The following is a 57,671-nucleotide window of genomic DNA, read 5'->3' as shown; positions in this document are numbered from 1 at the left end:
TCATCGCAGGCGGAATGAATTCTTTATAATTGGGATCTACAGCTTTTAAGATCTGAACAGACTGATCAGCTTTAAGATCCAGGAGAAAATTTTCTTTTAAAGTGTCCTGAACGGAGATGCAGGATGCACTGTTGATGTATACTGCACTCATGATTTTGAGAAAATTAAAGTAGAACAGTTACCTCCAAACCCGAATGAATTGGAAAGAACATGGTTAATGTTTTTCTCCTTCAGTTCTGTAACCGGGACCAGATCAAATTCCTGCATTTTCGTTTTGAAATTCAGATTGGGGAAGATGACACTGTGCTGCATTGCCAAAATAGAGAATACTGCTTCAATTCCCGCCGCCGCTGCCAGAGTATGTCCTGTAAAAGCTTTGGTAGAACTGAATTCAGGAACCTGACCTTCACCGAAGATCCGTATCATGGCAATTCCTTCTGATAAATCATTATTGGGAGTCGCGGTTCCGTGAACATTGATATAATCGATGCTCTCTTTTTCCAGTCCGGAGATTTTCAAAGCCTGCTGCATGGCTAAAAAAGCACCCTGTCCGTTTTCAGACGATGCAGTCTGATGATGGGCATCATTTGCATTACCGTAACCGGAAAGATAGGCCAGTACTTTTTTATTTTCTTTTTTCACCACCTCATCAGATTCAAGAACGATAAAAGCAGCTGCCTCACCAAGGTTCAGACCTTTCCGGTCGTTATCAAATGGTGTATTGTAAGAATCTGTAAGAATCATCAGGGTATTAAATCCGTTCAAAGTAAATTTTGAAAGGGAATCTGTCCCACCAACAATCACACGGTCCAAAACACCGTTTTTGATCAGTTTAGCACCCATCATAATAGCATTTGCCGCCGAAGAGCATGCTGTACTGATGGTGGAAACCATACCTTTTAATCCAAGATAATCAGCGATGGCCAATGAGGAGTTTCCTGCATCATGAGCATCGATGTATTTTTGCTTTTCAGGAAAGTCTTCGTAAGAGTAGAAATACCTTTCCGTAATATCCATTCCGGCTACACTGGTAGAAGAGATCAGCCCGGTTTTATATTCATTGATATCTGAAATTCCGGCAGATTTTACAGCTTCTCTTGCGGCCATCATACCCAATAAAGATGTTCTCGTTACATTATTGTCTTCAGGCAGCTGAAGCTGTTGTACAAGCTCTTCATTGGACCATTTTATTTCGCCTGTTTTTATAGATCCGGCATGACGGGTTTCAAACATCTCAATGTCTGAAATGCCGTGTTTTCCGGATTTCAATGAAATAAAATTTTCCTCCACATTGTTTCCGATGGAGGAAATGATGCCCATTCCTGTAATGGCAATTTTTCGACTCATTTTATTTTATAATGTAACAATGTATCAATCTACCAGTTTACCAATATTTTTACATTGGTAGATTGATAGATGCTAAATTGAAAATATTATTTTGTTCTGTTCTCTTCAATAAACGCAGCCATTGTGTCGATAGACTGGAAAATTTCCTTTCCTTTTTTAGGATCGGCTAATTTTATTCCATAGTCTTTATCAAGCAGAACAATAAGTTCCAGAGCATCAATAGAATCAAGGCCCAAACCACCTCCGAATAATGGATCTGTATCTTTTACCTCTTCTACAGAAACGTCTTCAAGGTTAAGGACTTCAATAATTTTGTGCTTCAATTCTGTTTTTAAGTTTTCCATAAGTATTTAATTTACCAATGTATTAATGTACCAGTTTACCAATTTTAGTATTGTTGCATTGTTACACTGTTATATTGTTACATTTTTTATAAGGTTAGCAAATATACAAAAGCTTTATAATTTTCCTGATAAAGTTCTGTCCAGCCGCAAAGAACTTTTTCTGCTTTTCCGGACAGCAGGATCTGCTCTGCATAGTCATTCAGAAATTGTTCATCAAATTCATCCAGAACGAAAAAAGCATTTTCCGTCTGCATTTTATGTCTGATGCTGATCTCGCCTACGCAAATGTTAGGTAAGGTATAGACGAATACGGCAGGGCTCGGAAAGTAATTTTCTTCTGAATTGATGCTTTCCTGGTATTTAAAATCTGTATCCAAGCTGGATGATCTGTTGGAAAGAACCAAAGCTGTTCTGCCGTGGTCTTCATCTTTTAAGATCATTTCAGCAGCAAGAAAAGCCAATTTGCTCAGGTTATCCATCTTGTGAAATTTAGGATAATTGATTTCTAAGCTTTTATATGCTTCTTTGGCAAAATCATGAAATGTTTCATTCTGGCTTTCAAAAACAGGATTTCCGTTGAAGGTTATTTTTGAATGTTCTATGGTACAGCTGTCGGTTTTCTTCATAAGCAGCAAATCTGCTATTTTTTAAGCAAGTTTTCTATTAATTTATTTTATGATTCAATATGCTTTGAAATCTGTTCTTGATTTTTCAGGATACTTTTAATAAGTTCCGGTGATTGCCTATTTAAAGTTAATAGTTATAGTGTTTTCTAATAGACCATAAATATCTATCTCAAAGACCTCAGCAATTTTCCCAAGCTTATCTATACTGGATTTGGACTGGTCTGTTTCCCATTTATTATATGCAGGCTGTGAAATATCTAATTGATAGGCAGCATCGGACTGCGACCAGTTTTTGTTCAGCCTAAGCTGTTTAAGTTTTGCTCCTAAGCTCATAGGGGTATTTTTTACAAATATAAAATAATTTGAAATGATAACTCATGGTTATTGATTTTATAACCATAGGTTGTTGTTTAAAAAGATATTTGTATTTAATTTCGAAAAAATTCTCTAAGTAGGGAAAAATATTTATATTTAACAACTTAAAAACAATAAAAAACACATGAAAAAAAAATTACCTGTCAGGCTGCTTTTCTGTGCAGCGCTGGTTGCTTCTTTAGTCTCCTGCCGCTCAGAAGACTTTCTTACTATCCATGAAGAAGCACCTCCTTCTAAGTTCAGGGTATTTACCGCTCAGAAAGATGAAGCTATTGATTATGGAAAGGGTTTTAAAACGCTGTTGGAAAACTATGACCAGATCAATGGATCTAGCTTCACTAAGGCCTCTTTACTGAAAAAAGGAAACTTCAAGAAAAATGAGTCTGAGTATGTAGAATTTAAGCTCCATTCTCAGCAAATGCTTTTGGATGATGGAGAACGTTGGGTGGTATATCCAATCATCAAAAATAACCAGGTAGATGGCCTTATGGCTGGTATTCTTAGTAATACCGAAACAGAAGTGGAATTCAGAAGGCTGGACTCTGGAAACGCATATTATGACGAAGTGATAGAGATATTCCGCATAGCTTATATGAAAAATAATTTGCAAAAAGGGCTGCTTGGTAAGGGAAGCGGTTGTGGGTCTACGGAAGATGATGCCTGTGGCATTCCTGATATTATAATCTCTCCACCTCCAAAACCAAAGCCGGGTGGCAGTGGCCCTAAGGGAGGATGTACAGGATATAATAACTGTTTTGACCCAAGTGTAGGAAGTGGAGGAGGAGGAAGTAATACACCTACCCCAGAGCCAATAGTAAATCCCTGTGAGAAAACAAAAGATGTTCTGAATAAGCCTAATGTAAAACAAGGAGTTAATAATATAAAAGCACAGGCATTAGCAACACTTAGTAATGTAAGTGCCGGGGAAATTGGCTTTAAGGAAAAAAAAGATGGTACTTTGGCTCCGGCAGACGTCAACTCTGCACATCAGGTAGTGTTTAATGATGTTACAGATTCTTATGGTGGGTATCATAATCATACTGCAACAGGAACGCATATGTTTTCCCCACCGGATATTGTAGATGCATTATTTGGTTTTGCTGCTGCACAAAGCACACAGGACGGAGTGGGAAATGCATATCTTGGTATGATAGCTGGAGAATGGTGTAACACTTGTCCTGATAATGTTCAGTATATACATTATGTAATACAATATACAGGGACTGGAACTGAGTTGGGAGGTTATGTTTATACATCTTCACAAATGAATCAATTTATAAGCAAGTATCAAAGAAAAATAGCTGAACTAACTAATACATCATTGAATGGTAATACTTATATCAAAAGTTCAGGAGACCTTAATGAAAAAGGATTAGAAAAATTATTTTTCGAGACACTAAATATAATAGGAATAAATGGAAAAGTAAATTTGCAACGTATAGAAGCTAGCGGTACTGTAAATAATGTAACATTAAATAGTAGCGGAGTGCCGACTGGAGTACCTTGTCCCTAATTATTAATTTTTAAAAATAAAAAAATGAATGCAAAGCAATTAAAAATACTTCTGACATTAGCATTTATCATAAGTTTAATGTCTTGTAAAGCCCAACAAATCTATCCATTAATAACTTCTTTAGACAATGTTCCAAATATGTCCCATTTGAAAGACACAAATGATGAGCTTCAATCTTTTGTGGGAACATATATGTCAACTTATAATGGAAATAATATTATACTTTATATTACTAAAGAAAACGATAAGCTTTTTGATTATGGAAATCAAAAAATTTATATCGATGTTTTATCTGTAAAATATATTGTAAGGAATCCTTCTGGAACAATACTTCAAGATACTAAAAATATAATATCATCACCAGACGATCTTAAGCATACAATTTATAGTACATGGATTACAGATAATGGTAACAAGGCAGAATTAATATATAATGGGACTAATTGTAATGTTGGTTTTGGTAGTATTAATTTAAAAAAGATTAATTCAACACAAATTTCATGGGAATATCGTCCAAATGATATTGTAACAACAGCAGCTAAATGCCCACCAACATTAGATACAAAAATTTATCTTCCTGAAACAAAAGATTTAATTTTTACTAAACAATAATGAAAGGTTTAGTAATATTGTTGAATATGTTTGTTGTGTTTTCTTGTAAAGCACAGCAAACCTATCCTCTTAATACAGATTTTGAAGAAATTCCCCAAGGCTCTTATTTAAAAGATTTAAATAGAATTAACAACTTATATAGGGGAATATAAAGTTAATTTTCAAGGAAACGAAATTAAATTATTTATTACTAAAGAAACAATGAAGTTTTTAAAATCATTGAATATATATCAGGACGTGTTATCAGTTAGATATACTATTAAAAATTCAGCAGGAATTATTCTTCAAAATACACAAAATATGATCTTTGAACCCAATCAACTTAGACATACAATATATAGTCGTGGAACATACCCAAGTAAAAATATTGTATGGTTTAATTATGGTGGTACAAACTGTAGAGTAGGTTGGGGAAGTATCGAATTAAAGAAAATAAATTCTACGCAAATTTCATGGGAATATCGTCCTAACGACATTATTCTTGACAGCAGCAAGTGCCCTCCAGGAACAGATATTAATATTTATCTTCCCGAAACAAAGGATTTGATTTTTACTAAGCAATAAATAATACAAAAACCTCCTAAAGGAGGTTTTTGTATTATTTATTATATCAATGGAACCAACCATACCAGAGCTTCTTTACTGAAAAAAGAAAACTTCAATAAAAATGAAAGAGATACCACTCTTGGAAATCAAAAAGGAACAAAGTGTCCATAAGTAAATATAAGAAAATGAAAATATTTTTATCAATACTATTATTTATTCCATGCTATATTTATTCCCAAGAATATTTTCTTTTAGATAGCTTGAGAACAAAATTTAAAGTGAATGAATATACATTAAATACTCAGGAAATATACAATGTCAAAAAGGATATCAATGTGTATAATGTATTTGTATCTAAAAACCACATTTTGCTAATTTCTGTACTTTCCAGATTTGGGTGAAAAAATACTTCCAAGAATGGATGAAAGAGGCCAGAATTGGGAGCTTATTGACTACGAAAAAATAAAAGATAAAATTTTTTCCAAGGATAAAATCCAAACGATTGTAGAGGAATTGCTCATAAATAATAGTCCTGATAAGAAAACTTTACAGTATAAGTTAGTGAAGAAAGAAAATGGGAACTATTATGTGTCGAAAATGTGTTTAACAGAAGTTTTCAGTATCGGAAATTATAAATATCCATTAGTCTCTTCCTATGGCACAATTAACACTGTAGAAAAAGAAGTGACTGTAAAAGAAGTGGAAAAAAGCTTTAAACAGCAGTTTCCCGAGAAAGTTTTTATCATGGACGTAAGAAATGAGATTGTAAATAAACAATTGGATGTTTCCTACAGTTTTAGAAATTATTTATCAAAAGAATAATAATCAAAGGAAATAAAGCCTATCAGTTCTGGACTTTTGACGGATGGTGGATGCATGATGGGTATGATAAGCATCGTGGTATAGACCGGTTTTTATATATTCCGGATAAGGGAATTGTTGGGGGTTCTTATGATTTTTATTTCAGACTTAAACCTAAAATCTCATCTAACGATTATTTTATTGTTTCTACAGATGATTTATGGAATAATATTATTAATGAAAAAATAATGATTGCTAAAGAATTAAAATAAAGAATGAATCCTTTCAAAAATTTTGAAAGGATTTTATTTTTAACATTTTTCCAAAACAACCGCGGCATTGCATCCGCCAAAGCCTGAAGCTGTTTTTAAAATATACTGAATGGTTGCAGGCTGATTTTCTCTGATGATGTTCAAAGGTTGGGAAACTCCTGTTTCTTCAAAGTTTTTAGAAGGAATAAGCATTCCGTGACGGGCACTTTCCATAGAAATAATACTTTCCAAAAGCCCTGATGCTCCGAGACAGTGTCCGTAATACCCTTTCATACTGTTTAATGGAGCATTTTGAAGTTCCATTCTGTTGAAAGCAATGGCTTCCATTTCGTCATTGTACAGGGTGGCGGTTCCATGGGCGGAAATAAAATCGATCTGATCAGAGGTGACATTCGCTTCCGTCATTGCATTGCTGATACTTGCATATAATCCGTCTCCCGTTCTGGAAGGGCCGGAAATATGGTTGGCATCGTTCACTGCGGAATCGCCCAGTATCTTAAACCTAAATTTTTCGTTTTCGCTTGGAACAGAGGTAATATATACTGCTGCTGTGGCTTCACCAATATTGATTCCGTTCCTGTTTTTGTCGTAGGGTTTACAAGGTTCTGTTCCGATAGCCTGGAAAGAATTGAATCCTGAAATGACAAATTCTGAAACCTCATCCCCGGCAATTACAAAAGCATCTTTATATTTTCCGGCTAGGATCATATTTTTGGCAACAGCAATAGCCATTACTCCTGAAACGCAGGCATTGGAAACGACGATAGGCATTGTCTTAAACCCAAAATAATCAGCAATTTTTTGTGCTAAATTTGAAAGATAAACACCTTCCGGTAACTCTGTCTGATTTTTTAATAAACTGATGTTTCCTTTGGTAGTTGATAATATAAAAGCAGTTTCTTTTGAAATTTCATGCTTTTCAACCAGAGGTTTTAAGCTTAAAAGAAACATTTTTTCCAGTCTTGTAAAATTCTGACTGTCAAAATTGATTTTAAATTCTTTTTCCAGCTTTTCAGTATCAATTATTGAAGCGTAGAAAGCTTCCTGATTTTCGATCACTTTATGTAATGCTACGCCTGATTTTCCTTCCACCAGATGATTCCAGTTGGAAGAAACATCAAATCCTAAAGGAGTGATGCAGTTGTAGTCTGTTATATAAATTTCATTCTTCATTACAATCCCATTTTATCTTTCCATTCCTGAAAGAAATCAGGATTATAAAGGCATAAGCTTCCGCTGCTGTCTAAGAATACCTGAATGGTTTCTTCCACTGCATACCAATTGATCATGCTGGTTGAAAATTTCGTAGGTATAAATTAGCTTTGCAGAGACTGAATTTACAAAAGTGGTGACAATTCTGAATGTCTCTCCATATTTTAAAGGAAGAAAATGTTCACAAGTGCTCTTTACAATAGGTGTCACATATCCTGCGTTCTGAATATCAAGATAGGTCAGGCCATGCTGTCTTCCGAAAGCTTCTCTTCCGTCTTCAAAATAGACAATATAATGTCCGTGCCAGACAATTCCCAGCGGATCTGTCTCGTTGAACCTTACTCTTACTTCTTCCGTACAGGTTAATATGTTTTCTTTAGACTGCATTTTGTTTTCTTCCGGAATTTTTTATGGTTTTTATGGACGTCAGGAAACTCCCGGTAATATTAATCATTATATAAATTTAAACGTTGTGGAGTTTTCTTTCGTAAAAAATAGAAATTGCTACCATGGCAATATAGAAGGCAAAAAGAAATGCAAGTTCTTTAGCAATTCCTCCGATACCGCTGTTTCTTAAAATAATATCGTAATAGGCATTCAGTCCCCAGTTCATTGGAGAAAATTTTGCCACAGTCTGCATAAATTCAGGCATTAAGAATACCGGAACCCATATTCCTCCAATCGCGGCCAGAACAACTACCGAAGTCGCCCCAAAAGGAGCAGACTGTTCCTGGGTATCTGCAATAGTTCCTAATAGAACACCAAATCCGATGGCTGCCAGCCCTGAAAACAGAGTGACAACAAGAAGCTGGAACATTTTTCCTGAAACATCAAATGCAGGCAGATCCATATAAGGAAAAAGATAAATTCCTACAGCGACCATCAGTAAAAACTGGATGATACATATGATAAGATAAGTGAATGTTTTTCCTAAAATATGAACAAAATATGGAGTCGGACTGATCCTTGCTCTTACGCTGGTACCCTGACTTTTTTCTTTGACTAAATTAATGGAAAGAGGAACTACAATAAAGAAAATGGCAAAAAGCGTCCACGCCGGAACATTGTGCTGAACAGAATTAGGCATTACGTCCATAACTCCTTTTTTCGGAGTGATCTCTTTAAAGCTGATTAGATTTTTGTTCTCTTCTAGCTTTTCCTCAGTACCCAACTGATCCTGAAATGCTTTGTAGATCTTTTTATTTTCGATTTCAAAAACCATTTTATTCACGGAATTCATCACTGAGTTTTTGAATCCTGCATTGGTAGCCGGATCAAAGTAAAGATGAATTTCTTTTGCTTTTGGAGCTGCTTTTTTAGTGGCTGCAGAGTCACCTTCCAAGCCAAACGAGCTTACGATCGTCTGCACTTTGGAATCTATATTTGAGTTTAAATCTTTCGTTAAATTTTCAGGAATAACGATAGCCATTTGGTAATCTCCGGAAAACACAGCCTTCTGTGCCGACTTTTCATTATAATTCGTCAGCAGCTGGAATGTTTTGCTGGTTTCCAGCTCCTGCTTTATATTTTTTGAGACTTCAGATTTGTCATTGTCAATGAAAATAATCGGGATTTTTGAGCCTTCCAGATTTTTAAAAGTAGAATCCTGAATTAAAGTGATTGTTACAATTAACAGTAACGGCATGACGAAAATAATGACTATTCCCCCAATATCTCTCTTCAGAAGAAGGATTTCCTTCACGAAGCTTCTCCAAAGTTTATACAACAACATCTCTTAGTTCTTTTCCTGTTAATGATATGAAAACATCTTCCAAATTTTCGGCGCTTGACACCTTATTGACCAGTTCTTCCGGTGTTCCTACGGCATGGATTCTTCCGCGATCGATAATGGCGATCTTCGTACAGAATTCTTCTGCCTCGGAAAGGTGGTGAGAGGTATAAATGATACACGTTCCGTTTTTATTCAGTTCCTGTAAGAAATCGATGATTACTTTTTTAGACTGAACATCAACTCCTACTGTAGGTTCATCAAGAAACAATACTTTAGGATTGTGAAGCGTTCCTGCGATAAGGTTGCATCGGCGTTTCATCCCTCCGGAGAACTGTTCTACCTTTTTGTCTGCAAACTTTGAAAGTCCCATGATCTCTAAAGATTCATCGATGGTTCTTTTAAGTTCTTTATGCTTCAATCCGTACAGGCTTCCGTAAAACATTAAGTTTTCTTTAGCCGTAAGGGTGGGATAAAGCGCATATTCCTGAGGTACAATTCCGATTATTTCTTTAATCTTGAAACTGTCTTTCTGAGGAGACAGGTTATTGATGGTAAATTGGCCGGAAGTGGGTTTAATTAATCCCGAAAGCATAGAGATCAACGTGGTTTTTCCTGCTCCGTTCGGGCCCAGGATACCATAGATCTCATTTTTTTCTATATTCAGCGAGATATCGTTGACAGAAAACTCTTCGGAGTTTTTATATTTTTTATAGAGATTTTTAATCTCAATCATATTCTCTGCCATATCAGATCGCTTTTCTCAGTTTTTTATAGAAAGCTTCTTCAAGGTCTGCAATGTGAAGCATGGATTTTGAGAGGTTGTTATAAATATCGCTTTTCGAGTTTCTGTTTTTGTAAACACGGGCAATATCCACGGCAAAATCCCTCCATAAATCACCGATGGCTGTAATTTCTTTGGATAGCTCTTTTAATTCATCATTTTTAAGAATTACTGAAGCTTCCTGAAGAAATGCACCATAAATAAACCGAAACCCGCCTCCGCCGGTGCCAATCTCTTCCTGCATTCTGATCAGCTGTCCGAGATAGTGGTTGGTGACCTTAGTTCCTTTCTTTTCAGCCCATTTCGGGATACTTCTGGCTACCCATCTCATGGCTTTTACGCCGATAAGAGGAACCGGAGCCAGCATGTTTTTACAGGTGTCTTTTATTCCTTTTTTAATGGCTTCTTCAATATTCACATTTTCAGGGATGTAAGTCGGGTAATACATATGTCCTTTTGGAGGCAGTGCACCTTTGGCATATCTTACCTTTTCCAGCTCAGCTTCTGATAGGGTAGTGGTATAATCCATCACCGGGTCGCTGATCAAGAATTTTCCGTCCTCTTTTCCGTATACCACAAGATTGTGAGCATTGAAATGGAATTTATATTCTTCAGGGAAATAGGTAAGGTTAAAAACACCTACTTGAAGTCCTGTAGGGATATTCTGATTTAAATTTCTTTCTAAAGCGGACTGTGCTTCTTTAGGATTGGAAAATTTTTCTCTTTTGATTTTAATGCCCAATCTTTTTGCTGCTTTGCTGAAAATAGCACCTGGCATTGGTCTATAGCTGAATCCCGGAGCGAAATTCACTTTCAGAAATGGCAGATAGACAAAAAACAGTCCGGAACCAATCCCGAAGATCATGGGTTCACTAAGTTTTAAGCCTTTATTAAGTAACAGATTGGAGGCAACACCGTTTTCGCAATGGGCGGTCTGATGGTGTTCAAAGTTAAGTTTCATTTGCTGCTTTTATTCTTTTTCATTGACGGAATGAAATTCTGCATATATCTTTATGCTTATTATTTTCCGTCAAAGTTCTTTAATTCATCCACTGAAATCCCGAATGCATCTGCATATTTTTTCAGTACGGATTGGTTTAGTGTTTTAAATACTTTCGGTTTTGCGTGTCTTTTCACTCTCCACTGCCACAATCCGACATAGGAAGCAAGAACGCTTAAATCCATTTTATTCAGTTCCATGAAATAAATAATAGGACTTACCAAATTATGGGCAACGTTTTGTCTGGCTTCTTCAATTCTTTCATGAATAAGCTCCATGGATTCATCAAGAGCCGCTTTTTTAGCTTCCCATCCAATGCTGTTTGCCGTTGTATAATTATCATTTTCGTCCATCACATACAAGACTTCGGTCATGTTTGCTGACTTCAGATTGCTTTCATCCTGAGGCAGGTCTTGTTTTTTCATGTAAACCGTATTATTCTTTTAGTTTAAAGATGAAAATGGTCCACCTTTTTTATTCTTTTTAATCAGTTGGCTAAAATAGTGAAAATACATTATATGTAAATCATATTAAATTATATGCCGTAATAGGCTTTATTTAAAGATAAATCTAAATTTTAACATAAAAAATCATTATCCACGGTTTGCTGTAACAAGTACATGGTGAATGTAGACTTATAGGATTCTATTGAAATTTGATTTAAATAAATAAACTTATGAAGAAATTTTTTATTTCTGTTTCACTTTTCTGCATGCTGCATGCCATGGCGCAGAAATTTGACACTCAAAAGGTAACGGACAGCCAGGGGTATACTTATGAAACGGTGAAAAATGACCAGTCCGGTGTGAGAGTATATACCTTGAAGAACGGACTGAAGGTTTATCTGGCAAAGAATGATGATGCCCCAAGAATCCAGACCTATATTCCTGTAAGAACGGGATCCAATAATGATCCTAGCGACAATACAGGTCTGGCACATTACCTTGAACACATGGTTTTCAAGGGAACTTCTCATTTGGGAACGCAGGACTGGGCAAAGGAAAAAGTATTGCTGCAACAGATCTCTGATCTTTACGAGCAGCACAAAGCTGAAAAGGACCCTGAAAAGAAAAAACTGCTCTATAAGAAAATAGATGAGGTTTCTCAGGAAGCTTCCAAATATGCAATTGCCAATGAATATGACAAAGCAATCTCATCATTGGGCGCAACGGGAACGAATGCCCATACATGGCTTGATGAAACGGTTTATAAAAATAACATTCCTTCCAACGAGCTTGAAAAATGGCTGAAGGTGGAAAAAGAGCGTTTTTCTGAATTGGTATTGCGCCTTTTCCATACAGAACTGGAAGCTGTGTATGAAGAATACAACAGAGCCCAGGATAATGACGGCCGTCTTGTGAACTACGCAATGATGGAGGCTCTTTTTCCAAAGCATCCGAACGGGCAACAGACTACAATTGGGACTTCGGAACACCTGAAAAGCCCGTCAATGGTTGCTATTCATAAGTATTTTGATACGTATTATGTACCTAACAATATGGCTGTTGTTTTGGTAGGTGACCTGGATTTTGATAAAACCATTAAAATGGTGGATCAGTATTTTGGTGCTTTTGCGTACAAAGAGCTGCCGATGAAAAAAATGGTATCTGAACAGCCGATGGAAAGCATTGTGACGAGAACGGTAAAAAGTCCGAGTACACAGAGAATGACACTGGCCTGGAGATCGGATTCAAATGGAACTCAGAATGCAAGATTGGCGGATGTCGTTGCGGAAATTTTAAGCAACAGGGGCGATGCAGGTCTGATAGATCTTAATATGAATCAAACGCAAAAAGTATTGGGAGCAGGAGCTTATGAATCAGCTTTTAAAGCCTATGGTGCTTTTACGATGTCGGTAACTCCGAAAGAGGGACAGAGTCTTGATGATGCTAAAAAACTATTGCTAGAGCAGTTGGATTTGGTGAAAAAAGGACAGTTCCCGGATTGGATGCTGAAAGCCATCGTTAATGACAAGAAGGTACAGCGTATGAAGTCATGGGAAACCGCAGACGGACTAGCAACGACGTTGTATGATACCTATATCAATGAGAAGACATGGCAGGAGGAATTAGATGATATCAATCAATATGAAAAAATCTCCAAGGCAGATGTTGTCAAGTTTGCAAACGAGTTTTTCAAGGATAACTATGTTGTTGTTTATAAAGAAAAAGGAGTGAATGATAAGCTGGTTCGTGTACAGAATCCAGGTATTACTCCGATCAAGCTGAACAGAGAAGCGCAGTCTCCTTTCCTTAAAGGTATTTTAAGCAGCAAGGTGTCTGAGATCAAGCCGGAATTTATCGATTATAAAACAGCGATTCAGACTTCTCAGATTAAAGATAAGAAAGTAAGTTTTGTAAAGAATAAGTATAATGATGTGGCACAGATCAGTTATATTTTCCCTTTCGGAACGGATAATGATAAGGAACTTTCAATCGCCGTCACTCTTTTCGAATATCTTGGAACGGATAAATATACGCCTGAGCAGCTGAAAAGTGAATTCTACAAGCTGGGAATCTCTTACAGCTTCAGAGCGTCTAACGATCAGGTAGTGATTACGCTAAGCGGTCTTGAGGGCAACATGAAAAAAGGTGCTGAGCTTATGAATCACTGGCTGACGAATGTAAAAGCTGACAAAGAGATCTACGGAAAAACCGTGAAAACGATATTGGAGGCAAGAGAAGCCGGGAAAAAGGATAAAATAAGAATCATGGCTGCTCTTACGAACTATGCCAAGTACGGTAAGAATTCCAGAATGACGGATATTGTTTCCAAAGAACGTCTTGAAAGCATTGATGCAGCTGAACTGACTAAGAAGATCAAAGCCCTTAACCAGTCACCATACGAGGTATTGCTTTACGGACAGGATCAGTCAGGTTTAGAAAAGGCAGTTAAGCCGTATATTGCAGAAACCAGCGTCCAGCCGGCAAAAGCAAAAGAATATCAGGAGCCTGCTGCAGAAGGGAAAGTCTATTTCACAAATTATGACATGGTTCAGATGGAAATGTCTAAAGTAGCGAAGGGAGGTGATGTGAATTTGAGTAACTTCGGAAAAGCAAATGTTTTTAACGAGTATTTTGGAAGAGGTCTGTCTTCTATCGTATTTCAGGAGATCAGGGAAAGTAAGTCACTGGCTTATTCTGCTTATGTTTCTTATGCGAACGCAACAGAGAAAGACCATGCAAACTATATCACAAATTATATCGGAACACAGGCCAATAAGCTTCCTCTGGCCGTAAATGCTATGAATGATCTTATGGCATCCCTGCCACAGATTCCGGCACAGTTTGAGAACTCAAAAGGTTCTGCACTGAAACAGATCGCGTCAAACAGGATTAACAGAACGAATATTTTCTTTAATCAGATGGCACTGAAAAAGCTGGGTGTTGATTATGATATCAGAAAAGATATTTATTCTGAAATTCAGGGACTGACACTGCCACAGCTTACAAGCTTCTATGATACTGAGATAAAGCCTGTAAAATACAATACAGCGATCATCGGTAAAAAAGAAAATCTGAATATGGAATCCATCAATAAAATGGGAACATTCCAGGAAGTTTCTCTTGAGGAGATCTTCGGATACTAACCTTTAATGATACCAAATTTTAAGCGGAGCAGCAATGCTCCGCTTTTTGTTTAAAATGAATCTCAAAGAAAGCTTTATTTTCTCTTGGTATAGTTGAGCTTTACCAGTAAATATATTTCTGTCTTCTCAAGATCATTACACCACGTACGTTCTGATACAATCGCATTTTCGTAGAGATAAAGATCTTCCATATTATTGACGTATTCAAGTCTTTCGGAAGTCCTGTACTTAAAAAATGAAATAAGATTCACTTCATCACCCACCTGTGGAGCAACCGGAAACTCAACAGAATTTTCAAAATCGAATTCAATGTCATACGAATAGAACCTTACTTTTACGCTCATAATATTATTTTTATCAAATATATCGAAAAATAAAGGTTATTAAATATTGGGGAGGAAGATGGAGGCTGGAAGTTATTGGCAGGATTTCAATTCTGATAGTTTACATAGCTTGATGAGATATTTAAAGAACAGTAAAACTGGTTTAGAGTTATATTCTACGACTCGCTTTCTTAGCTTCCCCGCGTTCATAATCATCTGTGCAAATCTGTGCAATCCGTGGTTAAAAAAATAAGATTACCCTTTTCACGAACCAGTGCTAAAAAAGAAAAACCGCACGATAATCGTACGGTTATATATTTTCACTGAAATATTTTTAAGATTTCACTTCCTGAATAAACAGATTGATTTCCGCTCTGATCAGCAATTCATCATTATTGAAAGTCTCACAGAAGATATTACAGATATTTTCATATTGAGAAATCAGTGAGGCTTTGGAAATGATCTTATCTCCTGTTTTTGGGAGTGCAAATACTTCAATCTTTTTGATATTGGTAATAAAACCGATTACTTTGGTATCTGCGTCAGGATTTTCAAAGAAACTCTGTCCGAGAATAGATGAGCAGGTTTGCGCCAGGTTTTCAATAAGGCCGGCCTCTACAAATTCATTGTTATGAACAAAGATATTATCCTCTTTTATTTCAAAGGAAGTCACAACTTTTTCTTTGGTCAGTTCCAGAATATAATCCGCCATGAGCATGGGTTCACGGTGTGGCAGAAAGTTGTGTATATTGATGAGGTCTTCCCTGATTTCCATTACATTTATTTTACAGCCGTTTTCATTTGAGATCTTGCAATGATCCCGCCATTCACTTTCGTTACGATGTCCACCAATGTTACACCCATCATTTCATGCAGGATGGTTACTTCAGATTCCAGGCGGTCTCCTGTTTTAGGTAGAATGTCTGCTTCAAAAGATTTAATAGCTCCGATATATCCTGTAGGAGCATCTTTTCCTAAAAGAAAGTATTTGTAGCCTGTGTGTAAAGCGACACTCTGTGCCTGATGCTCTATAAGTCCTGAAGCCTGGAATGTGTTGTCCTGGATAAAAATATTATCCTCTTTGATCACAAATCCTGATACAAGGTGATTGTCAGAATAATCCATAAGCTCATGAACCATGACAAACGGAAAACGCTGCGGAATAAGGCTTCCCACAAAGTCCTGATCAGATGTCGGCAGTTGGTGTCCCATTAGCAAACCGTTAATAAGGCACAAGAATAAGCAAATCTTCCGCTTTCAGGAACACACAGCAATACTTTCTCCCCTTTTTTCAGTGTCCCGGAATTCATTAATTCTTCCAAAGCGATAAAGATAGAGCCTGCCCCGATGTTTCCTACCTCAGAAAGGTTATAAAACCATTTTTCTGCAGGGAAATCCATTCCTTTTTTAGCAAACTCGTCTTTTAAGCCATCTTTGAAATAGCCTGAAGAAATATGCGCAAGGACGTGGTCTATCTTTTCAGGATCCAAATTATGCTTGTCAAAAGAGGATCTTAAGCTTTCTGCCCCTTTTACAAGGATATATTTGTCAAGAATCTTAGTATCCTGCTTTATAGCAAAAATCGACTGCTTCAGCCATTCATCAGATGGATAATCTGCCCATGATTTAAGGCTACCGTTTTCCAGCTTATCGCATCCTGCATACATACAGGCTTCGATTTCATGAGCGTAAGAGTAAAAATCAATGAATTCTATCTTCAAAGAAATTCCGTTTTCTCTAGGCTTATTTTGTAAAAGGAAAGCACCGGCGCCATCAGAAAGCATCCATCTCAGGAATTCTCTCTTGAAGGCAATAATAGGTCTTTCTTCCAATGCTTTTAAGTTTTCAGCTTCATGATTGAATTTATCCGCCGTCATCCATGCAGACATTCTTTCAGATCCTACACATACCGCATTCTCCTGTACGCCAGCCTTTACAGAAAGGAATCCGTAATTCAGGGCATTCATTCCGGAGTTGCACAATCCGGTAGCCGTATTAATTTCAATAGATTTTCCGATATTCAGTTCTCCATGAACCATAGAAGCGTGTGAAGGCTGCATCTGATCCGGAGAAGTAGTTCCTACGGACAAAAGTTTCATATCTTCTTTTTTGAAATTCTCATCAAATAATCCTTCAACTGCTTTTGCAGTAAGCTGTGCATTCGTATGAGTAGGGGTTCCTTCTGTATCTAAAGCATAATATCTTGTCGTGATCTTGTTATTTCTTAAAATCAATGATTTTGCTTTGGAAGGAGTGCCATTTATCAGACCAAGATAGGTCTCCATTTCATCATTTGATACCGGGTTATTAGGTAAGTATGTTGATGCTTTTGTTATAAATACGTCGTACATTCTATTTTAAATTAATTCCTTGTAAATATGTTTTTTGTTTTTGTCTTTTAAACCAAAATATAGGGGTTGTCAGTAAGTGTAAAACTAAGACGACAGGTGAAATAATCCATATCGCAGCCATCAAATATACCTTAAAGAATTTTATCAGCAATGGGCGTTTCTCTTTTTTCTTGATAATCAGATTAGACCAGACGGTGAAAATTTTATTTCCTACTTTTTCTACCCGTACCAGAAAAGGACGGATTTCTACAGCACCGTTCTTTACCAGATCAGGCTGAAGACCTGACAGATCTCCTTTGTTGTAATGTTTTTCTATAATATCACCATATTTTACAGATCCTGAAATTTCTTCATCAGAGACTCCGGCAGCAGGCAGCATTCCTGATTTTTCTTTCTGCCCTGTAGTCATCCAGCGCAGGATTGTCAGTACACTTGTATAGTTGTCATGTCGGTCTACTAAAGCAATATTTCCTACCAATCTCGCGCCAAGATTCTTTAAATAAACCTTTAGCTTCTCTTGCGAAAGCATCCACATATTCCGGGTTCCGGAGATGGTAACTACATCTGTATCTTTCAGTATCTTTTCAGCGAAACCACTCTTTAAAAAAGAGATAACAGGAATAGAAGGTGTAAGATACCACACCTGATATCCGAATAAAATGAGGTCAAACTTTGTATTCATGACCTTATCAGAAGGCGGGAAGATCTCTTTTGGGATCTGGAGATAAGATTCAGGAAAGGTGTTGAAAAAAACGTCTCCAGACCAGGGAAACGCAAAATCTTCCTTCAGCTGAATATTATAATACGTAACGTCATATTCTTCCTTTTTAGCTTCAAAAGGCTGAGCCATATTCTTTACAATATCTTCCAGCTGGCCGGTCTGTGAGTAATAGATTACGAGTATATTCTTTTTCATAGTATTCTGTTGCGGTTACAAAAATATGCTTTTCATATTTATTTAGTGTTTTTTGAATATTTTAATTGCTTTTGAATTGAATTCCTCGTAATAATCTGAATTATTCAAAGCCGATTGCCCTGTATTCAGGAAGATGATGGTTTCAGGAAGTTTCTCCGGCGAGCTGATGTCAAAGTCCGGATCCGAAATCAAAAGGATATCAATAGGCTTATGAATCTCGGAAACATGGTTGATATAATGAATCTTTCTTCTTTTTACCAGATACGTCTGTAATGCTGTCGCTCTTCTATCATTATCTTTAATCAATGAAAAGATTCTTCTTTCTGCCTGATAAAGGGTAAGCAGTACATCTTTCTGTCCAAAATCATTGGCTGCATGAAGAACCGAAGCGTCTTTCGGAAGGTGTTTATTCAATTCAAAATAAACAGATTTGTTCATATTGAAATCATCTTTGACTTCTTTTACCACTTCATTATCTTTATAGAGATAGCTTAAGAATAATTTCTTTCTAAAGTAATTTTCATCTTCCAGCTCATTTCTTAGTTCGGCAAATTGCTGTCTGAAGTAGGCGTTGATCTTTTTCGTCCTTTCAGAATAATTTTTCCCGAAACTCAGATCGTCTTTGCTGATCCTTTCACCCACTTTTACAGTAATACTCCCGTTGTAAATGATAAAGTCTCCTTTGGGCAGTACTTCTGAATTTCCATGAATATACAAGGGGAGAATATCCAGCCCGAACTGTTCAGCAAGATAAAAGGCTCCTTTGTGAAATCTTTTCACATCATTGGTATAAGAGCGCTCTGCTTCCGGGAAAACAACAAGCGAATATCCCTGGTCAATTTTTTCTTTCAGCTTGTCCATTCCGTTCTCTATCCCCTGGGAAACAGGATAAAAGCCCAATGCTTTCACCAGTTTTCCAAAAACAGGAGAATCATATACCCAGTCATTGACTAGATAGATGATTTTGTGCGTCGCCATGGCAATAGCAAGGGTGTCCAGGAAAGAGGTATGATTGGCGATAATTACAGCAGGCTTACTGAAATCTTCTGAAGGATTTCTGATTACTCTTTTTCTTACAAAAGGAGTGGTATGTAAAACAGATGTTAAAAATTTAGCTAAAACTAATTTGATGATATCTAAGGTTTTCCCTTTTGATCTTTTGACAAATATGCTTCCGATGAGTGAGAAAACCAGGCCTCCCAGTCCATAATAGGAAAATGAAAGGATAGACCTGAGTAATAATCTGAAGGTAATAGGAGAAAGTCCCTTTTTTGCCCTGTTTGTGATCAGTAATCTGAACCAGAACGGATACAGCGTTGAAGTGATGATGATCACAGAGAACATCCCAATCAAAGCTACCAGTGCCAATGAATGTAATGCCGGATGTTTGGCGAAGATCAAAGAGCCGATAGATAAAATCGTGGTGAAAACGGCAAGAATAATGGACGTTCTGTATGTAGGAAGTTCATTTTTCCCCGTTGTATGTTCCTTTTGCATAGCTTTGGTAAGGAATATGCTGAAATCGTCTCCTACGCCGAAAACCAATGTACAGACCACTGTGCTGAAAATATTTAATTCCAATCCTAAGAAATATAGAATACCTGCTGTGACCACGCCGGTCAAAACAATAGGAAACATGGTAAGGACTGTAAGCTCAAAATTTCTGAAGAAAACGATGATCGTCAGAACGATAGCCAGAAGAGAGTAGTTGATCAGCGTACTGAAATCTCTTTTCAGCAGTCCCAAAAAGTTTTCATTCATCTGCTGGCGGTCGATAGCAAGAGCATCGTGACTCTTTTCAATATCTTTTATAAACGTGTCTCTTTTCTTCTCATCTACTTTTACAACATTAGAAACCGTGTAAAATCCGTTTTCACTGCTCAGGAATTCGGAAACCTGCAAAGCTTTTACCTTTTCGTAGTCTTTGAGACTTAGAGCAGTATATTTTTTATTTAAAGCATCATTAAATTGATCGAATGCGCTGCTGTTAAATCCAAATTGATTTCCGCTGTTCACCAATTCAGCAACCGTGCGGTTTTTTTTGTCTGAATTCCAGAATGTATTCCACACTTCGATCCTTTTTTTCTGATCTTTTTCGGAAAGAACAACGTTTCCTAGCGAGCTGTAGCTCAGGATCTTTCCGTCCTGTTTTTCTTTCTCAAGGAAACTGCTCAGGCGGGAATTTCTTGCCAGTGCCTCTTCCTCAGAATCTCCATAAGAAATGGTGTAAATAGATTTTGAAGTAATGTCGGACAGCTTTTGCAGCTTTGCTTCACTTATTTTCAGGTCTTTCGGGATATAATTAAGATCTCCTATGTCTTCATTGAAACCCACATGTCTGAAGCCGAAAAGGCAGGCGATAATGATAATGGAGGAACCTATAATGAGAGGTTTATTTTTCTCATAAGGATAAGATCCGATTCTGTCTATAAAATTGATACTATGTTGTTCCTCAGTCTGCTTAGGTGTATACAGTTGCGGAACAATAATCAATGCCGTGACAGAAGATAAAATAACAGTAATAGCAGCAAAAAGTCCCAAATCTTTCAATGCTTCAGAACGCACAAATACCAGACAAAGAAATGAAACGGCAGTTGTAGCGCTGCTCAGTATGATAGGCTGTGTAATCTCCTTATAAAGTTCTTCAATATTATTGTTATGCTTGTAGTGCGTAAGGATGTGGAGAGCATAATCTATCGTAATTCCAATGAGAATTGCGCCCACACTTAAAGAGATTGCGGAAATCTTATCCTTAATAAAATAGAGGATCAGAAGAGCAAGCAATACTGAAAATACCGTCGGGAGAAATACGATGATTGGGGTGAAAAAGTTCCTGAAATAATAAATCAGCAGGATCAGCAGCACGGTCATCGAGATCATGACCGTATTCTGGATGTCTTTTTTGATCTGTTGTGCATTGGCAACGGCAATCACCGGAGAACCGAAATAGCTGAGCTCTGTTTTCCCTTTAAACTGTTTGTTGATGCCGTCTTTTATCTCATTGAGCTTATTGATAAAGGCTTCATTGCCCTTGGTATCGTTGCTTTTATTTTTTGGATCGATGAAGAGGAGCAGGTTTTTTCCGTCCTTGGTAACGATATAGCTATCTTCAAGCTTGAAATCCTTGCTGATATTTAAAGCATTTAATTTTTTGATTCCCAAATAAGTAATTCCCAAAGGATCTTTTTTGATGAAATCCTTTGTCACAAGACTTGTGGGGGAAACAAGCGAAACATAATTGTTCTCTACCTGCTTTGAAATGCTGTCCTTCTGAAGTTTCCGCTCAATTTCCTTATAATCCTTTTCATCAAGGAATAATGGAAGGTTCTGATTCACAAAATCAAAGGTTTCTGAAATTTCACTGTCATTCACCTTTCCCTGAACAGAGCTTATGTATTTCTTTAGGGGTTCCACTTTTTGTAGAAACGTGTCAGCCGTTTCAGAAAGCTGAAAGCTCTCTTCACCGGATTTATTTTCTATGATCACAATGATCTTGTCCGAAAAATTAAGTTGCTTGATGACTTTTGCCGTAAGATCAGACTTTTCATTTTTAGGAATAATCTGATTGATATCTTCCTCAAAATTAATTTTTGAAGCGAAAAATCCACATAATACAGCTATTCCTAAAGCAATACCTGCAGAAAGAATCCTGTTTTTGGAAATCAGATAATATAAAAATATAAAAAAACGATGCATTACATTGTGAAATCAAGTCTGCAAATTTAATTTTTTCAGGAGTAGTTCAAAACATTTACGCTATAAGTTTTATCTGAAAATCAACAAAATATTCTAGGCAGAATAAAAAAATAATCTACTTTTGCAAAAGTTCCCTTCAAAAAATATATTTTAAACCAATATTTTTACTAAAGAAATAAGAATCTGTTTTAGATATGTTGAAAAAAAATGATGAAAAAATAAACGGATTTCTATTGATGATAGAATTCCCCTTTCTGCTGTACATCTTATCTTTTTACAGATTTGAATCTTACCTGTGCGTACCGCATGGGTTTAAAAACTCTAGATCAGCATGAGTCTTTTACACCCATATTTTATAATTGCCATTGTTTACATGCTTTTTTTCAGTGTACAGGAAGTCTTTGGAAAAAAAGTAGATAAAAAATGGTTTTGGTTTTTAGGAATCTATCTTATTATACTGGCTGGTTTTCGTGACAATGCAGGGCCGGATTATGGAAGCTACAGGGGATTGTATATCAATGCTGATACTAAGAGCTACTACAGCATCTTTCTAAAGATGTTCCACATAGAAGGTCCTGATCATTTGGATGTAGAGTGGCTGTATACCCTGATCAATAAGCTCCTCCTGAATGTTTTCAATGCCCCTTTTTATGTTCTTACCCTGATTATAGCGATATGTGCTATTTTTTTTAAGATAGAATACACGGAAGACAATACTTTTTATCCCTTTACATTTACCCTTTTCATGTTTATTCCCTACTTTTTTGTTGGGGAAAGTGGGCAGATCAGGCAGAATCTCGGGACATTTATTGTTTATTTTGCTATACGCTATATCAAACAGCGGAAACTCTGGCATTACCTGTTCTTTATATTTTTGGCATCCGGTATTCATACCGTAAGTTATCTCTTTCTTCCTATGTATTGGCTGGCCCGTGTTCCATTGAATAAAACCTCAATGCTGGTCATGATCATTATTTCCATATTTCTTTCTCCATTTGAAATATACCGTTTTTTTGGTGATCTGTTAACCGGGATGGCATCTGATAATATTTTGGTAGAGGGGTTAAACGGATATATGGATGAGTCTATAGAAAGGCTGAATGGTGGCTTCGGAATTCCTGAAGCGATGATGATGATTCTTACCTTCTTCCTCTTTGCATTCGACACCAAAATGAAAGAGAAGTATCCGTATTACGAGTATCATAGAAACTACGCTGTAGTCGGTATCTGTTTCTATTTTATTTTCAGAAACAACCCTGTGTTCTCGTCCAGACTTGTTGGGGCATTCATTGGGTTTGCTTACATACTGATCCCTAATACAATGTATGTTGTGTCAAGCGGGATGAAAAAATTGATTTATTCTTTTATTATAGCGCTTGTTATCTTTAATTTTATTGTTTTCTCTTCATTTATCAATATAAAGGTCGGAAGATTTACAAATGAGCTTTATAAAAATCATGTTCTTCCATAAAAAATCTTATTATATACAATTCAGAGACAGCTTTAGGCTGTCTTTTTTTATGCACAGTATAGAACGTTTTGTTAATATTTATTCATTTGGATTTCATAACGACATGGTTTATCGGAAAATATTTACTTTTGCCTGCTATAAACATTGTTGCCGTTTTTGTATTTATAATCCTTTAAACTTGAATTGTCAATAATATAATTTAAATATTTAATAGTTATTTATATTATTAATCGATTATTGTTGGTGAGGGCTTAGAAGTTGTATTTCCTTAATGGCACACAAGTCTAAGGATATGAAAGATTTAGTTAAACATTTTGCGGCAATTTTTTGCCTAGTGTCGATTTGTACCTATTCCCAGAATAGTGGAGATTTAAAAGCAAGTTCCCCTTCTTACACGGGGAAAAAGAAATCAGAAAGTGATACCTTACGTAATCCTGTCAGCAGGGCACTACCTCAGGACTGGACTAAAGCACCCAACAGTTATATATTTGATCCCAGGCAAAACAGCGAAGGTTTGCTTGTTCCGGTTAAAAAAGCTTATGCTGTCTGGAGAGAAGATAATCTGATCAAGAATGGGGGAATTCCTGCCGGTAAAATGACAGCAGATGTTCTCTGGGAAGACACCCACGGGCTCATCCGATCAGGAACAGCTTATTCACTAGAGCTTCAGGATTCGGGAGAAGGTGCTAAAATAAAGGTTCCTGTCAACAAAACAAAAAAAGGAAATGCCGTCATAGCCCTCAGGATAAATGGAGAAATATACTGGAGCTGGCATATCTGGGTGACCGATGATCCTACCAACGGATCTTCTTATAAAAGTTTTGACAATATCACCAGAATGAAGGCAGATGGAACGGTAGAGCCCATTCCTGATTCCGAATGGAAGTGGATGGATCGTAATCTGGGTGCATTGAGCGCTTCTATCACATCTTCAGACTGGAACAGAAGTATTGGGCTCCTTTATCAATGGGGAAGAAAAGACCCGATTCCACCCTTGGTGACAAGAGGAAATGATTATTATGAGGTTTCGGGTTCTATCGGAAGAATAAGACACAGGGGCGCGAAGAATTTTACAGGTGCCACAAGTATAGATAACCTTACGAAATATGTTCCGCTATCAAATGCTGAAGTAGTAAGTAATATCAGACTTTCCGTAAAAAATCCTTTAAGCCTGATCTATGTGAACAAAGATATTGACAACGGCCAGGCTTACTACAGTAATAATGTCAATATTCCGGTCAACTGGTTCGGACGTTCCACTGACCTTCCGGATAACAGGCTTTCGGAGCTTAATCTTTGGTCAGATAATTCCGAAGGGATCATTCGTACGGGTTATAATGACGACAGCAATGCCCAGCCTTACAGGGACAAATCTACTTATGATCCATGTCCCAACGGATGGAGGATGCCATCCATGCTCGTTGCCAATTTGGGCTCTCAGTCTTATGTAGATGATATCAGGATAGATTTTTCTCCTTTTGGTGTAAGGACCAATATGTCTAAAAATACTTTTGAAGCAAATAAATACCATATCATAAAACCTACAGATAATGGTGTTCCTGCATTTATGACAGGATTTAAGGTTTATCCCAATTTCGGGTTTGATCTTTCCAACGCAGGAGGAAATGATATGGGAGTTTTTCCCGGAACAGGACAGCTTATCAGAAATGCTCATCTGGGACAGTATACCGATCAGCATCATACGGCACTCTGGACGGCAACCATGGCCAGACACTTTGATGCTTCCCCGGCAGTAGTGGTCAGAGGGCTTTACATGATCCCCGATAAGGAGCAACCGGATGTTCCGGATCCCAATTACCCCAATATCAAAGGAAGATATACCTATATGCCGATGTCCGGAATGTATACTTCAGAAGCTAATGGCTGTAGATGTATTAAAGATCCCCTGTATGTTATAGACCGGTATGATTTTCCAACGGAATATATGGCTGCACCTACAGAATATAGAGAAGGAATTAATAATCCTAACACCTATCAGGCTGTTAAAAATACACAACCTTTTATCATAGATATTCCTGTAAGCAAGGCTTTTTCAGTACAAAGTCAGCTGTTAAATAATCAGGCCATACTGGATCCTTCTAATTTTAATAATTTAAAAGCAAATGTACTATGGACAACCAATACGGGACTTATTAGCAAGATTTCAGTCGCTAACCCTTCCCCGTCTTCTATTCAGAGTATCAGCGGCTCAGCGATCTCGGTCCAGATCAATCCCAATCAGAGTGGAAATGCTGTGATTACACTGCATAACGGAAGTATTTCGACCCCTGTATACTGGAGCTGGCATATCTGGATCACCGATTCTGCTTTAGGTTCCTTTACTTATACAACGGAAGCTCCTGCCTCTGAAGCAGTCAACTACATCAATTATGTAAACAAGGCAGATACAGTTCTTAAGACTGAATTTATGGATAGAAACCTGGGAGCAATAGACTCATTCCCAATGGTTGGTAATGCTCTTACCCCTACCGCTGCAGAACTTGCGAGAATAAGAGCTTCTACAGGACTACACTATCAGTGGGGAAGAAAAGACCCGATTCCGACATTCCAATACGCAGACAACAAAGCTTCCTTTAATATATTCCTGGGAACGACATCAGCTAACGGAACGGTTACCTATACTACACTTACTCCTGCTGCTTATAATAATATGACAGGAAATTATATTGTTCCGTATAGCACTTATGCTGCTGCTTCCAATGTAATGCTTACAGACAGACCGGCAGATAAAATCGCCAAAGTACTGTCCTATTCCGTTAAGAATCCTCTGGTTTATATGATTCCAGGTACTTTTGCTCCATACAACAGTGCAACACCTACGTATACCAATGGGACAGACTGGCTAGCAGATGAACCGAACCTTGCCCCGGAAAGATGGGGAAGAGGAGAAGAAAAATCCCCTTTCGACCCATGTCCTGAAGGTTGGAGGATTCCCGACGTCACCAATGTGGAGCTTATTTCCAATCAGGATTACGGACAGTCCCCATGGTACAAAAAAGATAAAAGGATTGCTACTTTTTATAGTGCTCTTACAGACTATTCAGGAGTTAGAGTTAGAAATCCTTCAACTACATCTACTATTGGCTATATGTTTGTAAACGGTTTTTATATATTGGGAAATTATCCTGACTCAGGATCCCGTGGGTATAGAAATGTTATTGCCAATCAATCTCCACAGGGTACCTTCAATGTGGTTAATTTTCAGTATCCTGGAGCCTGGACAGGAGCTTTAGCTTCAAATTATCTCGGAAGATCCGTCAATGTCTTGTTTGATGCTGCATCCACAGCCAATCGTTTTATTGCTTTTAATGATAATAATGATCCTTATATGGGGACCAGCTGCCGATGTGTAAGAGTAAAATATGATGCTGCAGGAAATGAAGAAGGTCCTATTCCTACACTTCAGATTACAGAACTGGCGTCAGGTAAAAGAGCTGATCTATTAAGCAGTGCAGAAGTAAGAGAAAAAGTAATGGAAAACAGAATTTCCTTATATCCCAATCCGGTAAAAGATATTCTTTATATCAAGGCGTCGGATGAGGGCAGCTTTTACTATCAGATTTATAATATATCCGGACAGCTGGTGAAATCCGGTAAGTTTGAAAACGGCAGAACAGATCTCTCTGCTCTTAATACAGGAGCTTATCTGATTAGAATCAATGATTCGGAGAAGATTGTGAAAATTATCAAACAATAAATTTTAAACTTCTATAAAAAAGCAGAACAGGATTTCCTTTTCTGCTTTTTGTTCTGCACATAAGTTACATCTATCACCAATGATGAAAAATTCTATATCATCTATTTTATTAAGCTTGAATCTTTGCCTAAACTATACTGTCTAAAGGACTTGATATCTTTAAAAATGCCCTTCGGAACGGACATGAAACCCATCTAATTCTTAAATTAAAACGGTTTAACAAAAAGTATATAATAAAAAAGCTTTACTTTTGCAAAAAATTTTTTTAGAATGTCGAAAAATTTAGTAATCGTAGAGTCCCCGGCAAAAGCAAAAACTATTCAGAAATATTTAGGGAAGGATTTTGAAGTGAAATCAAGTTTCGGACACATCCGTGATCTTCCAAAAAAAGGAATGGGAATAGACCTTGCCACATTCAGTCCTGATTACGAAGTTTCGGCTGACAAAAAGAAACTGGTAACAGAATTAAAGGCTGCCGTAAAGAAAGCAGAAATGGTGTGGCTGGCTTCCGATGAAGACCGTGAAGGAGAAGCTATCGCCTGGCACCTGGCAGACGAATTAAAACTGAAGCCCGAAAACAGGAAAAGAATTGTTTTCCACGAGATTACTAAAAATGCCATTCTAAAAGCAATTGAAAATCCACGGGACATCGATCAGAATCTTGTGAATGCCCAGCAGGCAAGAAGAGTATTAGACAGGATCGTAGGTTTTGAAATGTCTCCGGTTCTTTGGAAAAAAGTAAAACCGGGTCTTTCTGCAGGAAGAGTACAGTCTGTAGCGGTAAGATTGATTGTAGAAAGAGAAAAAGAGATCCGCGAATTTATTCCGAAAGCAAGCTTCAAGCTGGATGGGATTTTCCTGAATAAAAACGAACAGGAAATTGCAGCCAAGCTGAAAAAAGACTTTCAAAAAGAAGAAGACGCAGAAAAATTCCTTGAAAAAGCAAAAACTACAGAATTTAAAGTTCTCAATGTTGAAACAAAACCGGGAACCCGTTCTGCATCTGCACCATTTACCACATCTACCCTGCAACAGGAAGCATCTTCAAGATTAGGATATAATGTAACCAACACCATGCGTCTTGCACAAAGGCTGTATGAAGAAGGATACATTACCTATATGAGAACCGACTCTGTAAACCTTTCCCAGGAAGCTATTGAAGGAGCAAAAAAGCAAATTACCTCAGAATATGGCGCTGAATACTCTTCGCCCAGAAACTACACCACCAAATCTGCTTCTGCACAGGAAGCTCACGAAGCGATCCGTCCAACGGATTTTGCAGTGAAAAGTATCGGTGATGTTCAGTTGAATAGACTATACCAACTCATATATAAAAGAACACTGGCTTCTCAGATGGCCAATGCTAAAATAGAGAAGACCGTTATTGAAATAGGCAATGCATCGCTGCCTCAGCATTTTGAAGCGCAGGGAGAAGTGATCATCTTTGATGGTTTCTTAAAAGCTTACGGTATTGTAAAAACAGATGAAGATGATGAGGAAAACAACGAAAAGCTTCTTCCTAAAGTCAATGTTGGTGAAGTTTTAAGCTATAAAAAAATTATCGCTTCAGAAAAATTCACAAGACCAAGTGCAAGATATACTGAAGCAGGATTAGTGAAGAAACTGGAGGAATTGGGAATTGGCCGTCCCTCTACTTATGCTCCGACGATTCAGACGATCCAAAACCGTGAGTATGTTGACAAGCACGAAATCGACCCGCAAACAAGGGAAGTTGTTAAAATGTCTTTGGTAAAAGATAAAATTAAAAAAGAAGTCCTTGAAGAAAAATTCGGGGGCGATAAAAATAAATTCATTCCGACAGACACCGGTGAAGTAGTCAGTGATTTCCTGACCAATAATTTTACAGAAATCCTGGATTATGGTTTCACGGCAAGAGTAGAAGAAAGTTTCGACGAAATTGCAAATGGTGAGCAAAAATGGAAAGAAATGATGACCGACTTCTACTCAAAATTCCATCCGAGAATTGAACACGTAGAAGAAAATGCAGACCGGGCAACAGGAGACCGATTGCTGGGAGTTGATCCGAAAACAGGTAAAAATGTTCATGCAAGAATTGGAAGATTTGGCGCAATGATCCAGATTGGAGAGACGGAAGATGAAGAAAAACCAATTTTCGCATCATTAATGTCCGGTCAGAATATTGCAACCATTACTTTTGAAGAAGCCTTAGAGCTGTTCAGACTGCCTTTTGATCTTAGTGAAGTTGATGGTCAGGCTGTTTCTGTAGGGGTTGGAAGATTCGGACCTTATGTTAAATGGGGCGAAACCTACATCAGTATTCCGAAAGGGGAGGACCCGCTTTCTGTGGATCAAAAACGGGCGGAAGAAATTATTAGTGAAAAGAAAATCGCAGATGCACCCATTGCAAGTTATAAAGGTGAACCTGTAACAAAAGGAACCGGAAGATTTGGACCTTTCATCAAGTACAGAAGCATTTTTGTGAATGTGCCCAAGAAATATGATTTTGAAAACCTTTCTCAGGATGACATTAATGAACTGATTGATGCTAAACTTGAAAAAGAAGCCAACCGATATATCCAACAGTGGGAAAAAGAAAAAATCTCTATTGAAAACGGAAGATGGGGACCATTCGTTAAGTTTGGCAAAGCTATGTTCAAGATTCCAAGGAAGAAAGATGAAACCAAATATGAAGCAGATGAACTGAAAGATGTATCTCTGGATGAGGTGAAAAAATGGATCACCGACCAGGATCCTAAAGCTTTCGCTGAAAAGAAAAAACCGGCAGCAAAAAAGCCCGCAGCTAAAAAAACAACGACTGCCAAGAAGACCACAACTGTAAAGAAAACAGTGGCCAAAAAGAAATAAACTACAAAAATATATTGAAAAACACGGACTTGTAATCCGTGTTTTTTTATTTTATCCTAATTAACACTAACAGCATTTTTACTTGATGAGGTTTTTTGTATGTTTGTGTAAATAATGTAGTATATAGATGGATTTTGAAGATTTTATCATTTCACCAAGAAATTTCAAAGCGGAAAGCTGGCAGATCGGCAGCAGGATCACAAAAGATATAAAAGAAGACAGCATTGTGCTTCTTTTTGTTTCGGATTACAGAGGTGCGGGAGGAGATGCTGAAGTTCAGGATTTCACAGCGGTCCGAAAGGAATTTTATAAACTCTCACAACTGGATTTTGAAATACCGGTAGTAGATCTTGGAGATTTGGTTTCCGGAAAATCTGTTCAGGATTCCCATTATATTCTGCAGGAAGTTTTATCTGCATGCCATTACAAAAGAGCGCTTCCTGTGATCATAGGCGGATCCAACGATTTTGCCTTCTCATTATTTTCTACATTGAATTTTCATAAGAAAAACATTAATTATACCCAGATCAGCAATATTATTTCCCTGCAACAGGGTGAAAATATCAATGAATATACTTTTTTAGGTAAAATCCTGGGCTCCAAAAATTTCTCAATCAAAAACTATCACCACTTAGGGTATCAGAAACACCTGAACGAAGTAGATTCTGTAAGGCTCATCAAAGAAGTGGAATTTGACATCGTCCGTCTGGCAGAAATGATGAATTCTACAGAGAAAACAGAACCTTTCTTCAGAAAAGCAGACCTAGTTACCTTAAATTGCGATGCCATTGAAAGTTTCAGTGAACCTTTTTCTATGAATCCACAGGTAAACGGACTGAACAGAAGAGAAATCTGTGCCTATATGAAAGAAATAGGGCTGAGTGAGAATTTAAAATCCGTAGGAATTTTCAACTATAATATCTATTCCGAAAGCCAGCTGAATCATCAGCTCCTGGCACAAATGATCTGGTATCTTATCGAGGGAATCAATATCCAACGGTCCCATCCGAAAGAAAGACATTATGAAATGTTCTACGTTTTGATTGATGAAGATCAGTATGCCTTCAAGCGGGATACCTTCAGTAATTTGTGGTATTTTGGGGATGATGACAATATTGAAAACTGTATCCCATGTTCCAGAAAAGATTTTGAAGAAGCAAAAAAAGGAACACTTAATCCCAGGTTGGCCTTTTAAGAACACACAAAGATGAAAAAAAAGATAAGTATCGGTATTGTCTTATTGTTGGTCATATTTTGTTTCCTGTATTTCTGGAACAAATATGCCTATGCCGGGCAGGAAAAATATTTCCCCTCCAATACAAAGCCTGAAGCAGGTTTGCAAATTGGTATTATTGGTGACAGTTGGGTAGTTCGTCAGAATCTGGACTCCCTTTTAGAGAAAAGACTTTCGGATAAAGGAGTTCATGCAGAAATTTTATCATCAGGAAATCCCGGTGCCAAAACCAAAAAAATCTATGAAAACCTCTTTAAAGATGAAAGCGAAGAGTTTTCTTCAAAAAAAATACTTGAAAAGAAGCCAGATTACTGTATTATAATGGCCGGGGTGAACGATGCTGCAATGTGCATGGGACCTGATTATTATGCCCATCATATGGTGATGATCATCAATACACTTCTGCATTATGACATCAAACCGGTTATTGTTTCTCTGCCTGAATTTGGATTGGAAGAAAATTTTAAAAATAAAAATATACTAAGCGGCCTCAGCAATAGAGGAACTGAGCTTGTCTTAAACGGAAACGCTGAATTTAAATTACAGGATTATAGAAATACGCTTCTGAAAGATTTAAAAAGCACAGGATTGGATAAAAAAGTGATTCTCCTGAATTTTGATGAAGTGAGCAGGAATTATAATAAAGACAAAGATCTGTATGCAGACCCTCTGCATTTAAATATGAAGGGTTATCAGAAATTCAGTGAATTTTTATCAGAAAGTATGATCAATTTAGAAGATTCAAAATGAAGGTTTCCGTTATAGTTCCCGTATACAATGTAGAGAATTACCTGGTCAAATGCCTGGATTCCCTAGTAAAGCAGAGTCTTCAGAATATTGAAATTCTGGTTGTGAATGATGGAAGTACAGACAGTTCTGCATTAATCATTGAAGAATATGCAGCAAAATTTCCGGAAAAAATAAAAGCTTTCACAAAAGAGAACGGGGGACTCAGTGATGCCCGGAATTTTGGACTGGATCGGGCTTCCGGTGAATACATAGGTTTCGTAGACAGTGATGATTATGTCACGGAAACCATGTTTGAAGAAATGTTGCAGCTCGCAGAAAAATATCAGGCTAAAATGGTCATCTGTAACATCCAGAAAGTAGACCAGGACGGAGAAGTGACCCAAAAACTCACCCAGATCCCTAATATGCCGGAAAAAATAGAGCTGGAAGATCATTTTTCTGTTTTTTCAGATCTTAGTTATTTTGCCTGCAATAAATTGTTTAAAAAAGAGCTTTTTGATGATAAAAGATTTAAAAAAGGCGTTCATTTTGAAGATATTCAATTGATTCCGCAGCTGCTTTTGGAGTGTAGAGTCCTGGCACAGACCCAGAATTTCCATTATCAGTATCTTGAACGCACCGATTCTATCACAAAAACCCATACAGAAAAAGGGCTTGATATACTAAAAGCGGTGAAAGATGTAGAATCTGTTTTTGAAATTTCGAAATATGCTGCTAAAAGAAAAGAAATGAAAAACTTTCAGATTTTTGAAGGCGTTTATTCTTTTCTGGCCTATCTTGCCTTTGTGAAGAATGAAGAAACTTTCTATAAAATGGCTGGCGAACTGGCTGTCTTTATGCAAGAAAGGAAAATAAAAATTCGAGATATATTGAAGTATAATCGTTTTGGTAAGAATTATCTTTTATCTTTGCCGGTGAAAAAAAAGATTTTTTATCTGTTATTTTTTGCCGGTCAAAAGAAACTGATAAGAAAATTGTTATAACACAAATGATAAGTGCAATTGTTTCGGTCATCCCTAAGACTTTGACGGAAAGCTTCTTATGAAGTTTTAAGTAAGTTTTATGAGATATTGATGATGTACTTGATAAAAGAAAAATGAAGAATTTTGAATTGTTCTTAAGCGAATCAGGAATTTCTATTTTTTACATGAAAATAGGATTAGGTTTTCTGTTCTCTTTTTTAATTACCTTTTTCTCCATCCCCACCATCATCAAGATATCCAGAAGAAAAAATCTTATGGATGAGCCTGGAATAAGGAGTTCCCATCTCAGGAAAATTCCAAATCTTGGAGGGATTGCTATCTTTTACGCGATCGGGATCTGTACGTCCATCTTTGCGTACGAACTTTTTGATCTCTACAAATTTTTGTTTGCTTCACTCATCATTCTTCTCTACATTGGAGTGATGGATGATATTGTTGTGATGAGGGCCTATAAGAAGCTTGTGGCGCAGATCGTAGTATCTTCACTGGTGGTAATAGGGTCAGACATCAGGATAAGGAGCTTATTCGGAATACTGGGAATTTATGAAATGAGCTATATTGTAAGTGTGCTGTTCAGTATTATTACATTTATTGTTCTGATCAATGCTTTCAACCTGATCGACGGGATCGACGGGCTTGCCGGAGGTTATTCTGTGATCTGCAGCGGTCTGTTTGGAATAAGCTATTACAGGCTGGGAGAATATAATTATCCGTTGGTTGTATTATCAGCAGTTATTATAGGAACCGTACTTGCATTTCTGTACTATAATTTATCGAATTACAGAACCAATAAAATATTTATGGGAGATACCGGATCTATGCTTCTTGGTTTTCTTCTGGCATTTACATCCATTTGTTTTATTGACATTTTCATTGATAAAGAGCTGCCTAATGTTCCAAGATATCACCTTCAGTCTGCACCTGCGATAGCTGTAGCCATCCTTATTCTACCGATTGTTGATACGCTCAATGTAATCATTGTAAGACTTTGTAATAAAAAGTCTCCCTTTGATGCAGATAAAAACCATATCCATCACAAACTGCTGAAGCTTGATATTACCCACAGGAGATCAACATTTTATATCATTGTTTACTATCTAATGATTGTTATCATAGCTTATTATTTGAGACATATCAATATTAACATGTTGCTCCTTATCATTATTTTGTTAGGTTTTTTTGGAGCTTATCTTCCAGATCTTATTTATCATTTAAGAAATAATAAGAAATTAAGAATTTAATTTTTACTTTTGCAAACAATATCCCAATATGATGAAGAACTTGAAATATTTATTTTTATTATTACCCTTTTTTATTACCTCCTGTATTACCAAAAAAGATGTAAGGTATATGCAGCCCAGTGAAAGCTTGGTAATCAATGAGGAAGGACTTATTCCCTATAATATTCCTACTTATAGAATTACCAAAAATGACCTGCTTAATCTGAACATTGTCACCACTCCTAAAGGGGATGCGGCACAGTTTTATTCATCCCTCAACACATCAGGTGGGACAAGTGGAGGCACGAATCCTGCACTTGCAGGAAGAGCTGGAGCTGGAGGCAGTGGATCTTCTACCGGAGGGAATATCAATTTTTATTTCAACGGATTGAAAGTGGATTCCAAAGGCGATATCAATGTATTTGGTATAGGATACATCAAAGCTGAAGGAAGAACTTTGGAAGATATTACTCAGGAGATCCAGGATAAAGTGAATGAGAATTTTCAGGAAGGGAAATCCGAAGTAAGACTGAATACAGACGGAATTACTTACTATATTCTGGGGGACGTAGAAACTACAGGTCTTTCAGGAGAAAAAGTAGTACACAAAAATACACTGACGATTACCGAAGCTTTAGCTATTAACGGAGGTTTAAACAGAACAATAGACCGTCAAAATATAGTGATTCACAGAAAATTGCCGGAAGGGATTAAAGTAGCAAAAATTGACCTTACCCGTGAAGATATTATGAATTCTCCGTACTATTATGTACAGAATGGAGATGAAATCTATCTGAATACCAGAGGGAAAAGCTTAAACGGATTTGGAAAAGATCCTGTACAGACTTTAACTACCGGAGTATCTGTGATTACTACAGCATTATCTATTTACCTGCTTCTTAAAAACCTTTAACCATGATTCCAGAGAACGACGCTAAAGTAGGGAAAAACGAACCCCAGAAGGAAAAGTATGGATCGTTTGCATTATTTGATATCGAACATTTCTTAAGAAGGATACTAAAAAACTGGTATTGGTTTGTATTTATGCTGTTTATTGGCTATCTCATTTCATGGGTATACAGTAAATACTACGCACAGAACATTTATGCCTCGGAACTTTCTCTGAGCATATCCAACAATACATCCAGTTATTTCACTCCAAACCAATCCATCAACTTTATATGGGGGCAGAACGGAAATCAGGATGGAGTTTACCTTAAAAAAATGCTTTTATCCAGATCCCATAATGAGTTTTTGGTAAAAGAGCTTGATCTTTTCGTGAATTATTCCACTAAAGGGATGATAAAGTCAACTTATATTGACAAGACCGATTCACCTATTTTTTTACAGGTAGATAAAAAGCACCTTCAGCAGATCAATTATCCTATTACCCTGATCCCGAAAGGAGCGGGTGCCTATGAAGTAATTCTTCCCGAAGAAGGACAGTCTACAAGCTTATATAGCTATGAATCAGAAGGGTTTCAGTTCGTTAATGGCTATAACAGGCCGGCTAATAAGATTATAAAGATCAACGAATGGTATACTTCCCCAAATCTTAGGTTCAGGCTGCTTAAAAATACAGAGACTCCTAAAATAAAAGTAGATAACATTATTGTAAATCTAAATTCTGTAAATCAAAGTGTTAATGAAATTGTTTCCACGCTTGGGGTAGAATTCGATAAGGAAATCGGGACCATAATGATTATCAATAAAAAAGGATTTAATCTTAACAGTACCGTTAATTTCTTAAATAAATCGGTAAGTGAGCTTCAGAAAAAAAGACTTGCTGATAAGAATATAGTTAATAAGAATACAGATGCTTATTTAGAAGCTAATATTGCCAGTATCCGCAAAAAGTTGGATTCCAGCGCAGCGGTGCTGAACTATCTGAAAACTTCAGAAAAGCTTTATAACATTAAAGACAGAGACGAAAAATCATTAGATAAAATAAAAGAGCTTGAGGCGAAAAAAGCTGATATTGTAAGTAAGATCAGTTCACTGAATAACATTAAAAATACACTGCATGCTCAGGATTTTGATAAAATGATCAGTACCAATGCCGCTGGCTTTGAAGATGGTTTCTTCTCCGCTTCTGTGACGGAGCTTAAAGCACTGTACACAAAGAAGAGAGAGATGGCAACCATATATAAGCCGAACTCTGAACCTATTAGAGAAATAAACAGACTTATTGATGAAGCAAGATCCGGTTCCAATGGTGCATTAAGAAATTATTATACAAAATACTACGACGAGATCAATAAAATAGACCGACAGGTTGCAGATGCCAATTCTGATCTGAATGCATATCCCGAAAAAGAAAGGAAATATCTGGATGCAGAAAGAGGATACAGTATGATCGAAGCGACCTACAACAGTCTTTTGGGAAGACAGAACGATGCCCAAATGAAAGTGGCGACCAATCAGTCTGATATTACAGTAATTGACCCTGCTAAAAATCTGGGACAAGGCCCTATAGGCCCGAATGTAAAAGCTATAAAGATGGCAATCATTACCGGATTGCTGTTGCTTCCTTTACTATTCATGCTGATCGGGGAAGTGCTGGATAATAAAATAAGAAATATCAAAGAACTGTTGGGGGCAACGAAGATTCCACTTCTTGGCGTTATAGGAAAAAATACCAACGAAGGAATGTTAACCGTTCTGGAGCAGCCTAAATCATCAGTATCAGAGGCATTTAGGGGAATCCGTGCCAGTATGAGATTCCTGATGGAGAATAATAAAGAAGATGGTAAAGGAAAAACCATCCTTGTTACCTCTTCCGTTGGTGGTGAAGGAAAAACGTATATTTCCATCAACTTGGCTTCAGTAATTGGGTTAAGTGATAAAAAAACGATTCTTCTGGGTATGGACCTTAGAAAACCTAAGATCTTCGGAGACTTTAAGATCGATAATAAATATGGTATTTCAAACTACCTTACGCGGAGAAGTGGAAATAGAGCAGATCATCAATACAACCAGGATTCCTAATCTGGATGTTGCTACCTCAGGACCTATTCCTCCCAATCCTTCAGAACTTTTAATGAGCGAACGAAACATTAAATTTATTGAAGAATTAAAAGAGAAATATGATTTTATTGTCATAGATTCTCCGCCGGTAGGTCTTGTAGCAGATTCCTATGAACTGATGAAGTATTCTGATGCCAATCTTTATGTGGTGCGTCACGAATATACCGAGAAATATATGCTGAAAATGATCACTGAAAAATACCATAGCGGAGAGGTTGATCATTTAGGATTTATATATAATGACTACAATACGAAACAAGGCTATGGATATGGTTACGGATATGGTTACGGCTATGGCTATGGATATTTTGACGAAGACAAAAATTATAAAGAACCTTTACTCATAAAGATACGAAATAAGGTACAGGCAATATTTAACAAAAAATAGCGTTTTAAACCCTCAGCAAATGGGGGTTTTTTTATACTTTCCTTATTTGAGATCTAAGGAAAAAAGAATAATTTTGCCACTTTGCCGTTTACTTTATAACAAATTATGTTTTTTTGTTTATTTTTAACTATACATTAAGAATATCATTAATATAAAAATGTTTTATATTTGCAAAAATTAAATTTTAAAATAACCATAAATCCATATTCTTTTATGAATAAAAAATTATTGTTTAGCTTTCTTGCTCTCCTTGGAATGGTAAGTGTTAAAGCACAAAGAAACGAATTGGGAGTTCGTCTAGGGATGAGTAACCTAGTTGGGGACGTAGGAAGGACCAATTATATTTTACAAAAGCCGTTGGATTTAGATAGGATGTCAGAATGGGGATTCCCGTTCTATGGAGGTTTATTATATAGATTTAATTTTAATCCGCACCAGACCGTAAGATTAGACCTGGGATACAACCAGATCCAGTTCAGCGATAAAGTAGCGAAAGAAGAATACAGAGCGAATAGAAATTCGTACGGAAAAAATAATGTATACGAAGCCAGTTTAATGTTTGAATACAATTTCTTTCCTGTAAATAATGAGCAGGTAAGCATGGTAAGCCCATACATCTTCGGAGGTATTGGTGCTTTGATGTTTGATGCGCCTAAAGCCGATCTTGTGAATGATTTCAGAAGAGATGCAGACGGAGTGGCGCAGGCTCCTCTTAATGAATTGGATTTTACAACTACACCCCAATATTCATTAGGAAAAAAAGTAACTATGCATATTCCTTTTGGAGTAGGTTTAAAATATAAATTTAACCATAACTGGGCTGTATTTGCGGAAGCTACATTCAGATATACACTTACCGATCAGCTTGATCACAGTAGGATACTTTCTGAAGATGTAACATCAAGTTTTAATGGAGATATTTTGGATCCCTCTACAGGCAGTTCACTGCTGCAGTCAGGGAATTATTATGCAGTCTCTAAAGAAAGAGAGCAAGAGCTCATTAACAAAAGAAATATTGGGGATGAAAGGTCAAAGGACTGGATGAATACCTTCAGCTTAGGGCTGACCTATTCATTCGGAAGACCTCCATGCTATTGTGATTAATTAATATGTCGTTGATTAAAGATAAAATAAATTCTGAGAATTTACCGAAACACGTCGCCATCATTATGGATGGCAATGGAAGATGGGCAAAAACTCGTGGCGAAGACAGAACCTTCGGACACAAGAATGCCATTAATGCAGTAAGAAATGCCATTAATGCCTGTAATGAGATTGATATACCTTATTTGACTCTGTATACTTTTTCTTCTGAAAACTGGAGCCGTCCTGCAGATGAAGTAAGTACACTGATGAATCTACTGGTAGAAACCCTGTTATTAGAGGCTGAAGAGATCTTTAGCAAAGGACTCAGAATGCATGTAATAGGAAACTTGGAAAAGCTGCCTGCCTTAGTGAAAGAACAGCTTGAACGTGTGGTGGAACTTACAAAAGAAAACACAAAAGGAAATTTAGTATTGGCGATAAGCTACGGTTCGCAGAACGAAATATTGGATGCAGTAAAAAACATCAGTTCTGACGTAAAAGAAGGAAAGGTAGATGTTGAGAATATTGATGAAAAACTCTTCGAAAGTTACCTCTATACCAAAGACTTCCCTCCTGTAGACCTGTTGATCAGAACCAGTGGAGAAATCAGAATAAGCAACTTTCTGCTTTGGCAGATCGCTTATGCGGAGCTCCAGTTTTTAAATATCCTATGGCCGGATTTTACAAAAGATATCTTCTTCCAGTGTATTGTAGATTATCAAAACAAAGAAAGAAGATACGGATTAACCGGTGATCAGATAAAAGCCCAATAAATTTAAAGAAAAGAAAGACTCGATAAAATGAAGTTTAGACTATTACCCATCATAATGTTTGCTGCTTCGGCGCATTTTTATGGACAAGTAACTCCTCAGGACAGCACTAAAGTTACTAATGCTGTACACGCAGAAAATGAAGCAGGAACTTACACTCTTAAAGACATTGTTGTAGATGGGGTAAAAAAATATACGCCGGCGCAGATCTTACGGTTTACCGGCTTAAGCAAAGGCGAATCTGTGGATATTCCGGGACAGAAAATCAGCAACGCTGTTAAAAAGCTGTGGGATACCCAGTCTTTTTCAGAAGTTGAAGTGTATGTTCAGAGCATTGAAGGGCAGACCGTAATTTTAAGATTTTACCTGGAAGACCTTAAAGAACTTGGAGAAGTAAAATTCAAAGGTAAAGGGATCGGTAAATCTAAAAACGAAAAGCTGATCAAAGACAATAATCTAAAACCTGGAACAAAAATTACCCAGAACCTGATCTCCAGCCTTAAAACGAAAGTTCCTAAGGATTATGTGAAGAAAGGTTTTGCTGATGCTAAAATTACCATCGAGGATAAAGTTAATGCCAATGACCCTTCTATGGTAGATTGGACTATTAATTTGGATAAAGGAAAAAGAATCAAAATTGACCATATCGAATTTGAAGGAAATCCAAGCGTTACCGATGCTCAGCTTAGAAAAAAAGCTTTCAAGGAAACAAAACAAAGAAGATTTAGTATCGGAGGAATTCTTAAATCTTCAAAATTCATTGAAGAAAAATATCAGGAAGACAAGCAGAGCCTGGTAAGTTATTATAACTCTTTGGGATACAGAGACGCTAAGATCGTTTCAGATTCTGTATGGAGAAACAAAAGAAATAATTTTGAGATCAATGTAAAGCTTAATGAAGGTAAAAAGTATTATATCGGGGATATTTCATTCACCGGAAATACCGTTTACCCTACAGAATATTTACAAAGATTATTGGGATATAAAAAAGGAGATATTTACGATGCCGTAGGTTTCAACAAAAAAGTTGGTGAAGACGGAGGTAAAGAAGACGATTCAGATATTAAATCTGTATATATGAATAACGGTTACCTTTTCTCTAATGTAACACCAGTAGAGAAATCCGTATCAGGAGACAAGGTAAATCTGGAAATCAGAATCAATGAAGGAGAACAGGCTACCTGGAATAAAGTTACCTGGCAGGGGAATACAACTACCCATGACCATGTGGTACTTAGAGCACTAAGAACAAAACCGGGCGAGCTTTTCAAGAAAACAGAAATCAAAAGAACGTATTTCGATCTTGCCGGGATGTCTTTCTTTGACCCTCAGCAGGTGGGTCAGGATATTCAGCCCAATCAGCAGGATAATACTGTAGATATTAACTGGAAGTTGGTTGAAAAAGGATCTTCTCAGGTTCAGTTACAGGCAGGTTACGGTGGTAACAGCTTTATTGGGACCCTGGGACTTACATTTAACAACTTCTCGTTGAAAAACTTCCTTAAATTTAAAGACTTTAAGCCGGTCCCTCAAGGGGATGGGCAGACCTTATCTATCCAGGCACAGGCAGGACAGTATTTCCAGAACTATGGGATTTCATTTACTGAGCCATGGTTATTCGGAACAAAACCTACTGCACTTTCTGTCAGCTTAAATACATCTAGAGTAAAATATAACGACAGCAATGGCCTAGATCAGAAGCTTAATATCTTCTCCGCATCAGTCGGTCTGAACAGACTATTAAACTGGCCGGATGACTACTTCTCATTATATACAGGACTTCAGTTTCAGAAATATACCTTCAATAACTATCCATTCCAGTTTGGTGATACTACAGAATACTATGGGGATGCCAATAACTTAAGTCTTAACTTAGGTTTAAGCAGAAACTCAGCAGGTATTGACCCTATTTTCCCAACTACAGGTTCAAATATTGAAGTTTCTGCAAAAATGACTTTGCCTTACTCATTATTTAGTAACAAAGATTATTCTACCATGTCACCGGTTGACAAATATAAGTGGATGGAATTCTATAAGATCAAATTCAAGGCAGATGTATACAATGAGGTTGCCGGAAAACTGGTACTGAGATCGTCTGCTGAAATGGGATTCATGGATGGATATAACAAAAAACTGGGTGCTCCGCCATTTGAAAGATTCTATGTTGGGGGTACAGGTTTATTTGGTGGTAGATATGACGGACGTGAATTGATTCCTTTAAGAGGGTATGAAAATGCTTCTACTTATGGAGGAGAAGCGGAAGACATCACCCAAAGAGGTGGAGGTACCATCTATAACAGATTTACATTAGAATTAAGATACCCGATCTCAATGAACCAAACCGCTAAGATCTATGCACTTACCTTTGCAGAAGGTGGTAACGTATGGAACTCGTGGAGTACATATAATCCTTTCCAGCTGAAAAGATCAGTAGGTATTGGGGTTAGAGTATATATGGGAGCCTTTGGTTTGATCGGATTTGACTTCGCTTATGGATTTGATAAAACTCTTTCAGGAGATAAAGCCGGAACGAAAACTCACTTCTTGATGAACCAATCATTATAATAATATGAAAAACTTTAAAATCACTTTCACATTTGTATTATTTCTGCTTTTCGGGTTTTCAAACGCCCAGAAAATTGGAGTAGTGGATATGGACTATATCTTAGATAAGTTACCCCAATACAAAGAAGCTGAAGCAAGATTAAATTCACAGATCGATACCTGGCAGTCAGAACTTCAAAACCTGCAGTCCGAGTACGAAAGAAAAAAATCTGCATTTGAAAGTGAAAAAGTATTATTGATAGGAGACCAGCTGAAACTTAGAGAAAAAGAAGTGATGGATCTCGAAAAAAATATTAAGACAACGACCAGCTTGCGTTTTGGAGCCAATGGCGAGATTACAAAACTACGAACCAACCTTGTTGTCCCTTTCCAGGATCAGATTTGGGGAGCTATGAAGACGATGGCTGAGAAGAATGGCTTGGGCACAGTTCTTGATAAAAAAGATAACAATGTTCTTTTTGTTCTTCCAAGATATGATTATACTGAAAAAGTTTTAACCATTTTATTGAAAGGAACGGATAAAAAAGAAAAAACAAGTAAAAGCAAAAAGTAATATTTAAATTAACTTTTACTTAAATTTACAATCTAAAAACAAATTAAATTATTTATTTTACCAATTATGAAAAAATTAAGTGTATTATTTGCCGCGGTAATAATGTTTGTATCAGTAGGTATGGCAAAAGCTCAAAAAATCGCTACTGTCGATGTAATGGGGGTTCTTAATGCAATGCCGGAAAAGAAAAAAGCAGATGCTGAAATAAAAACTTTCTTAGATGCAAAACAAGCTGAGATCAAGAAAAAAGCAGATGCTGGACAGGCTAAACTAAAGCAATACAGTGAGGAAGCTCCTAAGAAAACTGCCGATGAGAACAAGGCTAGAGAAACAGAACTTCAAAAAATCCAGGAAGAAATCGCTCAGATGCAAGAGAAAGCTCAGAAAGATCTTCAGGCTAAGCAGGACGTAGCTTTCGGACCTATTGAGAAAAAGTTGAATGATGCTATGGAGAAAGTGGCTAAAGCTAGCGGATATGAATTCATCATGGATGCAAACTCTTCTGCTTTTGTATACAAAGGAGGAGCTGATGCTACACCGGCTGTTAAGAAAAGAATTAGGGATCAACTAATAAATTAACAAAGTTTTATAAATTAACCGTCTCTTTTAGAGGCGGTTTTTTTATTTTTGCGCTATGGAAAAAGAAGTATCAACGACCGTTAAAGTAAGGTTCAGCGATTGTGATCCGATAGGACATTTAAATAATGTGAAATATCTGGATTATATGTTCAACGCAAGAGAAGATCATGTAGAAACATTTTATGGCTTCACCTATGAAGAATATACCAAAAAAACAGGGTGTACATGGATTGCTATTCAAAATGAAATCGCCTATCTGAGAGAAGTAAGATACAATACCCAGGTCGTGATCAGCAGCAAAACCATCGAAATACAGGATAGAACTGCTAAAGTAGAAATACTCATGAAAAGCCTGGACGAAAAAACTGTTCATGCGGTCTTATGGGTTACAGTGATCTATTTCAATCTCAAAACAAGGAAATCTGAAGTTCATCCTGAAGACATAAAAGAAACCTTCCATAAATTCTTTGTATCCCTTGAGCAGCAAGACTTCCAGTCAAGAGTAAAATTTTTAAGATCTCAGAACGCCAAAAATTCATAATTAACTAAGAGTGAATGATGGGATATAATCAATTCTATCCTTTGAAACAACATTACATAATAAAATAATAAACTATAGATGAAAAAAATAGCAGTAATAGGGGGCAATGGACAGTTGGGGAGCTGTATCAGGAAAATTGCTCCTGACTTTGAAAATACGTATGAATTTATATTCACGGATTCTCAAACATTGGATATAACAAATGAAGATCAGGTCAATGATTTTCTATATGATCACAAACCTGATTATTGCATCAATGCTTCCGCATATACAGCCGTTGATCTTGCCGAAAAAGAAAGTGATAAAGCATTTTCCGTAAATGCTGACGGAGTAGGTTATCTTGCCCAGGCTTGTGCAGACCAAAAAACCATTCTGATCCACGTTTCTACCGATTATGTATTTGATGGTGATACCAATCTTTCCTATTCAGAAGACGATTTTACTAACCCTACAGGAGTATATGGTAAGTCTAAAAGAAAAGGTGAAGAGCTTGCCCTTGAACTCAATCCTAGAACCATCATTTTAAGAACCTCTTGGCTCTATTCGGAATTTAATAAAAACTTTGTCAAAACAATGCTTAGCCTCTTCTCCCAAAAAGATGAGCTCGGAATTGTAGCCGACCAGTTTGGACAGCCAACTAACGCCAATGATCTCGCAGAAGCAATTATGCATATTATAGAAACTCCCAACAAAACTTTTGGCATCTTCCATTTCTCAAACTATCCCGAAACAACATGGTTTGAGTTCGCAAAAAAAATCGCTGAGTTTTCAAATGCTTCAATACAATTGAATCCCTTAACAACAGAACAATATCCTACCCCTGCAAAAAGACCTGCCAGGAGTACGATGTCTCTGGATAAAATAGAAGAAATTTATAAAATTGAGCCTAAGCATTGGGAGAATAGCCTGGAAGATTCTGTCAAAATACTTACACAACAATAATATGATGAAGAACCTCATTCTTGCCGTTTCCATACTTTGTGTCCAGCTTTGCAATGCACAGAACGTATACCTTTCAAAAATTGAGAAAACCAACGACAATACAGATAAATTTCTGTATAAAAAAGCTGAAACCATAACCAATGCTGAATATTTGGGTGAAATTGAGGTTCAGGGTTTCACAAAAGATGATGCAGTCATTTTTTCTTTAATATATAAAAAGGCAAAAGAAATAGGTGCCAATACATTTGCATTTAAGCCCTTCGAAAATATAGATGGAACGCCACAACCTCTCAATCCGTCAAATTATAAGATCGCTCTATATTATACTCCAAAAGAAAGTTTCGCTGGACAGAAAGGAATGTTGTACGTTTTTGCTTCTTCAGATAAAGATCAAAAGATTAATATAAATAAAAAAGACTATATATTGGAACCACGATCGTATCTTACACTTGATATCGTTCCGGGAGAAGTGTATACCATATCAACAAAGAAGTTGTTAGGTTCTACTATTAAAGTTCAGCCTAAAAACAATGACGAAAACCTTTACTTCCAGATTTCTTCCCTAAAAGTTAAATCAGATACCTCCGGAACAGGCGGTTTAAATCTTAAATCAGGAGATATAATTGGATTGGAAAAATCATATGCAGAGTTTTTAAGCCTTATATATACCCACACTAAACAGTAAAGTCTCATTTGAGTTAAATCTGTATTTAAAATTTAAACTTTTGTTTAAATTTTTCTATCTGCTTATCAGTAGTTTAAGATATAATTTTACTAGCATATGAATTTTATGTTAAATAAGTTTGTTTTGTGGTGTATTAAGTTGTTATCTTTGCCCCACTGAAAAACGAGAGTATTCGGTAGCGCAGAAGAGCTTTTAGATAAGCATAAAGATTTAGAACCAGCTTATAGATATGGGAGCTAAAAGATGAACAAAACTTTTTAAAAAAAGAGTTGTGTGAGTTAAAATTTTTTGTATCTTTGCAGTCCGGTTAAACGGAGCGCAGAAGCAGGTAAGATTAAGGGTTTGGATGGGATTTAAGGTTACTTAAAAAACTTTAAAATTTCTCAGAAAACATTTGGTCGGTTAGAAATAAATATTTACTTTTGCAACCGCAAATAAGGAACAGAACGACAGAAAAGCTTCCTTATAACTTGCGGAAAGAAAAAAGATCATTGACATACAATATACAACCAAGTAAGAAAAAACTAAAGCGTAAAATAATACTTTGAGTGGGTCAGGAAAAACATACAATGGAGAGTTTGATCCTGGCTCAGGATGAACGCTAGCGGGAGGCCTAACACATGCAAGCCGAGCGGTATAGATTCTTCGGAATCTAGAGAGCGGCGCACGGGTGCGGAACACGTGTGCAACCTACCTTTATCAGGGGGATAGCCTTTCGAAAGGAAGATTAATACCCCATAATATATTAAGTGGCATCACTTGATATTGAAAACTCCGGTGGATAGAGATGGGCACGCGCAGGATTAGATAGTTGGTAGGGTAACGGCCTACCAAGTCAACGATCCTTAGGGGGCCTGAGAGGGTGATCCCCCACACTGGTACTGAGACACGGACCAGACTCCTACGGGAGGCAGCAGTGAGGAATATTGGACAATGGGTGAGAGCCTGATCCAGCCATCCCGCGTGAAGGACGACGGCCCTATGGGTTGTAAACTTCTTTTGTATAGGGATAAACCTACTCTCGTGAGAGTAGCTGAAGGTACTATACGAATAAGCACCGGCTAACTCCGTGCCAGCAGCCGCGGTAATACGGAGGGTGCAAGCGTTATCCGGATTTATTGGGTTTAAAGGGTCCGTAGGCTGATTTGTAAGTCAGTGGTGAAATCTCACAGCTTAACTGTGAAACTGCCATTGATACTGCAAGTCTTGAGTGTTGTTGAAGTAGCTGGAATAAGTAGTGTAGCGGTGAAATGCATAGATATTACTTAGAACACCAATTGCGAAGGCAGGTTACTAAGCAACAACTGACGCTGATGGACGAAAGCGTGGGGAGCGAACAGGATTAGATACCCTGGTAGTCCACGCCGTAAACGATGCTAACTCGTTTTTGGGGCTTTAAGCTTCAGAGACTAAGCGAAAGTGATAAGTTAGCCACCTGGGGAGTACGTTCGCAAGAATGAAACTCAAAGGAATTGACGGGGGCCCGCACAAGCGGTGGATTATGTGGTTTAATTCGATGATACGCGAGGAACCTTACCAAGGCTTAAATGGGAAATGACAGGTTTAGAAATAGACTTTTCTTCGGACATTTTTCAAGGTGCTGCATGGTTGTCGTCAGCTCGTGCCGTGAGGTGTTAGGTTAAGTCCTGCAACGAGCGCAACCCCTGTCACTAGTTGCCATCATTCAGTTGGGGACTCTAGTGAGACTGCCTACGCAAGTAGAGAGGAAGGTGGGGATGACGTCAAATCATCACGGCCCTTACGCCTTGGGCCACACACGTAATACAATGGCCGGTACAGAGGGCAGCTACACAGCGATGTGATGCAAATCTCGAAAGCCGGTCTCAGTTCGGATTGGAGTCTGCAACTCGACTCTATGAAGCTGGAATCGCTAGTAATCGCGCATCAGCCATGGCGCGGTGAATACGTTCCCGGGCCTTGTACACACCGCCCGTCAAGCCATGGAAGTCTGGGGTACCTGAAGTCGGTGACCGTAACAGGAGCTGCCTAGGGTAAAACAGGTAACTAGGGCTAAGTCGTAACAAGGTAGCCGTACCGGAAGGTGCGGCTGGAACATCTCATTTTAGAGCGTCTATTGACGTTAAACAAAATTAAGTACTTAACTGTACATTGATTCTGCTTAAAGTTTAGGCTTTAGTTTTTTATTTGGTTGCTATATATTATAAAAATACAAAACCCACTAGAAATTAGTATCAGAGGGAGAGAGAGACAAGAGGATAGAGAAAAGAAGAGAGATAAAGACGTTTAAAGTCTTGGTTCTTGGTTCTTTTATCTTTAAGTCTAATGAAGTCTCGTAGCTCAGCTGGTTAGAGCGCTACACTGATAATGTAGAGGTCGGCAGTTCGAGCCTGCCCGAGACTACTAATTAAAAAGACGGGAAGAAGAAAGAGAAAAGAAAAAAGATACGTCTTTGTTCTTTATTCTTTAGTCTCCAAGTCTAACTAGAGGGGGAATTAGCTCAGCTGGCTAGAGCGCCTGCCTTGCACGCAGGAGGTCAAGGGTTCGACTCCCTTATTCTCCACAGTTTTGGAGGTTTGATTTAAAAGTTACGGATGGAGCCAATAACAACATCTGTTCATCAGACTGACAAGAAGACATTAAGATCATTGACATTAACGGTAAAGATATCACAAAGAGATAACCGAGCACTTTCGAGTGCCGAGTTTATAAAAATATCGATAAATGAAAATTTATCAAAAAATACTGAACTAATATAATTATTAGGAAAGAAATCGTTAAGGGCGTATGGCGGATGCCTAGGCTTTCAGAGGCGAAGAAGGACGCGGTAAGCTGCGAAAAGCTGCGGGGATTGGCACACACGAATTGATCCGCAGATGTCCGAATGGGGCAACCCGGCATGTTGAAGACATGTCACTCCGCAAGGAGAGCAAACCCGGAGAACTGAAACATCTAAGTACCCGGAGGAAAAGAAATCGAAGAGATTCCGTAAGTAGCGGCGAGCGAAAGCGGATTAGCCCAAAAGTCTTTATATATTTAATAGAATGTTCTGGAAAGAACAGCCATAGAGGGTGATAGCCCCGTATATGAAAGGTATATTTAGATGATAAATGAGTAGGGCGGGACACGTGAAATCCTGTCTGAATATGGGGGGACCATCCTCCAAGGCTAAATACTCCTGAAAGACCGATAGTGAACAAGTACTGTGAAGGAAAGGTGAAAAGCACTTCGAATAGAAGGGTGAAATAGAACCTGAAACCGTACGCCTACAAGCGGTCGGAGCCCACAAGTTGGGTGACGGCGTGCCTTTTGCATAATGAGCCTACGAGTTAATTTTACTAGCGAGGTTAAGGACTTCAGGTCCGGAGCCGGAGCGAAAGCGAGTCTGAATAGGGCGGTTAGTTAGTAGGATTAGACGCGAAACCTTGTGATCTACCCATGGGCAGGTTGAAGCTCTGGTAACACAGAGTGGAGGACCGAACCGGTTGACGTTGAAAAGTCTTCGGATGACCTGTGGGTAGGGGTGAAAGGCCAATCAAACTGGGAGATAGCTCGTACTCTCCGAAATGCATTTAGGTGCAGCGTCGCAATAAAGTTTATTAGAGGTAGAGCTACTGATTGGATGCGGGGGTTTCACCACCTACCAATTCCTGACAAACTCCGAATGCTAATAAATGTTCTGCGGCAGTGAGGGCATGGGTGCTAAGGTCCATGTCCGAGAGGGAAAGAACCCAGACCAACAGCTAAGGTCCCCAAATCTCTATTAAGTTGAAGCAACGCGGTTGGACTGCATTGACAGCTAGGATGTTGGCTTGGAAGCAGCCATTCATTTAAAGAGTGCGTAACAGCTCACTAGTCGAGCGGTCCGGCATGGATAATAATCGGGCATAAATAGAGTACCGAAGCTATGGATTTATACCTTAGGGGTATATCTGGTAGGAGAGCATTCTGTTTGCGCTGAAGCAGTATCGTGAGGTATTGTGGAGCGGACAGAAAAGAAAATGTAGGCATAAGTAACGATAAAGGGGGCGAGAAACCCCCTCACCGAAAGACTAAGGTTTCCTCAGCCATGCTAATCAGCTGAGGGTTAGTCGGGACCTAACGCGAACCCGAAAGGGGTAGTGGATGGACAATGGGTTAATATTCCCATACTTGCTCACACTAAAAAGGGGACGGAGTGCCGTACTTACTGGAGACTGACGGAATAGTCAAGACCTAGCCTTCGGGCGAAGTTGTTGTAGGGAAAGTGCTTCCAAGAAAAGCCGAAGTGAAGCAACCCGTACCAAAACCGACACAGGTAGTCGAGGAGAGAATCCTAAGGTGCTAGAGTGAATCATGGTTAAGGAACTAGGCAAAATAGTCTCGTAACTTCGGGAGAAGAGACGCCATCAGCAATGGTGGCCGCAGTAAAAAGGCCCAGGCGACTGTTTATCAAAAACACAGGACTCTGCAAAATCGAAAGATGCAGTATAGGGTCTGACACCTGCCCGGTGCTGGAAGGTTAAGGAAGGGCGTTAGCAGCAATGCGAAGCGTTTGACTGAAGCCCCAGTAAACGGCGGCCGTAACTATAACGGTCCTAAGGTAGCGAAATTCCTTGTCGGGTAAGTTCCGACCTGCACGAATGGTGTAACGATCTGGGCACTGTCTCAACCATGAGCTCTGTGAAATTGTAGTCTCGGTGAAGATGCCGAGTACCCGCAATGGGACGAAAAGACCCTGTGAACCTTTACTATAACTTCGTATTGACTTTGAGTAAGTAATGTGTAGGATAGGTGGGAGGCTTTGAAGCAGGCACGCTAGTGTTTGTGGAGCCACTGTTGAAATACCACCCTTTACTTACTTGGAGCCTAACTTCTTTTAGAAGGACATTGCGTGGTGGGTAGTTTGACTGGGGTGGTCGCCTCCAAAAGAGTAACGGAGGCTTTCAAAGGTACCCTCAGCACGCTTGGTAACCGTGCGTAGAGTGTAATGGCATAAGGGTGCTTGACTGTGAGACCTACAAGTCGATCAGGTGCGAAAGCAGGACATAGTGATCCGGTGGTTCCGTATGGAAGGGCCATCGCTCATAGGATAAAAGGTACTCCGGGGATAACAGGCTAGTCTCCCCCAAGAGCTCACATCGACGGGGAGGTTCGGCACCTCGATGTCGGCTCGTCACATCCTGGGGCTGGAGAAGGTCCCAAGGGTTGGGCTGTTCGCCCATTAAAGTGGCACGCGAGCTGGGTTCAGAACGTCGTGAGACAGTTCGGTCTCTATCTATTGCGGGCGTTAGATGTTTGAGAGGGCTTGATTCTAGTACGAGAGGACCGAATTGAACAAACCTCTTGGTGTATCAGTTGTTCCGCCAGGAGCACCGCTGAGTAGCTACGTTTGGAAGAGATAAGCACTGAAAGCATATAAGTGCGAAACTCGCCTCAAGATGAGACATCTTTTAAGGGTCGTGGGAGATGACCACGTTGATAGGCTATAGGTGTAAAGGCAGTAATGTCATAGCCGAGTAGTACTAATTACCCGTAGATTTATAGCCTAATAAGGTACTTGGAAGTGCAGAAAGGTTAGCTCTTTGTGAATGTTTTTATCGATAAAAATAATTTACCAATGTAAAAGTTTATCAATGTACCAATGTCAATTGTTACACTGTTATATTCACTACATTGTTACATTAAACCATATTTAGGGTGGTTATAGCGGTGGGGCTCACCTGTTCCCATTCCGAACACAGAAGTTAAGCCCACCAGCGCCGATGGTACTGCGAAAGCGGGAGAGTAGGCCGCCGCCAGTTTTTATTTAAAAGTCTCATACATATTGTATGAGACTTTTTTGTTTTGTACATAAGCCCAAAAGCAAAACCTATAGCAAAAACATATAGATATTATATAGGTATCATAAATACAAAGGCGAAAAGAAAAAGAGAATAGGAATAGGAATAGGAATAGGAATAGGAATAGGAATAGGAATAGGAATAGGAATAGGAATAGGAATAGGGGCGGCGCCAATTAACTTATCATTCCTCTTATTATTTTAACTATTATCTTTGTTCATTCATTTTATTGTGCTCTTAGAATTTATTTCTGGCTGGTTTTCAAATCTGTTTTATCTCTATCATTCACTTTACCACTCATCATCCTTTACCATTCATTCATAATATAAATTATTATAAACACCTAAAGCTATTATTCAATAGAAGAGACTTTAGCTTACCTTCCATATAAAGTTACATCAAAGGCTTTAGCCAAAACTTAGATCTATCAAAATCATTATGGATGTAATTTTAAAATCTGTCTAATCCCCAAATCTGCGAGAGATATTTTTCTAGTATATTTTTACATAAAATCACTCCTGAATTTTACTTATAAAAGCTTACAGTACCTAAATCATTTACTTTGGAAATTGTATCCTCCATTTTAAAATGAACATTTTTGTAATATGGAGCCTATATTTTAATAGTTCCGGATATGAGTTAAAATCATTAGCAAAATTGGGACTCATTATGACGAATCCTTTGATAAACTATGGCTCTTAGTTTTATTCAATAGAGGTGGGCTTTAGCCCACTTTGCATATAAATTTACATCAAAGGCTTTAGCCAAAACTTAGATCTACCAAAATCATTATGGATGTAATTTTAAAATCTGTCTAATCCGCCAGATCTACGATAGATGTTTTTTCAATATTATTTTGAAGATAATCACTTCCTGAACTTTACTTTATCAGTTTATATTACCTAAATCATTTACTTTGGAAATTATATTCTCTATTTAAACTGAACATTTTTATAATATGGAGCCTATATTTTAATAGTTCTGGATATGAGTTAAAATCATTATCAAAAATTTGGCCTCATTATAATAAATCCTTTGATGGATTATGACTCCTAGTTTTATTCAATAGAGGTGGGCTTTAGCCCACTTTATATATAAATTTATATCAAAGGCTTTGGCCAAAACTTAAAAGCATCCCAAGTACGCAGCTTTATAAAGATCAATGAAATTGATCCTTCCTTTGCTTTCCTTAAAACTATGCACTGTAAAGAAAGAAACTTTGCGTTAAATAAAATCGTCTATCCATAAGATCCAACTCTAGAGTCTATCATGGGAATATAAAAACTCAGCTCATACTCATGCTATATACAGTCCTTATACTTATTATCTGTTCAATCTCCAGATCTACGAGAGATATTTTTCTAGAATATTTACATAAAAATCACTCTTGAATTTTACTTTATAAAAACTTACATTACCTAAATCATTTACTTTGGAAATTGTATCTCCTATTAAACTGAACATTTTTATAATATGGAGCCTATATTTTAATAGTTCCGGATATAGAGTTAAAATCATTATCAAAAAATTGGGACTCATTATAACGAATCTTTTGATGGATTATGACTTGTAATTTTATTCAATAGAGGTGGGCTTTAGCCCACTTATATATGAATTTATATCATATCAAAGGCTTTAGCCAAAACTTAAAAGCATCCCAAGTACGCTTGCTTTATAAAGATCAATGAAATTGATCTCTCCTTTGCTTTCCTTAAAACTATGCATTGTAAAGAAAGAAACTTTGCGTTAAATAAAATCGTCTATCAATAAAATCTAACTTTAGTTCGCTTCCATAATATCCACACAACTCAAAGCTTTCATTTTAAAAATATTCTAGCTTCAACTATTACTTAGTTCTCTATTTTCTTTCTTTATAAAAATATCTTTTACTGTGTATCATCTATTTTACCAAAACTCCACTACATTCTTCCCTTATATAAATTCCAATCGTTTCTTGTGGATAAGTTCGTTATGTTTACAATCCATTGCCAATTAGCTTATTACGATGATATTTATCCCCAAGCTTCATGCTGTATGAATTTTATGTTAAATAAGTTTGTTTTGTGGTGTATTAAGTTGCTATCTTTGCCCCACTGAAAAACGAGAGTATTCGGTAGCGCAGAAGAGCTTTTAGATAAGCATAAAGATTTAGAACCAGCTTATAGATATGGGAGCTAAAAGATGAACAAAACTTTTTAAAAAAAGAGTTGTGTGAGTTAAAATTTTTTGTATCTTTGCAGTCCGGTTAAACGGAGCGCAGAAGCAGGTAAGATTAAGGGTTTGGATGGGATTTAAGGTTACTTAAAAAACTTTAAAATTTCTCAGAAAACATTTGGTCGGTTAGAAATAAATATTTACTTTTGCAACCGCAAATAAGGAACAGAACGACAGAAAAGCTTCCTTATAACTTGCGGAAAGAAAAAAGATCATTGACATACAATATACAACCAAGTAAGAAAAAACTAAAGCGTAAAATAATACTTTGAGTGGGTCAGGAAAAACATACAATGGAGAGTTTGATCCTGGCTCAGGATGAACGCTAGCGGGAGGCCTAACACATGCAAGCCGAGCGGTATAGATTCTTCGGAATCTAGAGAGCGGCGCACGGGTGCGGAACACGTGTGCAACCTACCTTTATCAGGGGGATAGCCTTTCGAAAGGAAGATTAATACCCCATAATATATTAAGTGGCATCACTTGATATTGAAAACTCCGGTGGATAGAGATGGGCACGCGCAGGATTAGATAGTTGGTAGGGTAACGGCCTACCAAGTCAACGATCCTTAGGGGGCCTGAGAGGGTGATCCCCCACACTGGTACTGAGACACGGACCAGACTCCTACGGGAGGCAGCAGTGAGGAATATTGGACAATGGGTGAGAGCCTGATCCAGCCATCCCGCGTGAAGGACGACGGCCCTATGGGTTGTAAACTTCTTTTGTATAGGGATAAACCTACTCTCGTGAGAGTAGCTGAAGGTACTATACGAATAAGCACCGGCTAACTCCGTGCCAGCAGCCGCGGTAATACGGAGGGTGCAAGCGTTATCCGGATTTATTGGGTTTAAAGGGTCCGTAGGCTGATTTGTAAGTCAGTGGTGAAATCTCACAGCTTAACTGTGAAACTGCCATTGATACTGCAAGTCTTGAGTGTTGTTGAAGTAGCTGGAATAAGTAGTGTAGCGGTGAAATGCATAGATATTACTTAGAACACCAATTGCGAAGGCAGGTTACTAAGCAACAACTGACGCTGATGGACGAAAGCGTGGGGAGCGAACAGGATTAGATACCCTGGTAGTCCACGCCGTAAACGATGCTAACTCGTTTTTGGGGCTTTAAGCTTCAGAGACTAAGCGAAAGTGATAAGTTAGCCACCTGGGGAGTACGTTCGCAAGAATGAAACTCAAAGGAATTGACGGGGGCCCGCACAAGCGGTGGATTATGTGGTTTAATTCGATGATACGCGAGGAACCTTACCAAGGCTTAAATGGGAAATGACAGGTTTAGAAATAGACTTTTCTTCGGACATTTTTCAAGGTGCTGCATGGTTGTCGTCAGCTCGTGCCGTGAGGTGTTAGGTTAAGTCCTGCAACGAGCGCAACCCCTGTCACTAGTTGCCATCATTCAGTTGGGGACTCTAGTGAGACTGCCTACGCAAGTAGAGAGGAAGGTGGGGATGACGTCAAATCATCACGGCCCTTACGCCTTGGGCCACACACGTAATACAATGGCCGGTACAGAGGGCAGCTACACAGCGATGTGATGCAAATCTCGAAAGCCGGTCTCAGTTCGGATTGGAGTCTGCAACTCGACTCTATGAAGCTGGAATCGCTAGTAATCGCGCATCAGCCATGGCGCGGTGAATACGTTCCCGGGCCTTGTACACACCGCCCGTCAAGCCATGGAAGTCTGGGGTACCTGAAGTCGGTGACCGTAACAGGAGCTGCCTAGGGTAAAACAGGTAACTAGGGCTAAGTCGTAACAAGGTAGCCGTACCGGAAGGTGCGGCTGGAACATCTCATTTTAGAGCGTCTATTGACGTTAAACAAAATTAAGTACTTAACTGTACATTGATTCTGCTTAAAGTTTAGGCTTTAGTTTTTTATTTGGTTGCTATATATTATAAAAATACAAAACCCACTAGAAATTAGTATCAGAGGGAGAGAGAGACAAGAGGATAGAGAAAAGAAGAGAGATAAAGACGTTTAAAGTCTTGGTTCTTGGTTCTTTTATCTTTAAGTCTAATGAAGTCTCGTAGCTCAGCTGGTTAGAGCGCTACACTGATAATGTAGAGGTCGGCAGTTCGAGCCTGCCCGAGACTACTAATTAAAAAGACGGGAAGAAGAAAGAGAAAAGAAAAAAGATACGTCTTTGTTCTTTATTCTTTAGTCTCCAAGTCTAACTAGAGGGGGAATTAGCTCAGCTGGCTAGAGCGCCTGCCTTGCACGCAGGAGGTCAAGGGTTCGACTCCCTTATTCTCCACAGTTTTGGAGGTTTGATTTAAAAGTTACGGATGGAGCCAATAACAACATCTGTTCATCAGACTGACAAGAAGACATTAAGATCATTGACATTAACGGTAAAGATATCACAAAGAGATAACCGAGCACTTTCGAGTGCCGAGTTTATAAAAATATCGATAAATGAAAATTTATCAAAAAATACTGAACTAATATAATTATTAGGAAAGAAATCGTTAAGGGCGTATGGCGGATGCCTAGGCTTTCAGAGGCGAAGAAGGACGCGGTAAGCTGCGAAAAGCTGCGGGGATTGGCACACACGAATTGATCCGCAGATGTCCGAATGGGGCAACCCGGCATGTTGAAGACATGTCACTCCGCAAGGAGAGCAAACCCGGAGAACTGAAACATCTAAGTACCCGGAGGAAAAGAAATCGAAGAGATTCCGTAAGTAGCGGCGAGCGAAAGCGGATTAGCCCAAAAGTCTTTATATATTTAATAGAATGTTCTGGAAAGAACAGCCATAGAGGGTGATAGCCCCGTATATGAAAGGTATATTTAGATGATAAATGAGTAGGGCGGGACACGTGAAATCCTGTCTGAATATGGGGGGACCATCCTCCAAGGCTAAATACTCCTGAAAGACCGATAGTGAACAAGTACTGTGAAGGAAAGGTGAAAAGCACTTCGAATAGAAGGGTGAAATAGAACCTGAAACCGTACGCCTACAAGCGGTCGGAGCCCACAAGTTGGGTGACGGCGTGCCTTTTGCATAATGAGCCTACGAGTTAATTTTACTAGCGAGGTTAAGGACTTCAGGTCCGGAGCCGGAGCGAAAGCGAGTCTGAATAGGGCGGTTAGTTAGTAGGATTAGACGCGAAACCTTGTGATCTACCCATGGGCAGGTTGAAGCTCTGGTAACACAGAGTGGAGGACCGAACCGGTTGACGTTGAAAAGTCTTCGGATGACCTGTGGGTAGGGGTGAAAGGCCAATCAAACTGGGAGATAGCTCGTACTCTCCGAAATGCATTTAGGTGCAGCGTCGCAATAAAGTTTATTAGAGGTAGAGCTACTGATTGGATGCGGGGGTTTCACCACCTACCAATTCCTGACAAACTCCGAATGCTAATAAATGTTCTGCGGCAGTGAGGGCATGGGTGCTAAGGTCCATGTCCGAGAGGGAAAGAACCCAGACCAACAGCTAAGGTCCCCAAATCTCTATTAAGTTGAAGCAACGCGGTTGGACTGCATTGACAGCTAGGATGTTGGCTTGGAAGCAGCCATTCATTTAAAGAGTGCGTAACAGCTCACTAGTCGAGCGGTCCGGCATGGATAATAATCGGGCATAAATAGAGTACCGAAGCTATGGATTTATACCTTAGGGGTATATCTGGTAGGAGAGCATTCTGTTTGCGCTGAAGCAGTATCGTGAGGTATTGTGGAGCGGACAGAAAAGAAAATGTAGGCATAAGTAACGATAAAGGGGGCGAGAAACCCCCTCACCGAAAGACTAAGGTTTCCTCAGCCATGCTAATCAGCTGAGGGTTAGTCGGGACCTAACGCGAACCCGAAAGGGGTAGTGGATGGACAATGGGTTAATATTCCCATACTTGCTCACACTAAAAAGGGGACGGAGTGCCGTACTTACTGGAGACTGACGGAATAGTCAAGACCTAGCCTTCGGGCGAAGTTGTTGTAGGGAAAGTGCTTCCAAGAAAAGCCGAAGTGAAGCAACCCGTACCAAAACCGACACAGGTAGTCGAGGAGAGAATCCTAAGGTGCTAGAGTGAATCATGGTTAAGGAACTAGGCAAAATAGTCTCGTAACTTCGGGAGAAGAGACGCCATCAGCAATGGTGGCCGCAGTAAAAAGGCCCAGGCGACTGTTTATCAAAAACACAGGACTCTGCAAAATCGAAAGATGCAGTATAGGGTCTGACACCTGCCCGGTGCTGGAAGGTTAAGGAAGGGCGTTAGCAGCAATGCGAAGCGTTTGACTGAAGCCCCAGTAAACGGC

At 38.2% G+C, this 57,671-nt stretch carries 37 protein-coding genes, 4 tRNA genes, 5 rRNA genes and 2 pseudogenes (2 of these 48 cut by a window edge); 31 read left to right on the top strand and 17 right to left on the bottom strand.

What is annotated here, in order from left to right; all coding sequences use genetic code 11:
* From QF044_RS16620 to QF044_RS16600, 5 genes are all read right to left on the bottom strand, one after another.
* Positions 1-151, bottom strand: partial view of a beta-ketoacyl synthase N-terminal-like domain-containing protein gene (locus QF044_RS16620; RefSeq protein WP_307269596.1) — the beginning only. It extends 911 nt beyond the left edge of the window; only the first 151 of its 1,062 coding nucleotides appear in the window; it begins with the start codon at positions 149-151; the stop codon falls past the left edge of the window.
* Positions 148-1,347 carry a beta-ketoacyl-[acyl-carrier-protein] synthase family protein gene (locus QF044_RS16615; RefSeq protein WP_307269593.1) on the bottom strand — a complete coding sequence of 400 codons (1,200 nt, stop codon included), beginning with the start codon at positions 1,345-1,347 and terminating at the stop codon, positions 148-150. The genes QF044_RS16620 and QF044_RS16615 overlap by 4 nt, the downstream gene beginning before the upstream one ends.
* Before the next feature lie 86 nt (positions 1,348-1,433).
* The gene (locus tag QF044_RS16610) at positions 1,434-1,691 is read right to left on the bottom strand and encodes a phosphopantetheine-binding protein (protein WP_307269591.1); all 258 of its coding nucleotides are present in this window, start codon (positions 1,689-1,691) and stop codon (positions 1,434-1,436) included.
* Between the two features lie 86 nt (positions 1,692-1,777).
* Positions 1,778-2,317, bottom strand: coding sequence for a 3-oxoacyl-ACP synthase (locus QF044_RS16605; RefSeq protein WP_307269589.1), 540 nt, complete (start codon positions 2,315-2,317; stop codon positions 1,778-1,780).
* Positions 2,318-2,434: 117 nt separating this feature from the next.
* Positions 2,435-2,650 carry a helix-turn-helix domain-containing protein gene (locus QF044_RS16600; protein WP_307269587.1) on the bottom strand — a complete coding sequence of 72 codons (216 nt, stop codon included), beginning with the start codon at positions 2,648-2,650 and terminating at the stop codon, positions 2,435-2,437.
* 166 nt (positions 2,651-2,816) lie between these two features.
* Here QF044_RS16600 and QF044_RS16595 point away from each other — a divergent pair, with 166 nt between their 5' ends.
* The 4 genes from QF044_RS16595 to QF044_RS16580 all read left to right on the top strand — a co-directional run bounded on the left by QF044_RS16595 (position 2,817) and on the right by QF044_RS16580 (position 6,185).
* Entirely contained in the window at positions 2,817-4,205 is a 1,389-nt protein-coding gene (locus QF044_RS16595) for a hypothetical protein (RefSeq protein WP_307269585.1), read from the top strand.
* Positions 4,206-4,229: 24 nt separating this feature from the next.
* Positions 4,230-4,817: a DUF6705 family protein gene (locus QF044_RS16590; protein ID WP_307269583.1), complete on the top strand. Its 588-nt coding sequence runs from the start codon at positions 4,230-4,232 to the stop codon at positions 4,815-4,817.
* 201 nt (positions 4,818-5,018) lie between these two features.
* A complete protein-coding gene (locus tag QF044_RS16585) occupies positions 5,019-5,381 on the top strand; it encodes a hypothetical protein (RefSeq protein WP_307269580.1) in 363 nt (120 codons plus the stop codon).
* A gap of 399 nt (positions 5,382-5,780) precedes the next feature.
* Positions 5,781-6,185 (top strand): hypothetical protein, encoded by a 405-nt coding sequence (locus QF044_RS16580; RefSeq protein WP_307269578.1) that lies wholly within the window; start codon positions 5,781-5,783, stop codon positions 6,183-6,185.
* Positions 6,186-6,475: 290 nt separating this feature from the next.
* Here QF044_RS16580 and QF044_RS16575 read toward each other — a convergent pair whose 3' ends face one another.
* The 6 genes and pseudogenes from QF044_RS16575 to QF044_RS16550 all read right to left on the bottom strand — a co-directional run bounded on the left by QF044_RS16575 (position 6,476) and on the right by QF044_RS16550 (position 11,586).
* Complete coding sequence (locus QF044_RS16575) at positions 6,476-7,609, bottom strand: beta-ketoacyl synthase N-terminal-like domain-containing protein (RefSeq protein WP_307269575.1); 1,134 nt, start codon at positions 7,607-7,609, stop codon at positions 6,476-6,478.
* Positions 7,609-8,035 (bottom strand): annotated as a pseudogene (locus QF044_RS16570) (acyl-CoA thioesterase). Before QF044_RS16570 ends, QF044_RS16575 begins: the two are co-directional and overlap by 1 nt.
* Positions 8,036-8,111: 76 nt before the next feature.
* A complete protein-coding gene (locus QF044_RS16565; RefSeq protein ID WP_307269572.1) occupies positions 8,112-9,380 on the bottom strand; it encodes an ABC transporter permease in 1,269 nt (422 codons plus the stop codon).
* Positions 9,367-10,125 carry an ABC transporter ATP-binding protein gene (locus QF044_RS16560; RefSeq protein ID WP_307269569.1) on the bottom strand — a complete coding sequence of 253 codons (759 nt, stop codon included), beginning with the start codon at positions 10,123-10,125 and terminating at the stop codon, positions 9,367-9,369. Before QF044_RS16560 ends, QF044_RS16565 begins: the two co-directional genes overlap by 14 nt.
* A 1-nt stretch (position 10,126) precedes the next feature.
* Positions 10,127-11,122 carry a BtrH N-terminal domain-containing protein gene (locus tag QF044_RS16555; protein WP_223557670.1) on the bottom strand — a complete coding sequence of 332 codons (996 nt, stop codon included), beginning with the start codon at positions 11,120-11,122 and terminating at the stop codon, positions 10,127-10,129.
* A gap of 59 nt (positions 11,123-11,181) precedes the next feature.
* Positions 11,182-11,586 (bottom strand): hypothetical protein, encoded by a 405-nt coding sequence (locus tag QF044_RS16550; protein ID WP_307269562.1) that lies wholly within the window; start codon positions 11,584-11,586, stop codon positions 11,182-11,184.
* 251 nt (positions 11,587-11,837) lie between these two features.
* On the opposite strand from QF044_RS16550, the gene QF044_RS16545 reads away from it, so the two are divergent.
* Positions 11,838-14,750 (top strand): pitrilysin family protein, encoded by a 2,913-nt coding sequence (locus QF044_RS16545; RefSeq protein WP_307269560.1) that lies wholly within the window; start codon positions 11,838-11,840, stop codon positions 14,748-14,750.
* Positions 14,751-14,824: 74 nt separating this feature from the next.
* Here the strand turns inward: QF044_RS16545 and QF044_RS16540 are convergent, their stop codons facing one another.
* From QF044_RS16540 to QF044_RS16515, 6 genes are all read right to left on the bottom strand, one after another.
* Entirely contained in the window at positions 14,825-15,094 is a 270-nt protein-coding gene (locus QF044_RS16540) for a hypothetical protein (protein ID WP_307269557.1), read from the bottom strand.
* Between the two features lie 313 nt (positions 15,095-15,407).
* A complete protein-coding gene (locus tag QF044_RS16535) occupies positions 15,408-15,848 on the bottom strand; it encodes an ABC transporter permease (RefSeq protein WP_307269554.1) in 441 nt (146 codons plus the stop codon).
* Between the two features lie 5 nt (positions 15,849-15,853).
* Positions 15,854-16,285 carry a hypothetical protein gene (locus tag QF044_RS16530; protein ID WP_307269552.1) on the bottom strand — a complete coding sequence of 144 codons (432 nt, stop codon included), beginning with the start codon at positions 16,283-16,285 and terminating at the stop codon, positions 15,854-15,856.
* Entirely contained in the window at positions 16,285-17,424 is a 1,140-nt protein-coding gene (locus tag QF044_RS16525; protein WP_307269550.1) for a beta-ketoacyl-ACP synthase III, read from the bottom strand. The genes QF044_RS16530 and QF044_RS16525 overlap by 1 nt, the downstream gene beginning before the upstream one ends.
* Before the next feature lies 1 nt (position 17,425).
* Positions 17,426-18,340 (bottom strand): dialkylrecorsinol condensing enzyme DarA, encoded by a 915-nt coding sequence (locus QF044_RS16520; RefSeq protein WP_307269547.1) that lies wholly within the window; start codon positions 18,338-18,340, stop codon positions 17,426-17,428.
* A gap of 42 nt (positions 18,341-18,382) precedes the next feature.
* Positions 18,383-22,036, bottom strand: coding sequence for an MMPL family transporter (locus QF044_RS16515; protein ID WP_307269545.1), 3,654 nt, complete (start codon positions 22,034-22,036; stop codon positions 18,383-18,385).
* A 331-nt stretch (positions 22,037-22,367) separates the two neighbouring features.
* On the opposite strand from QF044_RS16515, the gene QF044_RS16510 reads away from it, so the two are divergent.
* The 26 genes and pseudogenes from QF044_RS16510 to QF044_RS16385 form a co-directional block, all read left to right on the top strand.
* Positions 22,368-23,507: an EpsG family protein gene (locus QF044_RS16510; RefSeq protein ID WP_307269543.1), complete on the top strand. Its 1,140-nt coding sequence runs from the start codon at positions 22,368-22,370 to the stop codon at positions 23,505-23,507.
* 292 nt (positions 23,508-23,799) lie between these two features.
* Positions 23,800-27,225, top strand: coding sequence for a T9SS type A sorting domain-containing protein (locus QF044_RS16505; RefSeq protein ID WP_307269540.1), 3,426 nt, complete (start codon positions 23,800-23,802; stop codon positions 27,223-27,225).
* A 270-nt stretch (positions 27,226-27,495) separates the two neighbouring features.
* Positions 27,496-30,072: a type I DNA topoisomerase gene (gene topA / locus QF044_RS16500; RefSeq protein WP_307269538.1), complete on the top strand. Its 2,577-nt coding sequence runs from the start codon at positions 27,496-27,498 to the stop codon at positions 30,070-30,072.
* A 127-nt stretch (positions 30,073-30,199) separates the two neighbouring features.
* Positions 30,200-31,267, top strand: a complete 1,068-nt coding sequence (locus tag QF044_RS16495) for a formimidoylglutamase (RefSeq protein WP_307269536.1) — start codon at positions 30,200-30,202, stop codon at positions 31,265-31,267.
* Positions 31,268-31,279: 12 nt separating this feature from the next.
* Positions 31,280-32,056, top strand: coding sequence for an SGNH/GDSL hydrolase family protein (locus QF044_RS16490; protein ID WP_307269534.1), 777 nt, complete (start codon positions 31,280-31,282; stop codon positions 32,054-32,056).
* Positions 32,053-33,039 (top strand): glycosyltransferase family 2 protein, encoded by a 987-nt coding sequence (locus tag QF044_RS16485; RefSeq protein ID WP_307269532.1) that lies wholly within the window; start codon positions 32,053-32,055, stop codon positions 33,037-33,039. Before QF044_RS16490 ends, QF044_RS16485 begins: the two co-directional genes overlap by 4 nt.
* A gap of 113 nt (positions 33,040-33,152) precedes the next feature.
* Positions 33,153-34,280, top strand: coding sequence for a glycosyltransferase family 4 protein (locus QF044_RS16480; protein WP_307269530.1), 1,128 nt, complete (start codon positions 33,153-33,155; stop codon positions 34,278-34,280).
* 28 nt (positions 34,281-34,308) lie between these two features.
* On the top strand, positions 34,309-35,172 hold the full coding sequence (locus QF044_RS16475; protein ID WP_307269528.1) for a polysaccharide biosynthesis/export family protein: 864 nt from the start codon (positions 34,309-34,311) through the stop codon (positions 35,170-35,172).
* 2 nt (positions 35,173-35,174) lie between these two features.
* Positions 35,175-37,674: pseudogene (locus tag QF044_RS16470) on the top strand (polysaccharide biosynthesis tyrosine autokinase).
* A gap of 213 nt (positions 37,675-37,887) precedes the next feature.
* A complete protein-coding gene (locus tag QF044_RS16465) occupies positions 37,888-38,778 on the top strand; it encodes a DUF6089 family protein (RefSeq protein ID WP_307269526.1) in 891 nt (296 codons plus the stop codon).
* Between the two features lie 5 nt (positions 38,779-38,783).
* Positions 38,784-39,533, top strand: coding sequence for an isoprenyl transferase (locus QF044_RS16460; RefSeq protein WP_307269523.1), 750 nt, complete (start codon positions 38,784-38,786; stop codon positions 39,531-39,533).
* Positions 39,534-39,560: 27 nt separating this feature from the next.
* Positions 39,561-42,095, top strand: coding sequence for an outer membrane protein assembly factor BamA (bamA, locus tag QF044_RS16455; RefSeq protein WP_307269521.1), 2,535 nt, complete (start codon positions 39,561-39,563; stop codon positions 42,093-42,095).
* Between the two features lie 4 nt (positions 42,096-42,099).
* The gene (locus QF044_RS16450; protein WP_307269519.1) at positions 42,100-42,648 is read left to right on the top strand and encodes an OmpH family outer membrane protein; all 549 of its coding nucleotides are present in this window, start codon (positions 42,100-42,102) and stop codon (positions 42,646-42,648) included.
* 66 nt (positions 42,649-42,714) lie between these two features.
* Positions 42,715-43,227 carry an OmpH family outer membrane protein gene (locus tag QF044_RS16445; protein ID WP_307269517.1) on the top strand — a complete coding sequence of 171 codons (513 nt, stop codon included), beginning with the start codon at positions 42,715-42,717 and terminating at the stop codon, positions 43,225-43,227.
* A gap of 55 nt (positions 43,228-43,282) precedes the next feature.
* Entirely contained in the window at positions 43,283-43,768 is a 486-nt protein-coding gene (locus QF044_RS16440; RefSeq protein ID WP_307269515.1) for a thioesterase family protein, read from the top strand.
* A 78-nt stretch (positions 43,769-43,846) separates the two neighbouring features.
* Positions 43,847-44,710 carry a dTDP-4-dehydrorhamnose reductase gene (gene rfbD / locus QF044_RS16435; RefSeq protein ID WP_307269513.1) on the top strand — a complete coding sequence of 288 codons (864 nt, stop codon included), beginning with the start codon at positions 43,847-43,849 and terminating at the stop codon, positions 44,708-44,710.
* Between the two features lies 1 nt (position 44,711).
* Positions 44,712-45,395: a hypothetical protein gene (locus QF044_RS16430; protein ID WP_307269511.1), complete on the top strand. Its 684-nt coding sequence runs from the start codon at positions 44,712-44,714 to the stop codon at positions 45,393-45,395.
* A 566-nt stretch (positions 45,396-45,961) separates the two neighbouring features.
* Positions 45,962-47,479: ribosomal RNA gene (locus QF044_RS16425) — 16S ribosomal RNA — on the top strand.
* A gap of 224 nt (positions 47,480-47,703) precedes the next feature.
* Positions 47,704-47,777, top strand: a tRNA-Ile gene (locus QF044_RS16420).
* 86 nt (positions 47,778-47,863) lie between these two features.
* Positions 47,864-47,937: transfer RNA gene (locus QF044_RS16415), tRNA-Ala, on the top strand.
* 204 nt (positions 47,938-48,141) lie between these two features.
* Positions 48,142-50,902 (top strand): 23S ribosomal RNA (locus tag QF044_RS16410).
* A gap of 147 nt (positions 50,903-51,049) precedes the next feature.
* A 5S ribosomal RNA gene (gene rrf, locus QF044_RS16405) occupies positions 51,050-51,157 on the top strand.
* Together the 16S, 23S and 5S rRNA genes with 2 tRNA genes alongside form the textbook arrangement of a ribosomal RNA operon.
* 2,543 nt (positions 51,158-53,700) lie before the next feature.
* Positions 53,701-55,218 (top strand): 16S ribosomal RNA (locus tag QF044_RS16400).
* A gap of 224 nt (positions 55,219-55,442) precedes the next feature.
* Positions 55,443-55,516: transfer RNA gene (locus QF044_RS16395), tRNA-Ile, on the top strand.
* Positions 55,517-55,602: 86 nt separating this feature from the next.
* A tRNA-Ala gene (locus QF044_RS16390) sits at positions 55,603-55,676 on the top strand.
* Between the two features lie 204 nt (positions 55,677-55,880).
* Positions 55,881-57,671 (top strand): 23S ribosomal RNA (locus QF044_RS16385) (it continues 969 nt past the right edge of the window).

The organism is Chryseobacterium sp. W4I1 (assembly GCF_030816115.1).
In the GTDB taxonomy this organism is placed as follows: domain Bacteria; phylum Bacteroidota; class Bacteroidia; order Flavobacteriales; family Weeksellaceae; genus Chryseobacterium.
Note: the sequence above shows the minus strand (reverse complement) of the source record. Positions and strands in the feature narration are given on the sequence as shown.

Excerpts from the sequence above, each read along its gene's own strand:
- QF044_RS16615 (WP_307269593.1), bottom strand. The coding sequence starts at position 1,347 with ATGAGTCGAAAAATTGCCATTACAGGAATGGGCATCATTTCCTCCATC.
- QF044_RS16610 (WP_307269591.1), bottom strand. The coding sequence starts at position 1,691 with ATGGAAAACTTAAAAACAGAATTGAAGCACAAAATTATTGAAGTCCTT.
- QF044_RS16605 (WP_307269589.1), bottom strand. The coding sequence starts at position 2,317 with ATGAAGAAAACCGACAGCTGTACCATAGAACATTCAAAAATAACCTTC.
- QF044_RS16600 (WP_307269587.1), bottom strand. The coding sequence starts at position 2,650 with ATGAGCTTAGGAGCAAAACTTAAACAGCTTAGGCTGAACAAAAACTGG.
- QF044_RS16595 (WP_307269585.1), top strand. The coding sequence starts at position 2,817 with ATGAAAAAAAAATTACCTGTCAGGCTGCTTTTCTGTGCAGCGCTGGTT.
- QF044_RS16590 (WP_307269583.1), top strand. The coding sequence starts at position 4,230 with ATGAATGCAAAGCAATTAAAAATACTTCTGACATTAGCATTTATCATA.
- QF044_RS16585 (WP_307269580.1), top strand. The coding sequence starts at position 5,019 with ATGAAGTTTTTAAAATCATTGAATATATATCAGGACGTGTTATCAGTT.
- QF044_RS16580 (WP_307269578.1), top strand. The coding sequence starts at position 5,781 with ATGGATGAAAGAGGCCAGAATTGGGAGCTTATTGACTACGAAAAAATA.
- QF044_RS16575 (WP_307269575.1), bottom strand. The coding sequence starts at position 7,609 with ATGAAGAATGAAATTTATATAACAGACTACAACTGCATCACTCCTTTA.
- QF044_RS16565 (WP_307269572.1), bottom strand. The coding sequence starts at position 9,380 with ATGTTGTTGTATAAACTTTGGAGAAGCTTCGTGAAGGAAATCCTTCTT.
- QF044_RS16560 (WP_307269569.1), bottom strand. The coding sequence starts at position 10,125 with ATGGCAGAGAATATGATTGAGATTAAAAATCTCTATAAAAAATATAAA.
- QF044_RS16555 (WP_223557670.1), bottom strand. The coding sequence starts at position 11,122 with ATGAAACTTAACTTTGAACACCATCAGACCGCCCATTGCGAAAACGGT.
- QF044_RS16550 (WP_307269562.1), bottom strand. The coding sequence starts at position 11,586 with ATGAAAAAACAAGACCTGCCTCAGGATGAAAGCAATCTGAAGTCAGCA.
- QF044_RS16545 (WP_307269560.1), top strand. The coding sequence starts at position 11,838 with ATGAAGAAATTTTTTATTTCTGTTTCACTTTTCTGCATGCTGCATGCC.
- QF044_RS16540 (WP_307269557.1), bottom strand. The coding sequence starts at position 15,094 with ATGAGCGTAAAAGTAAGGTTCTATTCGTATGACATTGAATTCGATTTT.
- QF044_RS16535 (WP_307269554.1), bottom strand. The coding sequence starts at position 15,848 with ATGGAAATCAGGGAAGACCTCATCAATATACACAACTTTCTGCCACAC.
- QF044_RS16530 (WP_307269552.1), bottom strand. The coding sequence starts at position 16,285 with ATGGGACACCAACTGCCGACATCTGATCAGGACTTTGTGGGAAGCCTT.
- QF044_RS16525 (WP_307269550.1), bottom strand. The coding sequence starts at position 17,424 with ATGTACGACGTATTTATAACAAAAGCATCAACATACTTACCTAATAAC.
- QF044_RS16520 (WP_307269547.1), bottom strand. The coding sequence starts at position 18,340 with ATGAAAAAGAATATACTCGTAATCTATTACTCACAGACCGGCCAGCTG.
- QF044_RS16515 (WP_307269545.1), bottom strand. The coding sequence starts at position 22,036 with ATGCATCGTTTTTTTATATTTTTATATTATCTGATTTCCAAAAACAGG.
- QF044_RS16510 (WP_307269543.1), top strand. The coding sequence starts at position 22,368 with ATGAGTCTTTTACACCCATATTTTATAATTGCCATTGTTTACATGCTT.
- QF044_RS16505 (WP_307269540.1), top strand. The coding sequence starts at position 23,800 with ATGAAAGATTTAGTTAAACATTTTGCGGCAATTTTTTGCCTAGTGTCG.
- topA (WP_307269538.1), top strand. The coding sequence starts at position 27,496 with ATGTCGAAAAATTTAGTAATCGTAGAGTCCCCGGCAAAAGCAAAAACT.
- QF044_RS16495 (WP_307269536.1), top strand. The coding sequence starts at position 30,200 with ATGGATTTTGAAGATTTTATCATTTCACCAAGAAATTTCAAAGCGGAA.
- QF044_RS16490 (WP_307269534.1), top strand. The coding sequence starts at position 31,280 with ATGAAAAAAAAGATAAGTATCGGTATTGTCTTATTGTTGGTCATATTT.
- QF044_RS16485 (WP_307269532.1), top strand. The coding sequence starts at position 32,053 with ATGAAGGTTTCCGTTATAGTTCCCGTATACAATGTAGAGAATTACCTG.
- QF044_RS16480 (WP_307269530.1), top strand. The coding sequence starts at position 33,153 with ATGAAGAATTTTGAATTGTTCTTAAGCGAATCAGGAATTTCTATTTTT.
- QF044_RS16475 (WP_307269528.1), top strand. The coding sequence starts at position 34,309 with ATGATGAAGAACTTGAAATATTTATTTTTATTATTACCCTTTTTTATT.
- QF044_RS16465 (WP_307269526.1), top strand. The coding sequence starts at position 37,888 with ATGAATAAAAAATTATTGTTTAGCTTTCTTGCTCTCCTTGGAATGGTA.
- QF044_RS16460 (WP_307269523.1), top strand. The coding sequence starts at position 38,784 with ATGTCGTTGATTAAAGATAAAATAAATTCTGAGAATTTACCGAAACAC.
- bamA (WP_307269521.1), top strand. The coding sequence starts at position 39,561 with ATGAAGTTTAGACTATTACCCATCATAATGTTTGCTGCTTCGGCGCAT.
- QF044_RS16450 (WP_307269519.1), top strand. The coding sequence starts at position 42,100 with ATGAAAAACTTTAAAATCACTTTCACATTTGTATTATTTCTGCTTTTC.
- QF044_RS16445 (WP_307269517.1), top strand. The coding sequence starts at position 42,715 with ATGAAAAAATTAAGTGTATTATTTGCCGCGGTAATAATGTTTGTATCA.
- QF044_RS16440 (WP_307269515.1), top strand. The coding sequence starts at position 43,283 with ATGGAAAAAGAAGTATCAACGACCGTTAAAGTAAGGTTCAGCGATTGT.
- rfbD (WP_307269513.1), top strand. The coding sequence starts at position 43,847 with ATGAAAAAAATAGCAGTAATAGGGGGCAATGGACAGTTGGGGAGCTGT.
- QF044_RS16430 (WP_307269511.1), top strand. The coding sequence starts at position 44,712 with ATGATGAAGAACCTCATTCTTGCCGTTTCCATACTTTGTGTCCAGCTT.